Consider the following 49231-nt stretch of genomic DNA (forward strand, 5'->3'; position numbering starts at 1 on the left):
CCCGGGCCGGCCCCCCCCGCCCCCGGGGGGGGGGGGCTCGCGTTCCCCCCCCCCCGGGGGGCGGGGGGGGCCCCCCCGCAGCCGCCGGGGCGGGGGGCCCACCTCCCCATCGCGGCCTACCGGGTCACGGGTCCCGGCGCACGCTCATCGGCGGCGTGACGGAGGCCATCACGCGGCGGGCTTGCCGGGCTGGTCGTGGGTGGCGCAGTGGATGCCACCGCCGCCCGACGCGATCGTGTCGATCTCGATCGGCACGACGTCCCGCTTGGGGAAGTGCTCCCGGAGGATGCCGCGGGCGCGGTCATCCGCCTTGCGGTCGCCGAACCTGGGCATGAAGACGGCGTCGTTGGCGATGTAGAAGTTGGCGTACGTCGAGACGAAGTCGTCGCCCTCGCCGGTGATCCTGTTCAGATCCGGCTGGGGCAGGTCGATGACCTCGAAGCGCCGGCCGCGGGCGTCCGTCGCCCGTGACAGGACGGACTTCGCCTGGTCGGCTGAGCGCGACCAGGAGTCCGGCGGGGTGCTCGGGTGCGCTCGGTCCAGCAGGACCACACCGGGTGCCGTGAAGCGCACGAGGCTGTCCACATGGGCGTCCGTGATGTCCTGTCCGCGCACACCCGCGAGCCAGATCACCTTCTCGACACCCAGCGTCTGCTTGAGCTCCGCTTCGATCGTGTCCCGGCTCTTGCCCCGGTTGCGGTTGTCGTTGACGATCGAACTCTCGGTGATCAGCAGTGTCCCCTCGCCGTCGGGCTCGAAGGAACCGCCCTCCGAGACGAGCGGTGCCTGCACCCGTGGGATCCGGTACTTCTTGAGCAGCGTACGGGCGACCAATGCGTCGTTCGCGTGCTCCTGCTTCTCGCCCCAGCCGTTGAAGTTGAAGTCCACCCCGATGACCTTGCCGCCCTCCTCGACGAAGACGGGGACGGTGTCGCGGGCCCAGAGGTCGTCCACCGCGAGCGGAATGACCTCGACCTGGGAGCCGCAGGCCCGCTGGGCCGCGCTCACCTGGGCGGGCCGGGCCATCATGACGACCGCCTCGTACTCGCCGATGGCCCGGGCGATCCTCGCGATGTCCTTCTGTACGTAGGGCAGGTCCTCCTCCCACACCGAGGACAGCGCCGGCCAGGACATGAAGGTGCGGGTGTGGCTCTCCCACTCGGCGCCGAGCCGTCGTGCCGGGTCCGTCGCAGCCTGCTGCGGTGAGTCGACGGGGCCGCTGGACCGGACCGCTTCCCCGGAGGGGCCGCAGGCGGCTGCGCCGAAGACGACGGCGCCCAGCCCGGCGAGGGCACCCAGGGCACTCCGCCGGGTGGGGGAGGGCTTCAACATGAGACTCCGATCGTGGGACTGGGGCGGAACGAGTAGATCCGGCCCGGAGGGTGGCGCGAGCCCCTGGGACAAGGGTGCGTACTCAAAGCCGCGAAAGGCAGCAATTCTGGATGAAAAGCTCTACGGTCGCGTGTTGCCACTGTGACACTGACTGAAAATTCAGTCAAACAGTCAGACGCGAAAAGGAAGCCGATGGACCGATGGTGCCGGCCTTCCGCACCGGGTCGATGGGGTGTCCCCAAGCGCGTTGAGTGCCGAGCGGCGGTTTCTGCCCGTGCGGTCCGTGCAGGTCATGCGCCCGCACACCCGGTGACGGGCCGCATACGCCTGCTCGGTGGCGCCCGGGTAAGGTGCGGACCATGGCGTCTCGCAGCACTCAGATCCTCGAAGCCGCCGCCCGGGTGATCGCTCGGCGCGGAGTCCGAGGGCTGCGCGTGGAGGAGCTCGCGGCCGAAGCCGGTGTCTCCACCGCCCTGATCTACTACCACTTCAAGGACCGTACGGGCGTTCTGCGCCAGACCCTCGAATTCATCAGCGACCGCGCCGAGCGCTACACGAACGACCGTGATCCGGACGACCCGCCGCTGACTCCGCGGGAGGAGCTGGCGGACTCCCTCCTGCTGGAGCTCCAGGACACCGCGGAGGTTCGGGAGAACAGCTCTGCCTGGGGCGAGCTGAGGGCCAGCGCCGTTTTTGACGAGGTGCTGCGCGAGGACCTCGCCAAAGCCACCCGCGTATGGGTGCAGGAGGTCGCCGTCCTGTTGGGCCGGGCCCGACCGGAGGCAACTGCCTCGTCGCTCTCCGCCGCCGCCGAACGACTCACCGCCCTGTTGGAGGGGCTCAGCATGCGATGGCTCAGCGGCGGCATCACGATCGCCCGTGCGCGCGAGCTGATGCGCGGCGCCATCGATGCCGAACTCACGGGGCTCCGGCAGAGCTGAGCTGACAGCCGAACACCCCCGGGCAGGGGCGGGATCGCAGCCGTCCGGGCTCGCGCGATGGCGCCCCAGCGCTTGACGCATCAGCGACAGACCGCAACGACAGGCTCCAGCGACAAACCCCAGCGACAAACCCCAGCGACGGACCTCGCGACCGGGCTCAACGACCGACACAACGGCAGGTACCGCCGAACGCCCCCGACCGCCCAGTGTCAGTTCCGCGGCCGGCCGCACAACTGGTCCAGGGCGAAGGCCCCCGCCTCCGCCTGCAAGGTCCGCTCCGCTTCCAACTGGCCCAGCAGACCGTTGAGCAGGGCGTCATCCTCCGGTGTCTGGAGGAACTCCAGCACCGCCCGTTGGAAGGCACCACGCAGCGTGGAGGGCATGGCGTCGGAGGCGTCGAAGCAGATCTCGTCCGCCCCCGCGAAGAGCTTCAACACCGCCGAGGTCCCCGCCGTCACCGGCTTAGGCCCCGTACCGCCGTCCGGGAACAACGGGCGCTCCGCCGGCTTGGCCGCCGTCGCCCAATCGTTGCGGGTCCTGCGGTCGATCAGCTGCGCCATCAACTCCCACGCCGCACCACTGGAGGTGAACACCGCCGCCATGTCGCCCGACACCTCGAAGACCCGCGGTCCGCCCCTCGGCAACCCCGGTACGACATCGGAGGTGGCGGCCGGGAGCACGTCGTTGCCGTAGTGGCGGCGGATGAAGGAACCCTGGTGTTCATGGGTGCAGTCACCGCGGTTCAACAGCCCGTACCCGCCATCACCCAGATCATCGAAGGGGGTGGACACCGCCGCTGCCCCCGTTCCGGGGCCGCCCGCCACGAGGAGCTTGCGCCACGCCTTCCATGCGTCCTTCACCCGTGGGTCGTTCCAGGCGATCTCCCCGACCGCCCAGCGCTCGTACACCTGGGGGCCGTGGAGTTGCAGGAGCAGATCCTCGATCCAGTCCGTACCGGGCCACCCCGAGGTGGCCCCCGATGCCATGCCCAGACACCATCGGGGCTTCTCGGCTGCTTTGCCCGGACGACTCCACACGATGCTCTTGAGGTCCACCCGCACCGGCACCCCGTAGGCGTGCTGCCTCTGCTCCCCGTTCTCGTCGAGAAGTGTGATCCTGGGCGCCCATGGGGCGATCGCGGCCCCCGCCAGCTTCTCCGGCAGTGGTTTGGCGTCACCTTCGCGGGCGTACTCGGCCAACTCGCCCTGACCGTTGAGGATCGCCACATCGGGCGGTGAGTCGGTGCGGAGTTGGGCGACCAGTGTCTCCCGCAGGGAGCGGGTGCCCTCGTACACGTACCGAGTCCCGGTGCGCTCACTGATCTTCGCCAGCGTCGCCTCGAACGGCTTCTCCTCGCCGTCGGTCCAGGGCCCGAGGACCACCAGGGTCCGTTGTTCCTCGGTCGAGCAACTGGCGGAGGCGAGCGTGGAGACGGCCAGCAGGGCGCACACCAGAGCGGAACGCAACAGTGGACGGGACCTCTTCACAACGTCCTCCAGTGGATCGCCAAGTGCCTGCGGCCGTAGTGGAAGAGCGTGAACCCGCAGGCGAGTGAGCCCGCGGCGCCCAGGGCGAGGCCCACGGAGACGATCAGCGTCCATTCCTGTGGATGGGCGCTTCCCAGGTCGGCCGTGAGGCGCTCGGCCTCGCCCTCGATCCTGGCATCGGTTCCGATCTCATTCTTGATCTCGTTCTTGATCCCGGTGTTCGCCCCGTGCGGAACCGCGATCCGTCCGAGCCGCTCGGCCATGTCGCGCACATGGTGCTGCGCACGGTGTTGTCCGGCGATGCCGAACGCCACCATCACCAGCGCCAGTACGACCGGGACCGTGTGGACCGTCAGCAGGGGGCTCCGCACCCGCAACTGCCCGCGGATGAAGTCGAGCGTGCCCACGACGAGGAACAGGAAGAGCAACGAGACCAGCACGGCGGCCGATGCGGTGGTCGCGGACAGCGGGCTCCACCCCGACAGGTCGGCGGTGTCGGTGCGAAGCTCCTGCTCCAGGGTCCGAATGCGATCCAGTACGGCGGTGGACGCGGGCCGGCCCCTGCCGTCGCCCAGGAGTCCCGATGCGTACTCCAGGCCGGCACGGCGCAGTCCGTCGTTGTCGTGGTGGCTGTTCGCCCAGTTGATCCAGTCGTCATAGGCGACGACCAGCCCCGAGACCACTCGTATCTCCTGCTCCTGGGCCCTGCTCAGAGCCCGCGTCTGGGCCGCGTTGTTCAGGCTCTGGGACGCCTCGGTCAGCAACGAGGGATAGCGCTCGCCGAGCCCGACGAGATCGGTCTGCGGGAGCGGGGCACCATCACGCGAGCCCAGACGGCGCCCGGCCTCGTACTGCGCGAGCGTCAGCGAGACTCGGGCGTGGGTCAACTCGACCAGGGCGGGGGAGTGGCGGTCGCGCAACTGTTCGGTACGGCCGTGGAGATGGAAGTACGCGGTCGCCGCGAGGGTCAGGACCGTGAGGGACACGGTGGGTAACAGCAGCATCCTGCCCAGCAGGAACTGGGCGGTCGGCTTGCGGCCGTCCCCGGGCGTACGGCCTGCTGCCCAACGCCACAGCAAGCGCCCCGCCGCATGCCAGGGGGCCGGCCGCACCAGGCGGCGCAGCAGGCGTCCGGGGATCTGTCGGACGGGGCGGGGTGTGTCCGGGGCGCGGGATTGGCGGTCGGTCATGGCTGCCCACCCTGTCGGTTCTGTCGGGACTTCCGGGACGGCAACCAGCTGCGGAGCAGCTCGTGCCGTGGTTCGCCGCGGCGGTGGCTCAAACCGAAGGGGCGGGTGCGGTAGGCGTTGTCCACCAGGGCTTCGGCGAGCTCCCGGTTCTCGGGCCGCGGAGCGAGCGGCACCTCCTCGGACAGCCCGAGGTAGCAGGTCGCCAACTCCTCCCTCAGCTCGCGTTCCGACAGGGGTGCGGGGATGGTCTCCGGCAGTCGCGCGAGCTGCCGATGGAGTGCGGCGAGCGGTGTTTCGTACTCCGGAGCCTGCCCCGCCCCGTCGCCCGGAGGCGGCGCAGGCTCGGGCGGGGCGCCGACGACCAGTTGGAGCAGGAGTTCCTGTAGGTCGGCGCGCAGCCGTGCCTGGGCGTGCCGGTCGGTGAGCCCCTCTTTGAGGGTGAGCCGGTGCAGCGCCACCCAGGCCCTTCGGACGGCGGCCACGGTGGGCGGGGAGCCGTCGGCGGGTGGGTCGGCGAGGATGCGCACCATGGCGGTACGGGCGGCGGTGCGGTGGCGTGAATCGGCGGGTACCGCGCCGAGGCAGTTGAGGGCGAGTTGCGGTCTTCCATCGGCGAGGTGGATGCGCGCGAGACCGAAGGCGGCGCCGCCGAGCGCTCGATTCCGGTGCCACACCGCCCCGTAGAACGCAATGGCTTCCTTGGGACGACCGAGGAACTCGTGGCAGTAGCCGAGCGCGAGCTTGGGCGCGTACTCGCCGGGGATCGCGGCGTAGACCCGATCGAAGCACTCCAGCGCCGACTCCACCTCGGCACGGGAGAGATGGAGCAGCCCGCGGTGCCAGGGCAGCCGCCAGTCGTACGCGCCGAGCGCTCCGATGGCGGCCTTGGCCCTGGTCAGTTCCCACTGGGCGGCCTCGCGTTCGGCGAGGGCCTCGCCGGGATGGTCGCGGGCGATCTCCAGATGGAGGCGACAGCGCAGCAGTGCCCGTTCCGGTGACTCGTCCCAGGCGCTGCTGAGTTGGAGCAGTCCCGCCGGATCGTCGTAGGAGGTGCGTTGGAGTTCGGTCCAGTTCTCGTCGGCGCCGTCCGGTTTGGGCAGCGGGAGCCCCAGGGCCACGTCCGCAGGGCGGGGCGGCCGGGCGGTCAGGCGCCGTTTGGTGTTGCCGCCGTGCCGCCACTGGTCGAGCGGTGGCGCCTTGCCGAGTTCGCCGTCGAGCGCCGCAGGTGCTGCGGCGAACAGCGGCGACGGCTCGAAGGTCTCCTCGCCGAGCCGTAGGGAGCGCAACTCCCTGAGAACTCCGCGCAGTTGTACGGACATCTCCTCCGCGGAGGCGAAACGCTCCTCGGGCAGCGGTGCAGTGGCCCGGGTCAGCACCCTCCGCAGCGAGGTCGTGCCCAGACCGGACGGATCTTCGGGCGCCTGGTCGAGAAGCGTTTGGAGGACCGCGCCGACGGCATAGAGATCGGCCGGAACGGTCATGCGGGTCGATGTGTGCAGTTCGGGAGCCGGATAGGTGACGGGGCCCGGTGCGCCGATGGCACGCACTCCGGCGACGTCGATCAGTTTGATGCCGTCCCCGCAGTGGATCACATTGCTGAGGGAGAGGTCCCCGTAGACGAACTTCCGCTCGACGTGCAGATAGGTGAGCGCATCCAGGATGCGCAGCCCGTAGGCCGCGATGAACTCATGCACCCGGTAGTCGTGGAAGGGCTCGATCCGCTGCGCGATCTGATCGGCGACCCAGTGCAGCGGCGCACCGTCGGCGAACTCCATCACGATGAACTTGGCGGTGCTCGCCGGATGGCTGGGGTGTTTGGCGTAGTTGAAGACCTTGATGATGGAGGGGTGGTTGAGGCTGACGAGCCGAAGCCGTTCCATCAGCGCGGTCTTCATGGCACTCGGATCATCCGGATCGCGTACCCCCTTCAGGGCGACGGCCCGTTCCTCCAGCATCTGATCGCGGGCGAGGTAGACCTGGCCGTAGCTCCCCTGCCCCAGTCGGCCGACGACCCGGTACTGCTGGTGGAGTTCCTGCCCCCGCAGGAGTACGGCGCCACCGGCGCTCGCGGACTCGATGTCGGGGTCGGGCTCGACGAACTCATCGGGATCTCCCACGGTGATGTGCGGGAGATCGGTGAGGCCGTCACCCGGCGGGAGCACCAGATATCCGCGCGATTCACGGGGCAGGTCCAGGGCCTGCACGGCGTCTTCCACCGCGGTGCGCAGCCGGAACAGGTCATGGCAGAGTGCGGCGCTGTTGTGCAGGGCTCCGCCGCGCCGTAACTGCGTCAACTGCGCGGCGAGTCGCAGCGACGCCGGTTCGCCGTCCGGGCGGGGACGCCGCCCGGTCCTGGCCTCCTCCAGCCTGCGGTCCCTGTGTTCCAGTTCGGCGAGCAGTCCCAGCCGCGCGGCGACGGCAGCCGCCCGGCGCTCCGCCCAACGGGGGTCGAGGAGTTCATCGGCGACTCGCTCCAGCAGGGGGGAGCGGGCGTCGCGAAAGATCAGCAACAGTCGGCTGTGTCCGGGTTTGAGCAGTGCGTGGAGCAGCGGCAGTACCGCTTCCCCGGTCGGTTCCGCCCGGTCGACGGAGAGGAAGGCAGCCGAGAGCGGGGGGCCGTTGGCGGCGATGCGTTCCAGTAGCTGGGCCGGATCTGCGGTCTGTGCGGTCTGTCCGGTCGGGGTGTCGAGCCCGGCCCGAGCGGCCGTGCGGGCGATGAGCTTGCCTGCCGTCCAGCCCGTCGCGTCCAGCGCGAGGTCGATGGAGCCGGCCAGCGGCTCCCTTGCTCCCGTACCGGGCAAGGCGCGGGGGTTGCGTTCGCGGTCGGCCAGGATGAGTGTGGAGTGGATGACGGAGAGGGCGTCGAGATCGTCGTCGGCGGCGAAGGCCAACTCCACGGGTTCCAGGACGCCGGGTGGGTTCCGGGTCGATTCGCCGGAGGCCGTCGGACCGATGCCGGGACCGACGGGGGTCCGTTGTGACGGCGCTGAGCCCCTCCCGGTACCACTGCCGGCACCGGCCGCGGAACTGCCTTCGCCGAGCCATTGGGTCATGGTGTGCCGCAGGCCGAGCGCGCGCTCAGGGGCCCGCGGGGTGAGAGCGAGCGGGATGGTGTGGGAGACGGCGCGCGGCCCCGACACCAGCAGATCGAGTTCGTCGGACGGCAGGTGCCGCAGGATCGTCTCGGTCGGGATCATATAGGCGTGGCTCAGGGCGACGGGGACCTGTTCGGTGCCGTGCTGGTGCACCAGGATGCCGATGACCCCACCGGTGCGGCTGTGCACCACGCCGCTGCCGCTGAAGCCGTGCCGGACGACGTAGGGCGCTGATTCCGGGTCGAGTTGTACCCATTCGGGATAGAGTCCGGGGCCGCCGCGACCCATGAGCCGGGCGTTGATGTCCTCCCCGCCCGGGAGGTCCTGCGGATAGCCGACCGTGTGGACCAGTTCGTTGCGCGCAGGTATCTGACGGTGGAGGACCGCCGGCCGTACCGTCGGCTCCTCGACCAGTCGCAGCAGGGCGAGGTCCGCACTGTGGCGCGAGGTGGGCGGTCGAAGGTGCTCGGTCAACACCTCGGCGCGCAGCGGGTGGGGCACCGCCGGGCCTGCGGCGGGAAACTCGGCGTACACGTGTTCCAGCGGTTGGCGCGGCTGGGTGTCGTTCGAGCCGTGCCGCAGGGCACGGCGTGGCTGGAGTACGACATGGGCGCAGGTCAGCACCAGACCGCCGGGCAGAAGCACTCCCGCTCCCAGGGGCGCTGCCCCACGGGTCTCCCCCTGGGACAGTCGAACCCGCCAACAGCCGTCGCGTACCGCAGTATCGGAAGTTCCCTCGGGCTCCCTCATACTCCGCAACAATAACCACGATGGGTGGCGATCCGCCCCCGTAGTGTCACGAGAGGGCCGCGATGAGCGCAAGTGGTGTACGGGGCGGGCACGAAGGCGACGAGACCGCTGGACTGGCCGATGTGATCGGCCGCATCCGGGAGGAGTTGGAAGCGGCGCAGCGCAATGCCGAGCACAGCAGGCTTCGCTTCTTGGTGGAGCGCGTGGACGTCGAGTTCGCGGTACAGATCCGGCAGGAGGGCAACGGCAGGGGTGGTCTGCGCATCGGTGTGCTGACCGCCGAGGCGGGGGCCTCGGTGTCGCGTGAGAGGACCCACCGGATCGCCATAGAACTGAAGCCGCACGACCGGGACGACCGTCCTGAAGGTCCGGGCATCAGCGTGGGCGGTCCGCGCTGAGCACCCTTCGGATCAGGTCGGGTGCTGCCGGGGGCAGGCGAGCCCCGGCGAGATCCGAAGGGGAGGGCATCGGTCGAGGGCGTCGGCGCCGGGGCGTGCTGCACCGCGAGGGCGTCAGGAATCCCGCCCGTCAGGACGGCGGCTCAGCACCCCCGGCCACCAGGATGCGGGGCCGATGTCCCGCACCAGCGCCGGGACGAGGAGCGAGCGCACCACGAGGGTGTCGAGCAACACTCCGAAGGCCACGATGAAGGCGATCTGGACGAGGAAGGCGAGCGGGATCACCCCGAGCGCGGCGAATGTCGCCGCGAGGACCACGCCCGCGGAGGTGATCACTCCGCCGGTGGCGACGAGTCCCTTGAGGACCCCTTCGCGCACCCCGTGCCGCAGGGACTCCTCCCGTACCCGGGACATCAGGAAGATGTTGTAGTCCACCCCGAGCGCCACCAGGAACACAAAGCCGTAGAGCGGGACGGACGAGTCGGTTCCGGCGAAGCCCCACACATGCTCGAAGACCAGCGCCGAGACTCCGAGGGTGGCGAGGAAGTTCAGTGCCACCGTCGCGACCAACAGCACCGGCATCACCAACGAGCGCAGCAGTCCCATGAGGATGATGAGGATGATGACCAGGACGACGGGGACGATCACCATGCGATCCCGTTCCGCGGTGACCTGGGTGTCGTACTGCTGCGCCGTGTAGCCGCCCACGATCGCCGCCGCGTCGGGCACGGCGTGCAACGAGGTGCGCAACCTGGCCACCGTGTCCTTCGCCGCATCGCTGTCCGCCGCGTCCTGGAGCGTGACGTCGATGCGCACCCGACCGTCGACGACGAGCGGCGGGCCGCCACCCGGACGCCCCGACTCCGTCACCGCCGCCACGGAGGCCACCCCCTGGGTACGACGGGCCGCCTCCGTCACCTGCGCCGCACGATCCGCGTCGGCGATGACGATGGCCGGATTGCCCGATCCCCCCGGGAAGTGCCGGGCGAGCGTGCTCTGCGCTGAGACGGACGGTGCGTCCTTGACGAAGATCTCGTCCAGCGGGACGCCCTTCGATGTGAGGGTGGGTGCGAAGGCGGCACAGGCCAGCAGACCCACCAGAGCCAGGGACCACACCCGGCGAGGTGCCCGGTCGACCAGATGGGCCACCCGCGTCCACACCCCGGAGGCGTTCGACGGCGACTGGTCCGAGGGAGGTTTGGCCGGCCAGTACGCGGCCCGACCGAGCAGCACCAGGACCGCCGGGAGGAAGGTCAGGGCGCTCAGCACCGAACAGACGATGCCGATGGCGCCCACCGGCCCGAGCGCGCGATTGTTCGTCAGATCGCTCAGCAGCAGCGCCAGCAGCCCCAGTGCGACCGTGGCCGCACTGGCGACGATCGCCCCCGTGGACCGTCGCAGCGCGGCCCGGACCGCGAGGAACCGGTCGGTGGTGTGGGCGAGTTCCTCGCGGTAGCGCGCGGTGAGCAGCAGGGCGTAGTCGGTTGCGGCCCCGATCACCAGGATCGACAGGATGCCCTGGACCTGGCCGTCCACCCGCACCACGCCGCGGTCGGCGAGGAAGTACACCACGGCGCACGCCAGGCCCAGCGCGAACACCGATCCCAAGATGATGACCAGCGGCAACAGCACACTGCGGTACACCAGCAACAGGATCACCAGCACGGCCGCGAGGGCGACTCCCAGCAGCAGACCGTCGATCCCGGCGAAGGCATCGGACAGGTCCGCCTGTGCTGCGGCAGGTCCCGCCAGCTGCACCGTAGTGCCGGGCACGCCATCGGCGGCCTCGCGTACGCGGTCGAGCGTGCCCTCCAGTTCGTCCCCCAGATCGGGGCTGAGCTGCACGATTCCCTGAAGGGCCCGCCCGTCCTGTGCGGCGAGCGCCGGAGATGGCCGCCCCTCCACCCCCTGATCGCCTGCGATGGAGGCCAGCGCTACGGTGGCAGCAGTGCGCTGGGAGCCGTCCAGCCGGCCGCCGTCGTCAGCCGTCCACACGACGATGACGGGAACCGTCTCCGTCTGCTGGAACGCGCGCTGCACCGTGATGACCCGGGTCGACTCCGCGCTCCGGGGCAGGAAGGCGGCCTGGTCGTTGGTGGCGACCTCACCCAGCTTCCCCGCATAGGGGCCGAGCCCCCCTCCGATCGCGAGCCAGGCGATGAGCAGGGCGACGGGGATCAGCCAGCGGGCCCTTCGGGGTGGGGTGGACATGCGCGCTCCGAGTGGTCACGTTCACTTGCCTCAACGAAACCGCCCCGGCCATTGAGATGCAGAGAACCGAATCCGACCCGGCCGGGGGTTCCCGGCCGGCCCTGCAACACCGCATGGCGTCGAACCATCCGATGATCAGGATTCCCGTGGTGCCGTTGTTCTGGATGCACCCTGCGCCACAGTAGTTCGAGCGGTTTTGCTGGTCGGGGCCGGGTGAGCCATCAGATCGACGCCGCCAGGTCCCGGAGCACGGTCCGTGCCGCTCTAGTGCCCGAGGCCAGTGCGCCCTGCACCGAGCCGGTGGTCCGGTGGTCGCCGCAGACATAGCGCCCCCCACCCACCGCGGCCGTACGGCTGAGCGGCTGCGGCGGTGGCATGGCGGGCAGCGCATCGCCCACCGTCCGCACGGTCAGCAGCTCCCAGCCGTCGGTTCCGGTGTCGTACGCCTCGGCCAATGCCGCCCGCAGCAGCGCTTCACGCCCGGGCTGGTCATCGCCGAGCACGGAGGTCGCGATCAGACGACGACCTGCGGGTGCATACCCCGGCTGGACCTCACTGAGCACACAGGTGTTGAGGAACCGGCGCGCGGAGTCCGTCAACAGGATCGGCTCGGGCAGCGGGGAGGGGCCGTCCGTGGCGTGGTAGTAGGTCGTGACCGTGCGCGATGCGGGCACCGAGAGCCCGGGCAGCAGCGAGGCGGCGGGCGCGGGACCGGTCGCCACCACAACGGCCCGCGCCGCGATCTCACCGCCCGACGTGAGCAGCACACCGTCGTCGGTGAGGCGGTCGACTGGACATTCCAGTGACAGCGCGCCCCCGGGCAGCCCCGCGGCGAGCTGAGCGGGCACCGCACCGATCCCCGACGCGGGAAGGCAGAGCGTGCCACGCCCCAGGCTGCGCCACACCAGATGGAAGAACCGGCTGGAGGTCTCCAACTCGTCCTCCAGGAACACGCCTGATAGGAAGGGCCGGAAGAACTGCTCGATGAACTCTTCGGAGAACCCAGCGGCCGAGAGCGCCGTCCAGGTGGTGCGGTCCTCGGCACGCTTGAGCGGACCGACCGGCCCGATGACGTCGCGCGCCGAGAGCAGGCCCAGCGCCAGCAGATCGCGTGCGGAGGCGAGGCGACCGGGGAGGAGTTCCGCGAGCCGACGGGGAGAGCGGGTGGGGTCGGTGAACCGGAGGTTGCCCCGCTCGGTGTGCACCACCACTCCTGCGGTGAAGGGGCGCAGCTTCAGATCCGGCAGCGACAGCCGTCGTCTCACCTGGGGGTAGGAGGTGTTGAAGACCTGGAAGCCGCGATCGATGGTGAAGCCCTCGTGACGGTCGGAACGCATTCGGCCGCCCACCCCGTCCGACGCCTCCACCACCCGGACCCGCAGTCCACCACGGAGCAGGTCGAGGGCGCACGCGAGCCCGGCGAGACCCGCTCCGATCACCACCACGTCCGGGGACGCCTCGCTCGTCGCAGGCATGGCACCCGCCCTTCCTTCGAGCCGCACCACGGTCGTGATCCCGGTCGGCGCTCGTCGTGGATCCGTTCCATCCGTTCCATCCGCTTCTTCCCGCGGGCGGGGCTCCATGGATGCACGAGGACGAGGTTCGTCCGAAGGCGGTGGGCGCGGGTGGCAGGTGGCTCAGGGACGGGGTGCAGCGGGCCCGTGGGGAAACGCCGGTCGCTCGATTCGATCGAGGACGCCTCACCGCTGCTCAGGGGCCGGGGTACGGCGGCGGCCCACGACCGGGGCCAACCCCGGGTTTGACGTAGCCCCTGAGCGGATCGGGCCCGGTCGGCGTCGCACCGGGCTCCCGAAAACCGCGGAGGGCTGCCCGCTCTGCGGACAGCCCTCTCCATGTGCCTGCGACCAGCTCACCTCATGGCAGACACCCTCAGCGGTGCCACCGGGCGAACCGATCCGGCGTCCGTCCCCGTGCGCCCTGCGGTGTACGACGACGAGCCGATCGCCCCGGTGCCTGCGCCGGCCGAACGGCGACGCGGGCGAGCGGAAGGTTCGCGGTCAGGCGGCGTCGGGCACGACCTCGGCGGACTCGATGACGATCTGCTCAAGAGGCACGTCCTGGGCGTTCGTCGGTGTCTGCGCGATCTTGTCGACGATGTCCTCGCCCTCCACCACCTGGCCGAACACGGCGTAGCCCCAGCCGTCCTGCCCCGGGTAGTCCAGGAAGTCGTTGTCCTTCACATTGATGAAGAACTGCGCGCTCGCGGAGTGAGGAGCAGAGGTCCGGGCCATGGCCACGCTGTACTTGGCGTTCTTGAGACCGTTCTTCGCCTCGTTCTCCACCGTCTTGGGAGCCGGCTTCTGCCGCATCTTGGTGTCCAGGCCGCCGCCCTGAATCATGAAGGTGCTGATCACCCGGTGGAAGACGGTGCCGGTGTAGTGACCGCTGTCGAGGTAGCTCAAGAAGTTGGCGACCGACTTGGGCGCCTTCTCATCGTCAAGCTTGAGCACGATGTTGCCCTTGGATGTGGTCAGACGAACTGTGGTCATCAAATCCCCACTCGAAATGCCGTAGTCAACTGCTGGGTAGACCCAACACGATTTCGTCCGAGTGGTGGATGACTGTCAGTCGGGCCACGCATCCGGACTGTGGCTAGCCGCCAGCACAGGCAGTCTCTCATAGGACCTGTGTCGTCACCCGGCTACCACACCCCCCGACATCACACCACGTCACAGCGGTGGTCGACCGGTCCCAGCCACAGCCCCCGACCGTCGGGCGCCAGATGACCACCGTGGCCGTGATGAGTGGCACAGCGCGTTGCCGCCGTCAGTTCTGGGACCGGGCGAGCAGGTCCAGGGCCAACTCCTTCAGCCAGGGCTCGGCCGTGGCCGCGTTCCCCGAGTCGAACGGGGGCTGCGGATCGTACTCCAGCGCCAGCTGGATCGCGCGGGCCGTGTTGTCCCCGGCCAGGAGTGCGGAGAGGTGGAGCGCCATGTCCAGCCCCGCTGACACCCCCGCCGCGGTGATGATCTTTCCGGAGCGCACATAGCGTTCCGGGAGATAGGTCACACCGTAGACGGACTCCAGATAGGGCGCGGACGCCCAGTACGTCGTCGCCTTCCGGCCCTCCAAGAGACCCGCGGCGGCGAGCACGAGGGAACCGGTGCACACGGACGTCGTCCACTGGGTGCGCCGGTGCATCCTGCGTATCCACTCCAGCAGACGTTGATTCGCGATCGCACTCGTCGTACCCCGGTTGCCCGCTCCCGGCACCAGCAGGACATCGAGGTCCTTGACATCGGCGATCGACCGCTCGGCCATCACTCTCAGATCTCCGGTGTCCGTGGTCACCGGCCCCCGCCGCTGCGCCACCATCGTGACGTCGGCGCCGGGCAGCCGGGACAGCACCTCCGCGGGGCCGGTCGCGTCCAGCACGCTGAAACCGTCGTACAGCAGGATCCCGATGCGAGGGCCCGGCCGCACGGGGCTGGCGGCGTGGGCCGCCGTGCTCCCGGCCAGGCCGGTGCTGGCGAGCACCACACCGGCCGCGGTGGTCCGCAGCAGCGTCCTGCGGGTCGTCGACGGGGTCTGCTGGGAAGGGGGATTCGTCATGGCGCGGAAGTCTGCCGGTGGGCGGGGCCCCGGGGGCGCGGCATGTCCGGCATCCTGCGAATCCTGTCCCCGGTGACCCCGTAGTGGTCGAGGAACGCTTGCCGCAGTGTCTCCGCCGACCCCAGGCCGCACCGGCGGGCGATGGCGGCGAGCGAGAGGTCGCACGACCGCACGAGGTGCGCCGCCGCTTCCGTACGCGCGGTCCGTACGGCGCGTGCCGGGGTGATTCCGAGGTGGGCCGCGAACAGCCGGGTCAGATGGCGGGTGCTGATGCCCGCCCGCAGCGACAGGGCACGCGGGGTGAGATCACCCGCCAGGTGCGCGGCGATGTGGCGGGTGAGGTCCTGCACCAATCGGTCGCCCGGGGGAGGAGCGGAGAGGAACATGCTGATCTGCGCCTGGTCGGCCGGTCGGTGTAGATAGGACACCAGCTGACGGGCGACCGCGCGGGCCAGGGTGGGACCGTGGTCGTCCTCGATCAGGGACAGGGTGAGGTCGAGGGCGCTGGTGACTCCCGCGGAGGTGTACACGTTTCCGTCGCGGATGTAGAGCGGACCGACGTCGACGGCCACCTGTGGGTGTTCGGCGGCGAGCTGTTTCCCGTACCCCCAATGGGTGGTCACCCGCCGGTGGTCCAGCAGTCCTGCCGCGGCGAGGATGTAGGTGCCGGTGCACACGGAGGCGATGCGGCGACTGCACTGGGCCAGCCGGTGGACCTGTGTGACCAGTCGACTGTTCGCCGCCGCGGCCGGGGTACCGGCACCGCCCACGACCAGGAGGGTGTCCAGACGTCCTGTCACCGACTCCAGTTCGCTTGCCGCGCCCAGCACGATGCCCGTCGAGGTGCGGGCCGGACGTCGGCCGAGCGTGGCCAGCTCGACGGCGTACTGCGGGGTTGCCCCCTGCCGATTGGCGATGTCCAGGGCACCGCTGGGGCACGCGACATCGAGGATCTGCGCGCCGTCGAAGGCCACGATCAGGATGCGCCGCTCGTCGTCCATGCCGCGATGTGATCACGGCGGACGGGGGTGGCTCAGGACATGGGCCGCGGATGGCCGGATCGATGCGGTGTTGGCTGCGAACGACTCCTCGCAGGCGGGGCGGAAAGAGGAGACCGTCCGATCGAGGAGCGTTGTGCGCGATGCATCGACGGCGCGCTGGTGATGCATCGATGGTGCGCGGTCGTCGTGAGATACCCGACCCTTGGCCGCGGTCCCATCAGGGGTAGCGCAGATCGATCACTGTTGTGACACCGCGCCGGCTGAAGCTGTCCAGGTCCGGGGCTGTGGAGCTCGTCCAGCGAGTCGGATCGGTGCGGGCCCCAGATGGCGGTCCCGCACGAGGCCCCGACGATCGCCGCCCAGATCAAGGAAGTTGTGCGGTTGCTCGCAGGTGGGTGTCGGCGCATGGAGGCGGCCCCGGCCGCCTTCGTCACCGACCGTCATGATCGCCGGGATATCGAGGAGCGGAGTGGATACGGCCGGTTGGAGATCGTTCCGAAGGACTGTGGAGGTCGGGAGGGGTGTCTGATGCCCTCATCTCACCATGTGTCACAACTTGACATTAGTTCGTCTTATGGAAGATAAAGATCAGGCTTTGGGTTGAACTTCACGCCAAGTGACATTTGGGCGTGAAGGTCGTCGAGTCGTCTACGCGAGAGTCATGCCGTGTCTCACCGTGCCCTTCCTGATCAGCTGTTCTCCGACCCCGTGGGGGAGTGGGAGGCGTGGCGTGCCGAGCGGCAGCGCTCGCTCACGTCCGCGACGGGGAACCTCGCCCTGGTGGAGACCCGTTGGCTGCCGCGGGGCGAGCGCCCCGACCCGGAGGCGGCCCGCCATGGCCAGGAGCCGGGCGTGACGGTCACCACGGTGGAGCGCACCGACCCCATCACGGGGGAGCCCGAACATGCCCTGCGCTTCTGGGACCCCCGTTCGCCGGCGATCGCGACCTTCGAGCGCACGGACGCCTTCCCCTATGACCCCTCCTGGGTGCTCGACGCCACCTACACCCCGGTTCCCGGAGCCCGCAAGGTCGCCTTCGAGCACATCAGGGACAACGGCGGCACCCGCGACCTCGTTGTGCCCGGTGACATCGCACTCACGGTGGACGGCCGTGAGTATCGACTCAGCGCCTTCGATGACAACGGTGTCCTACTGCTTGTCTTCGGTGATCCGACCAACGGTGACACCACCTACGGCGCCGGACGCTTCCTGTTCGTCACACCGACCGGCGAAGCCACCGTGCGCCTCGACTTCAACCGCGCCTTCGTGCCGCCCTGCGGATTCTCTGATCAGTACAACTGTCCGATGCCGCCGCTGCAGAATCGTTTCCACCTGCCGATTACGGCAGGCGAGAAGCGACCTGTCTTCAGCGGCGGCGTCCCCAAGCAGCACTGATCACCACTCCCCGTTCCGTATCGCCGCACGAAAGCACCCCTCACCGCCATGAGCATCAAGAAGTCAGCCCTGTACGCCACCGCCACCGCAGCCACGCTCGCCCTGACCGTCAGCGCCTGCGGCACCACCACCTCGGGCAGCGCATCAGGCGGCGGACACAACGCCGATGCGACCGTCAACATCGGCTCGCTGTACGAACCGCAGAACCTCGACAACACCGCAGGTGGTGGCCAGGGCGTCACCGAAGCCCTCAACGGCAATGTGTACGAAGGGCTGTTCAGACTCACCGACGGCGGCAAGGTCGAACCCCTCCTCGCCCAGTCCCACCAGGTCAGCCCCGACGGGCTCACCTACACCTTCACCCTGCGGGACAACGTCACCTTCCACAGCGGCAAGAAGCTCACCAGCCAGGACGTCAAGTACAGCCTGGAGAAGGTGATCGCGGAAGACTCCCAGTCCGCGCGCAAGAGCAACCTCGAAGTCATCAAGACCATAGCGACACCCGACCCGCGTACCGTCGCGGTCACACTCGCCCAGAAGTCCATCTCCTTCGTCTACAACCTGTCCTACGTCTGGATCATCAACGCCGAGGCGAAGGAACTCAAGACGAGCGAGGACGGCACCGGCCCCTACCAACTCGGCAAGTGGACCCGCGGCTCCGCACTGAGCCTGAACCGCTTCGCCGACTACTGGGGCGATGCGGCCACCAACAAGCAGGTCGTCTTCCGCTACTTCAAGGACGCCACCGCTCTCAACAACGCCCTGCTGACCAACGCCGTCGACGTCGTCACCAGCGAGCAGTCGCCCGACGCCCTCGACCAGTTCAAGAACAACCCGAGCTACAAGGTGAACGAGGGAAACTCGACCACCAAGCTCCTGTTGGCCTTCAACGACAAGGTCAAGCCCTTCACCGACACCAAGGTGCGCCAGGCCGTGTCCGCCGCCATCGACGACAAGAAGCTGCTGGAGTCCGTGTGGGGCGGCCACGGCAAGCTCATAGGCTCGATGGTCCCGCCCACCGACCCTTGGTACGAGGACCTCACCCACATCGACGCCTACGACACCGAGCGCGCCAAGGCCCTGCTCACCGAGGCGGGCTACCCCAAGGGCTTCAGCTTCACCCTGGACACACCGAACTACGACCCGCACCCCACGGCCGCCACCTTCATCAAGTCACAACTCGCCAAGGTCGGCATCACCGTCAAGATCAACACGATCACGCCGGACGAGTGGTACACGAAGGTCTACAAGAACCGCGGCTTCGAAGCCACCCTCCAGGAACACGTCAACGACCGCGACCTGGTCTGGTACGGAAACCCCGACTTCTACTGGGGCTACAACGACCCGCAGGTCACCCAGTGGGTCAAGGAGGCCGAACAGTCCTCCACCGCGGCCGAGCAGACGGAACTCCTGAAGAAGGTCAACCGCAAGACCGCCCAGGACGCAGCCAGCGACTGGCTGTACCTCTACCCGCAGATCGTGGTCGCCAACAGCAAGCTCTCCGGCTACCCCCTCAACGGCCTGAACTCGCAGTTCTACGCCTACGACATCAAGAAGGGCTGATGGCGCGCTACCTCCTGCGCCGCTTCGCCTTCCTGCTGGTGTCCCTGGCCCTGGCGAGCGTCGTCCTGTTCGTCCTGCTGCGCATGCTGCCCGGAGATCCCGCCAACGCGCTCACCTCGGTGGGCGCGTCCAAGGAACAGATCGCCGCCGCCCGGGAGTCGATCGGCTCGGACCGACCGCTGCCCGAACAGTTCGTCCACTGGATCGGACAGCTGCTCCGCGGCGACCTCGGCAACTCCTTCATCAGCTCGCTGCCCGTCCAACCCGAAGTCGTCGCACGGCTCAGGGTGACCGTCCCGCTGACCCTGGCCGCCTTCATCCTCGCCGTACTCATCGCCGTCCCGGCCGGCTTCCTCGCCGCCTACCGCCGTCGCACCTGGTACGGCGCGCTCCTGAGCGGAGTGTCGCAACTGGGCATCGCGATCCCCGTGTTCTGGCTCGGCATGATCCTGATCGCCGTCTTCGCACTCAACGCCCGTTGGCTACCCGCCGGAAGCTTTCCGCCCGACGGTTGGGCCCAGCCGGGCGAGGCGATCCGCTCACTGGTACTGCCCGTCGTCACCATCGCCCTCGTCATGAGCGCCTCCCTGATCCGCTACGTCCGATCGGCCACGCTCGATGTCCTGGACAGCGACTACCTGAGGACCGCACGCGCGCTCGGATCGTCCTTCGGCGCGGCCATGTGGCGACACGGGCTGCGCAACGCCTCGGTACCCGTGATCTCCATCCTCGGCATCGAACTCGCCTCCACCCTCCTCGGAGCGGTCGTCGTGGAGTCGGTGTTCGCCCTGCCCGGGCTCGGCTCGATGCTGGCCACCGGCATCAGCCAGCACGACTACCCGGTGATCCAGGGAGTCCTGTTCGTCTCCACACTCGCCGTCCTGCTCATCGGGTTCGCCGCCGACCTCGTCCAACGGATCATCGACCCACGGCTGCGCACCGGACTGTCGGGAGGCATCCGATGACGACACCCACCCCTCTCGCCGTCCCCGCAACGCCGGCAACCCCAGAGCCGAAGTCACCCGGCACCGAGGTACGGAAACGATCCCGGGGCAGGTCGTACACCCTGATCACCGGCTGCACCCTGGCCGGTCTGATCGTCCTCCTCGCCCTGGTCTCGTACGTCTGGCTCCCCTACGCCTCCGACGACACCTCCGGCGGACGACTCACCGCCCCCGGAGCCGACCACCTCCTCGGCACCGACAAACTCGGCCGCGATCTGTTCACGCAAGTGATGAACGGATCCCGCATCGCCGTTCAGGCCGGCCTCGGCTCGGTCCTGATCGCCGCCACCATCGGGATCACCCTCGGAGTCCTCGCGGCTTTCGCCCAGGGCTGGTTCGACGACACGCTCTCCGCCCTCCTCGACATCCTCATCGCCTTCCCGACCCTGCTCCTCGCGATGCTCATCGTCGCCGCCCGCTCGGCCACCCTCAGCTCCGCCGTACTGGCCATCGGACTCGCACAGAGCGCGGTCGTCGCCAGACTCGTCCGCATCCTCGTCAAACGGGTCCTCGCCCTGGACTACATCACCGCCGCCCGCACCTCGGGCACCTCCTGGATCCGGATCGTGGCCGGCCATGTGCTCCCCAACATCTGGCCCACACTCATCGTGAACCTGGCCCTCCAGTTCGGGCTCGCGGTGCTCGCCGAAGCCGGGCTCTCCTACCTCGGCCTCGGCGCCCCACCGCCCCACGCCTCCTGGGGCCGCATGCTGCAAGAAGCCCAAGCCACCTTCACCACCGCCCCCGCCGGCGCGCTCGCCCCCGGCATCCTCCTCGTACTCCTCGTCATCGGCGTCAACCTCATCGCCGACGGACTGAGGGACACACTCGACCCGGCCACCAAGGGAAGGCGCGCATGAGCCTCCTCGACATCCGCGACCTGGTGATCCGCACCGCGGACGGGCGAACGCTCGTCGACCATCTGTCGCTTCGCCTCGCACCGGGCGAACGCCTCGGACTCATCGGCGAATCGGGCTCGGGCAAGTCCCTCACCTCCCTGGCGACCCTCGGCCTGCTGCCGAACGGGATGACCGCCCACGGCAGCATCAACCTGGCGGGCAACCAGATCGTCGGAGCCAGCGAACGCCACCTGCGACGCGTACGCGGCAGGGACGCGGCCATCGTCTTCCAGGAACCACTAACCGCGCTCGACCCCCTGATGCGCGTGGGACGACAGATCGCAGGCCCTCTCGCACGCCGGCACGGCCTCAAGGGCGCCGCGCTCCAGCACGCCGTCACCGCGGCCCTGGAACAGGTCAGACTGCCCGACCCCGAGCGGATCCGCCGCGCATTTCCGCACGAGATCTCCGGCGGCCAGCGCCAACGAGTGGCGCTGGCCATGGCGCTGGCCTGCGACCCCGCACTCCTCATCGCCGACGAACCCACCACGGCCCTCGACGTGACCGTCCAGGCGGAACTGCTGACCCTGCTGGACACCCTGGTACGCGAGCGGGAAATGGCCGTCCTGTTCGTCAGCCACGACCTCGCGGTGGTCGCCGAGATCGCCGAACGTGTCCTCGTACTGAAGGACGGGCGCGCCGTGGAGGAAGGGACCGTGACCGAGATCGTCCACACACCGCGCGAGCCCTACACCAAGGCCCTGGTGAACAGTGCGCGACAACTGGAATCCGCACTCGACGCAAGGAGCGGGCGATGACCCCCGTACTGGAACTGGACGACGTCTCCTTCACCTACCGGGGACGCACCGCGCCCGTCGTCCAGTCCATCGCCCTCACCGTCGAACAGGGACAGAGCCTCGCCCTCGTCGGTGAATCGGGCGCGGGGAAGACCACCCTGCTGCGCCTGCTGCTCGGACTCACCAGCCCCACCACAGGAGCCGTACGGTTCGACGGTGACGGGCTCAGACTCCGCGACCGCGAGCTGATGCGACGATTCCGCCGCAGCGTGCAGTGCGTGTTCCAGGACCCCTACTCATCGCTCGACCCGCGTCGACGGGTGGGACACATCGTCTCCGAACCGCTGCGCTCGCTCGGCCTGGACACACGCAACACCGCCGTGCCCAAGGTGGCGGCTGCCCTGGAACGTGTCGGTCTGCCGGCCGATGCCGTCGACCGCTACCCCCATGAGTTCTCCGGTGGGCAGCGGCAACGGATCGCGATCGCCCGGGCGACCGTGTGCGACCCGCGGGTACTGCTCGCCGACGAACCGGTCAGCGCCCTCGATGTGACGACGAGGGTGAAGGTCGTCGATCTGCTCAACGAACTCAAGCGGGACCACGGGCTGACCATGGTGATGGTCTCCCACGACCTGTCGGTGGTCGCCTCGCTGTGCGAGCGCACCGCGGTACTGGAGGACGGCCGCATCGTCGAACAGGGTGCCACCGCGGACGTACTGGTCACCCCACGACACCCCTACACGGCCCGGCTGGTCGCGAGCGTGCCCCGACTTCCCGCGCCCAGCCGCTGATCCGTGGTGTATGGACAGAACAGGTCCCACCGCATCAGCGAGCGGGGATGGCCTGCTCCACCAGAGCCACCGTCGAACGCGGATCTGCGACCTCGACGACCAGCCGCGCGTAGCGCTCGTCGACCAGCTCGATCACCACGGCCTTTGCGGCATCGCGGACGTCCCAGAACACCCGGCCGTCCGGTCCGTGGAAGGTGCCGGAAGTGATCACACCGGGGAAGTGGGTGCCGGGCGCGCGCAGCCCCTTGGGCTCCTTGACGATCCCCGGGTCGGCGGTTGCGCCACGGACATGCGCGAGTGGGATGACGAGTCTGCTCTTGAGTGCCCAGAGCTTGCCGAGCCCTTCCATCTCCACGATCAGTCGGCCGTCTTCGATGCTGACACGGGCCATCGGTGCTCCTTGGAGTGAAGGGTTGGTCGGTTCAGGGGTGGGGAGCAAGGTGCTGCACCAGCGCAGCACTCAGTTCGTCCGCCGTTCGGGTGGCTTGCGGACCGGTCGACCTGATCCGGATGCGCGATCCGAGGAGCAGGGCGGTGAGCACGACCACCGGTGCCGGCGTGTCCGGGCCTCCCGGATGCCCTGCCGGCGCGAGGGCCGCGTCGAGCGCGGTGAAGGCGTCGCCCACCAGTCCGGCGACCTCGTCGTCCACCGGCGCCTGCTCGACCGCGGCCAGCAGCAGGAGATCAAGACCGGAACCGCTGACGACGGTGTCCAGCGTCTCGCGCAGCCCATCGGGCGTATCTGCGGCGTTGGACATCCGATCGATCAGCGGAGCCACATCGTGCTCCAGCGACCAGCGCAGCGCGGACAAATAGAGGCCCCGCTTGCTGCCGAAGGTCTTGTACAGACTGTTGCGGTGCAGCCCCAGGTGGGTGACCAGGTCATCGATGGAGATGCCGTCGTACGACCGCTGTGCGAACAGCTCGGCGGCCGATCGCACCACCTCGGCTTCGTCGAATCCTCTGGGGCGTCCCATGTGAACGACCATAGGGGATTGGGGAACGATCGGTCAAGAATGATCGTTCCTCAATCCCCGAGTGGGGCGCGTGAGCGGCCCTCAATCCATGAGGTCAGGGCCCTCCCCGGCCATGGCGGCTGCCATCCGCAGGTGGGGCGCCGCTTCATCCGAGCGACCCAGGCGCTCCAGGGTGCGCCCGAGCATCAGTCGGGCGTAGTGCTCCACCGGGTCCAGCTCCAAGATCGCCCGCAGTTCCGTCTCGGCCCGGGACAGCTGGGCGGAGTGGTAGTAGGAGCGCGCGAGCAACAGCCGCTGGGCGACCTGGCCCGGCGCCTCGTCGATCAAGCCGCGCACGATCCGTGCCGCCGTCTGGTACTCCTTGGCGTCGAAGAACATCTGCGCACGGTCCCACCGCTCGGCGGCGGTGCCGAACTCGTAGTAGGTCTCGCTCACTGGTTCTCCTCCTTGGAGTCTGGTGCCGTTGCTGCTGATGGCGTCAACGGAGCGAGGGTAGTTGAATATTCCACTACTGTTGGGGGTGTGGGGCCGATCGTCCCCACACGCACAGGAATAGGTTGAGCGCCATGAGCAATCTCGATCGTCAGGCCGCCCCCTCCGTCTGCGGCGGTCGCGGGTTCGTCGTCGCCGAGCCCGTACGCGAACTCCTCAGTCCCCGCCGCGTCCCCCTGGGTGAATCCACCGAAGTCCGCAGGCTGCTGCCCAACCTCGGCCGCCGCATGGTCGGCGCCTGGGCGTTCGTCGACCACTACGGACCCGACGACATCGCGGACGAACCCGGAATGCAGGTGCCGCCCCATCCGCACATGGGTCTCCAAACCGTCAGCTGGCTGCACGAGGGAGAGGTGCTGCACCGGGACAGCACGGGCAGCCTCGCCACCATCCGCCCCCGGGAGCTCGGCCTGATGACCTCGGGCCGGGCGATCAGCCACTCCGAGGAGAGCCCCCGCTCCCATGCGCGCTACCTCCACGGCGCACAACTGTGGGTGGCCCTCCCCGACACCCACCGGCACGTGGAACCCCACTTCCAGCACCACACGGACCTTCCGCAACTCACGGCACCCGGCCTCACGGCCACCGTCATCCTCGGCGACATCGACGGCGCCGCCTCACCCGGCACCACCTACACCCCGATCGTCGGCGCCGACCTCGCCCTGACCGAGGGTGCCCGCCTCAACCTGCCCTTGAACCCGGACTTCGAGTACGCGGTGCTCGCCATGTCGGGGCAGGTCCGGGTGGACGACGTACCGCTGACCTCCGGGTCCATGCTCTACCTGGGCTGCGGACGACGGGAGCTCCCCCTGCTGGCCGCATCGGACGCCGGCTTGATGCTGCTCGGCGGAGAGCCGTTCGAGGAAGAGCTGATCATGTGGTGGAACTTTGTCGGACGTACACAGTCGGAGATCGAGACCGCCCGCAAGGACTGGATGGAGGGCTCCCGCTTCGGTGAGGTGAAGGGTTACGACGGGGGTCCGCTACCCGCTCCGGAACTGCCCCCGCTGCCCTTGAAGGCCCGGGGAAGGGTGCGCTGACCTGCGGTGATGCTGCTCTTTTGATGCCGCTGGCTGATGTAGCCGGCGGCATCATTTTTGTGCGCGGAACGCCTGGCCCGGTGGTGCTTGACTGGCTCTGAGCGGGGCTCCCCGGGCCGGCGCGGATTCCCGTCGTTGGGCGGCTGTGGGCACCTCTGGGCGGACTCTTGCTGACTTTGCTGACGATTCGTCAGTCGAAATATCGGCACGCACGGGCTGTTCCGGGAGTTGGTTAGGCATTTGCAGATGCGATGGCTAACGGATGCTGCTGACCTCGTGGTGGCGCGGGGCACTGAGGCGGAGTCGAGGTGCAAGCATCGAGGGTGTTTCGTGTAGGGATCTCACAAGTGTGATCGTTGGTCCGTCCAGCACCATCGTGCGCAATAAGCGGGTCAAGGAGTCGGGCAGGGACAGGTTCTGGGAGCCCACCTGGACCTGGCCGACCGACCACAAGGCCGTACTCAGCACCTTTAGGGTGACCACACGCTGAGCAGGCGCACCTCGGTCAGGCTTGTCTCCCGTGGGCGGCGTCTGCCACGGGAGGCAGGGTGGCGAGCTCCGCACCGATGAGTGCGTGGGCGGGACTGTCGGGCAGAGGCCGGATTCACTACGCCGACGTTGCCCATGCCGTGCATCGGCCTCGTCCTCTCACGGCCCCGGTCCCGCCCCAACACATCGCTCACACCGCCAGCTCCTCGTCCTCGGTGTATCCGGATGCCTGAATCGTGAAGAGCCGGGCGTACTCGCCCCCCAGGGAGATGAGTTCAGCATGGCTACCGCACTCCTTGACCCTTCCTTCCGCGAGCACCACGATGCGATCGGCCCGGCGTGCGGTGCCCAGCCTGTGCGAGATCAGCAGACTGGTCGTACCCTCCCGGTAGGCCCGCAGCCGCTCATGCAACTGCTGCTCCGCAGCGGCGTCCAGACCCGTCGTGGGTTCGTCCAGGATGAGAAGGTCGCGACCTTCACGCAGCATCGCGCGGGCCAGGGCGAGGCGCTGCCATTGCCCGCCGGACAGTGCCACTCCCGCCGAGGGCTTGCCCGTCTCCTCGTCGTCCGGTTCGGGGAACGTACGGGAGAGCAACGTGTCGTAGCCGCGCGGTAGTTCAGCGATGAAGTCATGGGCGCCCGCGCGGCGCGCCGCACCGGCTATGCGCTCGGGGGAGCCGAGGTGTGGCAGGTCGCCGATGCCGATGTTGTCCGTCGCCGACAGGTCGTAGTCCACCCGGTCTTGGAACACCGCGCTGATCCGCTCCCGCAACGCGGCCGGGTCCAGCTCGCGGATGTCCGTGCCATCCCACCGGACGGCACCCTCCGTCGGGTCGTACAGCCGGCACAGCAGCTTGACCAGGGTCGACTTCCCAGCGCCGTTCAGGCCGATCAGCGCCACCGACTCGCCGCGGCCGATCGTCAGGCTCACCCCCCGTAGCACCCAAGGCCCGTCGTCCTGATAGCGGAACCACACGTCGTCCAACTCGATGCAGCCGGACAGCGGGTGCACGGGAACGGGATCGGTTCGCACCGGCAGGTCGGTGGGGAGCCGGTTGATGTCAACGTAGTGACGGAATGTCAGCAAGCCATGGTATCCGCTGGTCACATGGCCTATGGTGGCGGACAGTGCACCTTGCACCCCTGCCGTCGCCGCAAGGTAGGCGGACACGTCCCCCACACTGAACCGCCCGGACAGCGCGTCGTGCACCAACCACGCAAGACCACCCGCGGCGATCAGTGCACCCAGCGCGGCCGGCGGTGTCTGGAGGGCCAACTCCGAGCGCTCATAACGCTCTTCAGCGGAGTTGATCTCCCGGGTCTCCGTGTTCATCCGGCCGAGCAGGAACCCACCGGCCCCGAACAGCCGCACCTCCTTCGCCGCGGACAGATCCAGCATCAGCGCCTGGTAGAAGAGTTGGCGCCGATTGCGCGGACTGATCGTCCACGTCAGCACCGCCTGCCGCCGGGTGAGTGATATCTGAGCCAGCAAGGCCGGCACGGCGGCGGCGACCGTCACCGCCGTCAGCCAGGGGGAGACCCCGGCGAGGACCGCCACCATTCCCACGATTGCGATGGTCTGCTGTACGAGGCCGAACAGCGCGCCCGTGATCTGGTGGGGTGCGCTGACCGCCGACTCCTGAGCCAGTCGCAAACGGTCCAGGAACTGCGGGTTCTCGAACCGTGAGAGGCCGACGAACTCGTTCACCTTGCCGTAGAGCCGCCGCTGGGCCAGGTAGACGATGCCGCGCTGGAGCCTGGCCTGGGTGTAGTTCGATGCGAACGGGAGGACGACCATCAGCGCCGTCACCGCGCCGATTCCCACGGCCAGCACCTCTGGGGACGGTCCGTCGGCCTCCCGCCCCTGGGAGAGTGCGTCGAACAGCCACTTTGTGAGCAAAGTGACCGCGACCGGCAACAGCCCCTGGGCGATGGTCAGCAGCACATGGCAGATGACGGTGACGGGCCCTGCGCGCCAGGTCAGTGCCAGGGCCGCCGCCGCGCTGGTGACCGTACCCCGCAGACCGCCCAGCCGGTGCACCTCGGTCTCCTGGCCTCCGCTCACGCCGGAAGCTGGTCCAACACCGGGTGGGTGCCGGCCTCGGCATAGGTGACGGTGCCGTCCGCGTCGACCATGACCACGGTGGGTGTGGCCTGAATCAGGTACCGGGTGTGCAGTGGACCCGAGGACTCCTCCAGGACCACCCCGGCCACCCCGGCCAGGGAGGCGGCCATGGAGCGTGCCGCCGTCTCGTCGCCGGCGATCACCACCACCATCTGCTCGGCATCCATTCCGGTCCGTCGGGCGAACTCGGGCAGGTCCCCGGCCGCCGCGACACAGGCGGGGCAGTCGGTCGTCAGGAACGTCAGCGCTGCTTCACGGCCGCGCAGGGCGTCCGATGTGATCGGCGAGCCGTCGATGGCGACTGCGCTGAGCGTGGGCAGCGGCTCACCCACCGGGGGCCCGGACTGCATGTTTCCTTGGCTTGCGTACTCCTTCTTGCGCTCGTCCTCGTGGCGCCGGAGTCGTCGGATGACGGCGAGGACCAACACCAGGTTGAGCGCGGTGACAGCGCCGAGGAGCAGCAGCCCCAGTGACAGGTAGACCATGTCCATTTCCCTTTCGTCGCAGGCAAGTCGGAGATCCTTCGGCGGGAGTGCCGAAGGGTTACGGGGAAAGCAGTAGGTCGACGATGTCGTCGAAGAAGGCGGTGACTGCTGTGATCACCACGGCTGTCAGTACGCAGAGGACGATGGCGGGTGGTGCGGGCGTTGTCCCCGAGACGGCACCGCTTCCCCACAGCCCCACGACCGCCAGACCCAGCAGGGGCGCGTTGCGGGCGATATGGCGGCGGCCCAGCCGTGCGGTGGGCCGACCGAAGCAGGCGCACGACACCTCGGTGTGAGTGACGGTGGCGACGATGGCGATCGCGGTGAAGCCCGCGGCCAGTGCGACGGCGGCTATGAGCCCGAACCGAGCCACTTCCTTGGGACCGAGCAGTGCGAACCCGGTGGTGGCCTCCACCGCGATCAGGGCGACGGCCAAGGGCCGCGCGAGGCGGCGGACACCGTGGCCGCTGCGACGCAGGAGCCCGTCCACCATGGCCTGCGTGTCGCTGAAGGCCCGGGTCTTCGCCACCGCGGACAGCAGGAGGACCCCGGCGAGCGCGAGCCGCGCCGTGAGGACCGCGTACATCATGTTTCCTCCTCCGCCAGCACTCGGGTGGTGAACTGGCGCTGTGGGAGCGCCAAGGGGATGGGGAGGGGCTTCGGATGGGTGAGGCCCGACCTGGACGGGCCGTCCGCCAGAGGGAGGAGTGGACCTGCCCGCAGTCCGTCCGTGCACACTTCACGGCGTTTGCCGGACGGAAGGGTCTTGGGAGAGCGCCGGCTTCGGCTGATGCCGGGACCGCGGCCCGTGGCTGGGACACTGCGGGTGACGGCGCCTTTGCCGGGCCTGGTGGTGGCTGTCTGCTTGACCGATGAGGAGAGCGTCCCCAGGGCTTTGGCGAGGAGAGCCAGGGCCCGAACCCACTGGCGCACCGAGTGGGTGCCGCAGCAGACGGAACAATGACCCTCCTCGTTGGAATCAGCTACGGCGTTGCTGCGGACTCATCAACACAGGCCGCAGTATGTCCACGGGCTGCAGTAGCGAACAGGGCAGGCACTGCCACCCCAGTAGCAGCATCGGGCGTTGTACTTGTGCTGCGAGCAACTGCTCAGTTCTTGACTGCTGCTCATGCACTGGCCGCTTGGGCAGTTGCCCTGGCACGGATTTGTCGGACCTGAGGCCGATGCTTCGGTCTCGGGTACCAGTTTGCCGAGCAGGGTGTCGCCGAGTCGGTTTAGGAACTTCATGGTTCGCCTCTTCTCGTCGGTCGTCGGTGCACTAGGCGGTTCTGGTAACCCGGTTCCTGCCCGGGGGCCTACGGCAGCAAGAATCTCGCTCCTCCCCAGCCAGGGGCGCCGTGGCCACCCGGAACGCACCTTGGGAGTAGATCACTCACTCCGGACCATCACAACGCGCCTATCAGCCAATGCGGCTGAAGATGAGGTAGAAACTGTTGTTTAATCACATCTCTGGTGGGGCAGGTGGTGCGGAAAGAGAGAGCTCGCCTTGTGTCGCTCTCGTACCGGCGTTTTCGAGTGATCCGACAACACAGCAAGGTGCCGTCGCCGTCGTCGCACGCCGAGCACCGCGTAGGGGTCCCTGGCCGCTGCGGCACGTCGGACGAGCAGCCATCATGCGCTCCCACCCTGTGGGCAGACGGGGCTGTGCCCTCGATCCGGGAGGTACAACGACCTCTCGGTCATGGTGAAGTCCCGGTGGAGCGCCCGACATATCTTGCGCATCGCTTCGTCCGGGCTGAGCAGGGATACATCCCACAGCCGTACGATGCCGTCGTCGCCTGCGGTGGCAAGAGTGCGCCCGTCAGGGCTGAACACCACCGAGAGGACACCGCCCGTGTAGCCGGGGAAGGTGTTGCTGCGCGTTTGACCGGTGGCCACGTCCCACAGGCGCACCGCTCGACCCTCACCTTCGTTGAAGGAGCCCGCACCGGTGGCAAGAGTGCGTCCGTCGGGGCTGAACGCGACCGAGAAGCCGCCACCGGTGTGGCCGAGGAAGGTGTTGCTGCGTGTCCGGCCGGTTGCCACGTCCCATGACCACACTGCCCAGTCCTCACCCTCTGCCCCGACGGCGAGGGTTTGGCCATCAGGGCTGAACGTCACCGACGCAACGTCATCGCTGTGGCCCGTGAGAGTGTGCCGGACAGTCCTCGATGCCACATCCCACAACCGCACGGTTGTGTCGAAGCTGGCGGTGGCAAGAGTACGGCCGTCCGGGCTGAACGCCACCGAGAAGACACCGGTGTATCCGGTGAGAGTGTGCCGAACTCTGCTCGACGCCATATCCCAGAGCCGCGTGACACCTTCAACGCTTGCCATGGCGAGGGTACGCCCGTCGGGACTGTACGCCACCGAAGCAACACCGCCCCGATGCCCGGTGAGGGTGTGCCGGACAAATACTCTTGCCCCTCCGCGACGTTCTCGATTTCGAGTCGAGAAGGGGCGGGTGTCGGGACTGAAGCTGTTTCACACAACGAGCGGAAGCGTGGCCGAGGTCGCGCCTCGTCTGGCCGAGCGCGAGGCGGACGTGCAGGACCTTGTCGAGGCGCACATGGAGACGATGCTGGGGGTGCGGTTCCTGGCGAGCGAGTACAGCACTGGGCCATTGCACGGTGGGCGGATCGATTCGTTGGGCCTGAACGAGAACGGTGCGTCGGTGGTCGTGGAGTACAGGCGGGCGACGGACGCGGGGGTGATTCACCAGGGGTTGTTCTATCTGGCCTGGTTGATGGATCACCGGGACGAGTTTCAGCGCTTGGTGCGGGACCGGCTCGGTTCGGAGGCGGCCGGGCAGATCCTGTGGAGTGCGCCGAGGGTGATCTGTGTGGCCGGCGATTTCACCCGCTACGACGTGCACGCTGTGCGGGAGCATCGGCGCAGTATCGATCTGGTCCGCTACCGCATGTACGGCGATGAGTACATCGCGTTGGAGACGGTTGCGTCGGTGGCGGGGCACGCCACGGTGCCCCGTCGGCGGCAGGGTGCCGTTCGGGGGTCCGGAGCTGTACCGGCGGGTGTGCTGCGGGAGCTGGCCGAGGCGGTGGACGAGGTACTGCTCGGTCTGGGGGCCGATGTGGTCCCGGTGCACCGAAAGAAGTACCGCGCCTACCAGCGGCTGCGGAACGTCGCCTGTGTCCCCCCGGCTCAGCAGACGAAGGTCCTCGCCTACGTGAGGCTGCTCCCGAAGGAGGTGGACCTCGTGCCCGGCTTCACCCGGGATGTGACCGGGCTCGGGCACCACGGTTCGGGCGACCTGGAGGTCCAACTCCGCTCGGAGCGTGATCTGGAGCGGGCGGTGGACTTGTTCCGTCTGGCGTACGCCGCGGCGTAGCGCTCGGGCCGGCGTACTCGCGGCTGATTGTGCGGTCGTGGTTGCTGCTTCCTTCGGAAGAAGTGGGCAGGGCGTGGCGGTGGAGTAATCAATAGTCCAGGGGTTTTCCGGTTTCGCGAACCGGGGAACCCCTGCTATCTTCCGCCGTCCCCGGCACTGGTTTTGGGCTTGTGGCTACTGGTGGGGCAGGTCCTGGGGGCGGATGGCCAGGTAGGTCTCGGGGGTGGTGGCTTCGAGGGCGTCGGGATCGAGGTCGAATCGCGGCGTGGTAACCATGCGGTGCGCCCAGGGCAGTTCGTAGTCCCGAAGGTAGGCGTTGCGGAGCCGGCGCTGGACGCGGGGCCGAGCTTCTTCCTGGCGCTCTCGGTACTCGCGCCGCACTGCCCCGGAGTATTGGGCGAGGTCTTCCTCGTCCAGGGCGGTGCGGGCCGCTCGGTCCTCGGCACGCAGACCAGGGGTCCGTTCGGCGATCTCCCGGTCGGCGCGGAACAGCTCCTCGCACGCGCTGTAGAGGCGCCCGGACATCCCGAGAGTGACCTCAGTGCCCGGGACACGGCCGGTGAGGAAGCTCTCCAGCCCCACTTCGCGAACGATGTCGTCCTCGTGATCGTCGATCTCACGTAGGTGGTGTCGGCGCTCCCGGGTGGCGTGGTCGTCTTCCATGAGGGTGAGGCGGCCGGTGGTGCGGCGGCGCTCGGCCCGGTCCCGGGCGACGGGGACGAGGCGGAGCCGGGAGGGGGAGGACTGCCACAGGGATCGCAGGGCGAGGTAGGGGAGCATCTGGGAGCGGGCGACGGCAAGGAGGCTGCTGCCGGTGGCGTCCGCGTCGAGCACGTCCTCGGCGGACTGCGACCCGTCGTACGGTGAGTCCTGGGTGCCGATGCCAGCGTTGGCGGGTGGGGTTCCGGGGTGGTGCTCGTGGCGGATGATGACAAACACGTCGTTCTTAGCGTGCACCCCGCGCCGAAGGTTGGCTCCGCACAGCACGGCCCGGTGATCGACCCCGTACGGGTGCACGACCGCGCATCCTCCCACCACTTGTTCCCAGCCGCGGTCGAGGCGGTCGGGGGTGAGTGTGCCGCCCTTGGCCTCGACGAGCCAGTAGCAGTCCTCTGCGGCGTGTGTGCCCCACAGGTCGGGACGCGGGTTCTTCTGGCCCTTGACCTTCTTGCCCTGGGCGGGATCCACGATGTTTGGCGGCCAGCCGCTCTCCACGTCCCAGGTCTCACCCAACCCCATGAGCGAGCGGCAGGCCCATTCGGCGAAGGTCATGCCCAGCCGGTAGGAGAAGGCGCCGAAGGCACTGGCTTCCGACTTCTCCAGGACGATGTTCGCGGTCAACCGCCGTCCGGCGCCGTGATCGTGGAGGACCGGGGCGGGGTGGAGGTCCAGATAGGAGTCGAGGGGGGAGATGCGGGCGGCTATCTCCCGGACGGCGTAGTCCGGCTTGTCGAGCCAGGGGGTGAAGTCCCTGCCCACACTGATCGCGGCTTTCAGGATCTCCCGCCAGGTCGTGGTGGGCAGGTACCAGCCGTCCTTGGGCGGAAAGCCCGCACCGGGCCACTCGGCGTGGTCCGCACGGCGCCACTGTCCTCTCGTTCGCCCGCCGGGTCCGTCACGGAAGAGGACGGGCACGTCGATGGCGTCCAAATAGCGGGGCTGCTTGTGGTTGCTGCTGTTCGTCGCTGGCACGGAAACACTGTGCCAGCCCGCAGTGCTGGTCGGACCCGCTGGGTCGGGCGTCTGGGCTCGTCGGCAGTCGGCTCTGTCGACCGGGGCCTTTAGGGTGCCCGGCCAGAGCCGCCCCCGGTGCGCAGAGGGTCCGGTGGGTGAACAAGGTCTGATCTGTGCTCACCGGCTTTCCCGCTGCTGACGCCCCGTCCCGAGGCGGCTGGCAGTCCGGGCGGGAGTGGCCCCGGTCGGGCTCGCTGTCCGCTGTGGATCTGCCGCTGGGACGGGCATTTGTGGTGATGTCGTCTCCGTCGGCACATCGCCGCCCCTGCCCGTCTCACATTCCTTCATTCCACCAGTGCCTCACGTTGCCGGGCGGGGCCTCGACGCAGGGAGGTCTCAGTAACGGCCAGTGGAGTGTCGAGGGGCTTTGGCCTCCCGCTGGAAGTCCGATCAGGCAGCTGTCACTCTGGTATCGCTCCTGAGGTGGGCGTGACACTCTGCTGGCGGGTTCTAGTCCAAGGTGAGGCTGCCGTCGGCCAGCGATCTGTGAATGTACGGGGGCCAGTCGGCGTGCAGTTGTGTCGCGAAGGCATCGCGCACGGCCTGGCGTTCTTCAGCGGTGAGGATCTCGGAGTTGCGATTGGTGTAGTACACGCGGGCGACGCGGGCGGTGTCGATCAGATGCCGGTAGGCCCGCCGGTTGATCGTCAGGTACAGCAAGAGGAGGGGCTCCTCGGGAATGTCGGTTAGGGCGCGTTCCCAGTCAATGCCCAGCGATACCCATGACAGTCCCTTCTCCCATTCCAGCCAGCGGGTGACGTCTGTAAAGAAGATGATCTCCTGGTCCGGGTGCTCGTCCGCGTACTCCTGCGTCCAGGCCAGCACGCCCAGTATGTGGTCGGGCAGCGCCTCTAAAGTTCTTCCGGCTATCAGGGGTGGGGCGATGACGACCGCGGCTTCGGCCTGCGGCTCGTCGCGGGCGTCCTCGGGCCAGGGCAGGGCGTAGACGAGCCAGTGCTCGGGGTGGCACAGGGTGTTGACGATCTCGGTATCGGGCATGCGCTTCGCCTCCTTGGTGAGTTCGGGGACTCTAGCCCAACACGCGGACGCACCTGTACCCGTTCAGGAAGCGGCGGACTCCCTCCCGAAGCGGAGATTCACGGCCCTGGGCGCTGGAGCACTACCGCGATTGGCACCGTGCGGCGAGATCGTCGGGACTGGTAGTCCTCGGCGCAGCGTTGAGACGGGGATCGATGAGTTGGCCCACCAGCGCTCAACGGACAGGCGTACTTCTGGGCGCCTCCTTGGGGCGGATGTATCCCGGGTGGGCACGCTTCAATCCGCCGGTCAGCGAACGAGAGTTCGGAGTGTGCCCCTGGTAGCGGTGCCCGAGTCCCGGGGCGAGAGAGCAGACGCCTTGAGAGGAGGGTCAGCATTCAGTCTTCCGGCCCTCTGGCCTGGCGTTTCATCTGTACCTGACGATCGGTGAGGGGATGGAGACCTCGACGTGATGGGGCGGCTGTTGCTGTCGGCGGACAGTGCCACTGAGGGCCGTGGGCCGTCCGTCTTCTTGGCCTAGAGGCAACCGCCCATGGGCTGCGATGAGCGTCTGGTCGGCCTTGGGCGTGGGCTGCGCCTTCTGGGCGGCAGGTTGGGTGGAATGTGTGCGGTCCTGCCGCAGATGAGCCCGCGGCGCGGGAGTCAGCCGAAGGTGATGGCGAATGCTTGGATTCCGGGTGTGATGCTGAGTTCTAGCGAGGCTTGGCGGGGTGTGTCACGGTTTGTGAGGCGGTGGAGGGTGGGTGTGCCGCTGATGCGTAGTGGCTTGGTGGGTTTGCCGGATCTCCTGGTGTGGTGTTTCGGTGTTCTCCGGCATCCGCGCTCGCCAGGGAAATATGACAACTGTTGTCGTATCTTCCTGGAGAGCCTGTTTCTCATGAAGTTCGACCGGTTCCTCTCGATCGGCAGGCTGCTCCAAACGCCAGGTCTCGTCCATCGGCCGAACTCGCCCGGCGCCTCGATGTTTTCGTACGCACCATCCACCGACATCGAGTCGCTGTTCGCCCCGGAGTCCCCGTCTGCACCGAGCGGGGGCGCAACGGAAGCGCCGCGCTCCCGCCCGGCTCCGCGCCGGTGCCACTGGCTTGACCGAGAACGAGTTCCGCCCTGTTCGCCATGGACTCCGGCAGGCGTGTGTCCCGCGGTTGAGTGTGCCTCCTGGATCCTCTTTTTCGACCGGAGTCGGAGTAGTGGCACCGATAGTCGGCTCAGGCTCCCAGCCGCGCCATATCTGGGCGGTCGGTCAGCTCTGCTGGAGAACGGTCAGGGGGTTTCGGGGAAGCACGGTGTGTGTGCGGTGAGTTCGGCGCTGGCGTTCCAGAGGCGGCCCGCGAGAGCCGTGTCGTAGGAGATCCGCGCGGTGCGGACCGGGTTCCCCTTGCGGCCGAAGAAGACGCCGTTGTCGGTGTCGAGACGGTTGGCTCCCGCCAGGGCGACCGAAGCCCGTGCGCCGTTGTCGGCACTGGTGCGCAGAGCCGCGAACATGCTGTAGGGGAAGGGTGGGCGCATGGAGGTGCGCACGAAGCCCGGTTCGACGGCGACGGCGCTCACTCCACCCGGACCGCCGACGCCATCCGCCTCCAGGCGACGGGCCAGTTCATAGGTGAACAGGACGTTGGCGAGCTTGGACTGGTTGTAGGAGCGCTGTTGTGCCTATCCACGGGTGCTCTGCAGGTCGTCGAGATCGATACGGCCCATGGCCTGGGCGGCCGAGCTGACCGTGATCACACGGGCGGGGGAGGAGGCGCGCAAGGTCGGCAGGAGCAGGTGGGTGAGTAGAAAGGGGGCGAGGTGGTTGATTGCGAGGGTTTCCTCCAGTCCATCGGCGGTCTCGCGACGGTGGGGGTTGATGACTCCCGCGTTGTTGACGAGGACGTGCAACCTGTCATGGTCGGCGATGACGGCTCGGGCGAGCTGGTGTATTGAGTGCTGCGAGGACAGGTCGGCCAGGCGGACCTCCACCGCGGGGTTGCCCGTGGCGTCGGTGATCTCCCGGCGCACGGCCTCCCCGCGGTCATGGTCGCGGGCGACCAGGATGACAGTGGCGCCACGGCCGGCCAGCGCCTCCGCGGTCGCCCGGCCGATGCCGCTGGTCGCCCCGGTGATAAGGACCTTGCGCCCCGTGAGGGCTGGTCCAGTGCGGTCATCCTTCATCCAGGACTCCTAAGAAGTAGTTGTATTGCAACTATCATTGCTCTAGATATAGTTGTCAAACAACCACCATCTGACTATCGTGAGGGCATGGACGACGCATCACCCCAGGACGATCTGGTGCCCTTGGCCTATCGGCTCACGGAGCGGCTCACGGCGCACTACTTCGCGCGTATCGCCGAGTTCGGGCTCTCCCGATCCGAGGCCAAAGCCCTCATCACCCTCCAGCCGGGCGAGGCGCTGCTGATCGGCAAGGTCGCCGAACTACTTTGGGCCGACCGCTCCAACACCACCCATCTGATCAACCGGCTGGCCGGCCGGGGACTGGTCGAGCGTCGGGCGGGCAGCGCCGCAGGGCTTACCGACGGGCGGGCCCGGGCCATTGTCCTTACCTCTCAGGGGGAGAAACTGCGCCGGGACCTGTTGGAGCGCACGGCCGAGGCCAATCCCGTGTACGGAGACCTCTCCCCTCGCGAACTACACCAACTGCGCGAACTCCTGAGCCGTCTCGACCAACATGCGCGGGCGCAGTAGCGACCGAACGCGGCAGTGGGGTCTCCGCGTCGGGAGACCGGACTCGGGCCGATGCGGCCTGGGGCGGGAGCGGAGTCAGCCGGGTGCACATTGGAGACCGTGGAAGAAGCGATCACTCGCACCGTGCGGGTGCTCTGGGTATGGTCGCGGCTGACAGATGCCGCTGATGGGCAATCTGTTGGATCGGTGCAGGTGCCCACTCCGATCTGCTCGATGGTGCTGTCGCTCCGGTTGGTGAAGTGGGAGAAGACGGTGGTGTGGGCTGGGAAGCCGTGCGGCAGGTAGCGCGAGGCGATCCCGGTGCGGTTGACGTAGAGGATCACGTTCATGACCTCCTTCAGGGCCGGTGGCCTTGCCGCACAAGTTGGGGAGGTCGTCTGCCGCTCCGCCCGCCACGCGGTCAAGTCCGGTTCCATTTCCGGCCTGGCGATCAGCACCGCCGACCCCCATGACCAGACCCGACACCAATCCAGCCCTGCACCCCAAAAAAACACTACCTCTGCAACAGGCTCTACTGACTGTTTCAGGGACCCAGCGGCGGAGGTCGGGACCTGTCGCCGCTGACGGACGGGCGTCGCCGCCGCAGGATGGCCGCGAGTGCGCAGAGCGCGAGCGCCGCCCCGATGGCGACGAGATGCTCCTTGCCCGCCATGTTGGGTTTGACGATGACCTCGATGACCATCACGAGGATCACCAGTGCCCCGGTGAGCCACGCGCGCAGGGCCACACAGACACAGACCGCGAGCCCGGCGACCGCCGCCGACGGTCCGGTGTCGACGACCTGCGCGTCCGAGACCGGCAGACCGAAGGCGCTGTCAGGGCCGATGGCGATCCCGAACCGCGCGCAGAACGTCCCGGTGAGGGTGCAGACATAGGCGACGAGCAGGGTCCGCGGACGCCCCAAGCAGATCTCCGCGATGCCGAATACCAGCAGCACCTGCGCCAGCGCGCCCCACAGAGGCAGGCTGGGTGCGGGCACGAAGAGTGAGAGCGGGGTGCGGAGCAGGGCGAGCCAGATAGGGTCCTGGGCTCGGACGAACCCGACGTCCTGGACAAAGCCCCGACCCCAGCTCTGGTTCTGGACAATCTGAAGGAGCGCGATCAGACAGACCGAGGCGAGCGTCAGGGGGATGGCCCGCCACCCCCGGGTGGCCAGGGCCGTCTGTACTGCCCCATACAGCGGTCCCCATTCACGTCTGGCGAAGGAGGTCGCCGTGTTCAACGGCGGGTTTCCAGATGTCTGTGGTGTAGCCACTTCGGCAGTCCGGGCGCCTCCAGGAAGCCCTCGGCGCGGGCGCTCGCAATGCCGATCCGCAGCAGGTCGGTGCTCTGGGCGTAGAGCAGGAAACGGGGTTCCCAGATGGGCCGGTACTTGGCGTTGGCGCGGTAGAGCGACTCAATCTGCCACCAGCGGGAGAAGAAGGTCAGCAGCGAGCGCCACATCCGCAGCACCGGACCGGCTCCGAGCCGTGAACCGCGTTCGAAGACCGCGCGGAACATCGCGAAGTTCAGCGAGAGTTGGGTGAATCCGAGGTCATCAGCGCGCTGGATCAGCTCCAGCACCATGAACTCGAACAGACCGTTGTCCGAGTCTCGGTCACGCCGCATCAGATCCAGGGAGAGTCCTTCGGTACCCCACGGGACAAAACTCAGCAGAGCCCGCGGCTGTCCTTCGCTATCTCGGCAGACCATCATCATGCAACGCCCGTCCTGCGGGTCGCCGAGACGACCCAGTGCCATGGAGAATCCGCGCTCGGTCACCCCGTCGCGCCAGCCGTCAGCCAGTGCGATCACCTGGGCCATCTCATGCGACGGTAGGTCCTCGTGACGGCTGACACCAACGCTGTACCCGGCACGTTCTACACGACGGTGCGCCTGGCGAACACTCCGCATGGCGCGACCCTCAAGAGTGAACTCGTCCGTGTCGACGATCGCCTCGTCGCCCAGTTCCAACGCATTCAGACCGTGCCGGGCGTAGCTGATGCCGCCCTCTTCGCTCGCCCCGATCACGGAGGGCGTCCAGCCGTGTTCACGGGCCTGGACCAGCCAGCGGTCGATCGCTCCCGGCCATGCCTCCGGGTCTCCGATGGGATCGCCGGAAGCGAGCGAGACGCCGCCGACCACTCGGTAGGTGACGGCGGCCTTGCCCGAAGGCGACCAGATGACGCTTTTGTCGCGGCGCAGGGCGAAGTAGCCGAGCGAGTCCCGGTCACCGTGACGCTCTAGGAGGTCCCGCAACCGCTCCTCGTCGTTCGTGCTGAGTGGGTCAACGGCGCGGCGGGACCTGAAGGCCGCGTACAGGACCAGCAGGATCAGCGCGGTACTGATCAGGTTGATGAGCACATTGGCCCAGCCCGGGGTGACGATGCCCTCAACGTGGATGTCGTCGTAGGCAAGCGAGAACATGCGGAGCACACCGTAGTGCCAACGGTCCAGGAAGCCTGAGCGTCCGGGGTCCGAGTCGGTGTTGGTTACGGTGACCATGGCGGCTGCGAGCAGTGAGCCCGCCGCCAGCCCTACCGCACCGACCACGGTCGCCAGTTTCGGGTTGGACCGGTCACCTTTCGCGTAGAACTCTCGCCGCCCGACGAGCAGGACGGCGACGAAGAGCGCGGTCAGTAGGACCGCGACCCAGTTCTGAGCGTGCCGCCGGTAGACCGGCAATCCCAAAGCCAAAGCGGTCAGCACCAGCGTCAGCCCGGCCAGAGCGAGATTGAGGATCCAGGCGGCGCGTTTGTGCCGCCGCATAGTGATCGCCAGGAACAGGGCGAGGGAGCCCGAAAAGAACCCGGCGGTCAGCAGATAGGGCGTGAAGAACTCGTCGTCATTGTGCCGTCGGATGTCATTTCCGAGTGTCACCCACACAGCGCCGAGGAAGTTGATGAACGAAATGACGCGCAGATACCAGACCGCGAAGAAGTACGAGCGCCGTGGCCACTCGCTGCGATCCCCACCCGGCTGCGGACTCGGTCGGACGCGCCCCATGTGAGCGACCTTAGGGGGCGCAGGGCTCTCGCACGCGATCCGTCAGCGCGCTGAACGGGTGGAGTTTCCACCCGGAAACAGGTACACGCGAAGCGCCACTGTAGGAACCCTTCGCCGATCGCACATGTCGGGACCGCACTTCATCCATTGCCAAAGATGATGCCGAACCAGCCGGTTGGTCCACCAGAAACTCTCCCAGTTCCACCGGAAGCTCGATTTCAGACATAGCCCATAGTTGACTCTTACTGAGAGGCAACAGCCGGCACAGCAGCACGAGTATCAGGCATCTGTCCTTGCCCGAACCGGCACTGAGCCACATCAACGCCGGGACCACACCCCTGACGGCGCCAAGCACTCAAGGGCAACATTGTCATCGAGGCCGGGTACCGCACACGCAGTTCGACGGAGAACGTCCGACTGTCATGTCGGTCCCCCTGTATCGAACTCCCATCGGCCACACTGCGCGAGGTGAGGGATACACAGGGCAGCCAGCCGGCGGAGCAAACCGGTCCACCCGGTCCGTCCGCCCAGTCGCCAGGTCTGGGCGCGGAGCAGTTACGCGCGCTGCGCCGGCTCGGGCGGGAGTGGGGTCGGGTGTCGGCGGCTCCCACTGTGTGGCATCGCGCCCTACCTGTCGATCCGGACCTGGGGAGGTTTCCGTCCCCGGCCGAGATCCAGTCGGCCCGGTTTGGACGTCTGGTGGAGATCTCCAGGTTGGGGTCGACCTCCGGGGAGGGGACCGACACCGACGAACTCCCACCCGGCAGGCTGGACCGCACGGGGGTGCGCGCCCGGCGGGTGCTGTTGGGTGCCGCGCTGAAGAGTTCGGCGGTCGTCACCGAGCGAATGCGCAAGCTGCTGGCGCTACCCGTGCTCTCAGCCGACGCCCTTTCCTCGGTCGCCTACGGCCCGGAGGCGATGCTCGCGGTCCTCGTACTGGCTGGTTCGGCGGGGCTGGCCTACTCGTTCCCCGTCGCAGGGGCGATCGTGTTTCTCATGCTGGCAGTCGGGCTCTCGTACCGTCAGACGATTCGGGCCTATCCACACGGCGGCGGCTCCTACATCGTCGCCAGTGACAACTTGGGCCGGGTGCCGGGGCTGGTGGCAGCCGCTGGGCTGATGACGGACTACGTCCTTACGGTCGCGGTGTCGATCGCTTCGGGGGTGGCGGCGATCACTTCGGCGATTCCGTCGGTGGCCTCCGCCACCGTGCCCATCGGTGTGGGGGTGATCGTCCTTCTTCTCGCAGGGAATTTACGGGGCGTCCGTCAGGCCGGGACACTGTTCGCCGCCCCGACCTACGTCTTCATCACCGCCATGTTCGCACTGGTCGTCTTCGGTCTGGCCGACGCTGCCGACCGGGGTTTCGAGCCGCGTCCGACCCCGACACTGCCAGTCGCCGAATCGGTGGGCCTGCTCTTGATCATGCGAGCCTTCTCCTCCGGTGCCACCGCGATGACCGGCATCGAAGCGATCTCCAACGCTGTGCCCGCCTTCAAGCCCGTCGAGTGGCGCAACGCCCGTACCACGCTCACCTGGATGGTGGGGCTGCTGATCAGCATGTTCGCCGGCATCGTCGTGCTCACCCACTTCGCTGGGGTGGTACCCAATGCCCAGGAAACCGTGCTGTCCCAACTCGCGCACCTCAGCTTCGGGTCGGGCTGGATGTACGTCGTCGTCCAGGCGGCAACGGCTGCGGTCCTCATCCTGGCCGCCAACACCGCCTACAACGACTTCCCCCGGGTGTTGTCCCTGCTCGCCCGCGACGAATACGCCCCCCGCGTCTTCCTGCGCCTCGGTGACCGGCTCGCCTACAGCAACGGGATCATCCTGCTCTCGCTGGCCGCAGCGCTGGTGTTCGTCGCGTTCGACGGCCTGACCTCAGCACTGATCCCGCTGTACGCTGTCGGGGTCTTCCTCGCCTTCACGCTCTCGCAGGCCGGAATGGTCGTCCACTGGTGGTACCTACGCAACAGCCACTGGCGCAAGAGCCTGCTCTTCAACGCGGTCGGCTGCCTACTCTCCGCCCTGGTCTTCGTCACCGCTGGCATCAGCAAGTTCACTTCGGGAGCATGGGTAGCGGTTGTCGCCGTCGGACTGTTCCTCATCGTGACGCTGCGGATCCAGCGTCACTACCAGGCCGCCCGTGCGGCCTTGCGACTACATCCGCACACCGTGGAACTACCCAGAGGCGCCGCGGCGGGACCACTACCCAGCAAAGGGCCTTCTACCAGGGGTGGGCAGGACGAGCCCGGCTCCACCGAGAACGGAGAGGACCAGTCGATTCCCGAGGAGATCCGGCATCTCTCGATCGTCGCCGTCTCGACCCTCGACCTCGCTGGCATGCGCGCCCTGGCCTATGCCGCCTCACTCCAACAGCCCGTGCTCGCCCTCCACATCAGCGTCACTGAGGAGGAAGCCCAACGCTTCCGCGACTACTGGACCCTCTGGGGCAACCATCTGCCGCTGGAAATCGTCCTTTCTCCCTACCGCGCCACTGTCGCCCCCCTCGTCCACTACATCGAGGCACTCCACCACCAACACCCCGATCTCACTCTGACGGTGATCCTCCCCGAGATCGTCGCCCGCCACCGTCGCCATCAACTCCTCCACAGCCGCACCGCAGCGCGCTTGCGTCGCGCACTGCGCCCCCTTCCCAAGATCGTCATCACCAGCGTGCCCTTCCATCTGCCCTGAGGGGCCGCTCCGCGCAAGCTCCTGTCCGCACACGTTGTACAACCAGCCCAGCGTGCACAGCGGCGCCCGTCGGCCTGAGCAGACAGAGGATATTTAAGGGTTTCTGGGCAATGACCCGGTGTGTCGGTTGAGTCTGTCCGGTACACCAGAAGATCCTCCAGAAATCGATCGACGACCGGAAAGAGGTTTCGGTGGAGTGGAGAAGGCGCCGACGGAACTGGTCGCCCCGTACGCTGCCGGTCGCGACGGTGCTCGTAGTGGCGGCTCTGCTGGTGTCCGCTTGCTCGCCCGCATCCAATTTCAGTCCCCTTCCCGGCACGGCGGATGTGTCATCCCACTCGGCCGCCTCCACGAAGGACCCGCGGCAGTGTCGGCGCACCCTGGTGGGTGTGGCCCATCCCGACGACGATCTGTTCTTCCTGAGTCCGGAGGTCAGGCAGATCGTTCGCGCCGGCTGCCGAGTCGACACCGTGTATCTGACCGCAGGCGACGGCGGCAAGAAGAACCGGGTCAAGGCACGGGAATACGTGGACCGCAGGGAGTACGGAGTACGGGCGGCCTATGCGGAGATGGCGGAGGCAGCCAACCGCTGGAAGCGGGCGGACGTGATGGCGGACGGCCTGCGTGTCAGGTCCTACAAGCTCGCGGACAAGGCCCGAGTCGCCGATGTGCGACTGACGTTCTTGGACCTCCACGATGGCCTTCCGCAGGGTCAGGAGTCGAACAGTCTCCTCCAGTTGTTCGAGGGCAGGAGGAAACAAATCCAGACCTTTCAGAACACCGAAAGCTACACGGAGAGCCGACTGCTCGCGGTCGTGTCCGCGCTAGTGCGGCTGAGCAAAGCGGTACGCATTCTGACCATGGACCACGACCATGCGTCATTCGCCTTCGGACTCGGTGGCGGTGTCGACCACAGTGACCACGGCATCGGCAGTCGGTACTTCCGCAGGGTGGGGTATGCGCTCGGAGTTCCGGTGTCGTCCTACCTCGGCTACACCATGTCCTCCTTGAAGGCCAACCTCAGCCCCGCAGCATCCGCGGAGAAGGACGAGGTGGCGCGTTGGTATCTCGCCAACCGAAAATGCCGTGCCACCGGAACATGCGCGAGCGTCACCCCCTACCGGGGCACGCTCCAGCGGGATTGGAGCCTATGGATCCACCGGCAGTACCAACAGGTCCATAGAGCTCCGCGCACTGGCGAGATCCTCGGAGATATCGGCCGCACTACGTACTTCACCGGAAGGGACCCGGCACAGTGCCTCCACGCCACCAACCGTCCACAGCGCAACGGGACGGTCAGCATCCAAGCCTGTGACGGATCTAACGCACAAAAATGGGACAAGAGGAACGACAGGACCATCAGACCACAGCTTGACCGCGACTCCTGCCTCACCGCGCTCACGTCAACCGTTGGCCTGCGACGGTGCAATCGCGATGACGGGAGCCAGAAGTGGACCCGAGAACCGTGGAAAAGCACCACCTGGAAACGTACGGCTTGGCAGATCTCCAACGGCAAAGGAAGCTGCCTCTACCAGAACGACCGTGCACTGCCCGCCCGCTGGGACGACCAACACCGCAAGAGCCCCGAACTAAGACTCTCCAGCTGCGGCACGCAACGCCAGCCCGAACTCTACTGGCGATGGCGCAGCTAAGCGGCCCTACCCACTCCACACCCCTGGTCGCTCCGGAGATCATTCCAGGGTGCGGGCCGAAACGCAGCCCTTGTCGCTTGTGCCGGGCCTATGTCAATAAGCGCTGGTCCAGGTGCTACAGCCGTATGCGAGACCGCAGACGACACTTCGACCTGCCAACACAGCGAATTTAGGCACAGGATTGGTCGGCTGGTCTTGCCCACATGGGGCCTGCAGGACGTTGATCTCCGGCCCATCCGCTGGGTGCTCACAGTCGAGTCGTGGCCGTAGGCGGCTCTCATCGGGGACGCCGGCGTGCGAAAGAGCCACCGGCTCGGCGACAGCAGCAGGCGTCAACGAACGATGGGACAGGGCATGTACGGGTACTGGCATACAGATCACTGGACGAAGTAGCGGTTCAGCTCCGTTGGCCTTCAGTCGCACCTCGTGGACGCGGCAGCCAGTGGTGCAAAAGGGATGTGTTCCCAGCGCCGCGATCTCTAGGAGACGGTGATCGGGTTGTCTCGGCGCGGTGCGTCGAGGTCGACGACGCGTCAGTCTTGGAGGAAACGCTTGCTCGCCGGGCCGACGCCGAAGGAGTCAGCGAAGCGAAAATCGCGCGCCTGACAGGACACTTGCGAACCTCGAACCGCAAAGACCTCGGACGTGGCGTTGGGATTTCGCACAACACGGTGCTCGGAACGGGGTTCGGACCGGTCTGGGCGAGTAGGCGATCCGCCCGGTCGGAGGTTCTTCCTGGTGGGGGGAATCCAGGTTGCGGTAGGCAGCCGACGGGTCGCGAAGGTATCCCTGTCCGGTGCAGGAAGACACGGACGATTCACGCGACGATGGACCGGTGATCAATACTGGAGCGAACGACCTCGGCGGGTTTCTGCGCAGTCGGCGTGAACGCCTGACACCGGATGTGGCAGGCATAGCCCCCGGAATCACCCATCGGCGAGTGCCGGGACTGCGCAGGGAAGAGTTGGCCGAACTCGCCGGTGTCAGCGCCGGCTACTACACCCGACTTGAGCAGGGAGCCAGCAGCAGTGCCTCTCCTGCGGTCATTGACGCGCTGGCTGCCGCGCTGCGGTTGGACCGGGCTGAGCACGAACACCTGCGCATGCTCGCGGCTCCGAGACGGCCCACTCGCTCTCCTTCCCGCAGAAGCCGGTTGAGGCCCTCGGTACGTGAACTGCTCGCCGCCATCCCGGGAACACCGGCGATCGTGATCGACCATCGCGCCGACATCCTGGCGTGGAACCGCCTCGGCCACGCTCTGCTAGCCGGCCACATCGACGTCGACGCGCCCAACACACGGAACCGGCCGAACGTCGCCCGCATGCTGTTCCTCGATCCCCACCACCGTGCGCTGTACTGCGAATGGTCTGCCAAAGCACAGATCACGGTCGCGGCTCTACGCCAAGCGTGCGCGCGGCACCCGGCCGACCGCGGGCTCGAACGACGCGTTGGCGAACTCGTAGCACAGAGCTCGGAGTTCGCCCGGTTGTGGGCGCGGCGCCCCGTCCGAACCTGCTCGTACTATGTGCGCCAACTGGAGCATCCCGTTGTCGGGCGGGTGACGCTGGCGAACGAGACGGTCACCCTGCCCGACGATGATCAGCAGATCGGCCTCTTCTACGCGCGCCCTGGCACCCCGGACGCCGACGCTCTCACCTTGCTGACACAGAGCCTCGACCCGTGGCCCGCTCCAGAAGGCCTGTCACGGAGGGAAAACGCATCATGAGGATCATTGTGGTCGGCGGTGCGGGCACCATCGGGAGGCGACTGGTAACCGCTCTCCGATCCCACGGCCATGACGTTGTCGTGGCCGGACGCACCTCGGGCGATGTTCACGTCGATCTGGTCTCGCACGCATCCATAGAGACCATGTACCGTGAGATCGGGGCGGTCGACAGCGTTGTGAGTGTCGCGGCGCACGGTCTGCTCGATGAGTTCGGCACGCTGACACCGGAAGCGTTGTACGAGAACATGCGGGCCAAGTTCTTCGGGCAGGCCGATCTCGTCCTCACGGGCCAGCATCACTGCGCCGACGGTGCGTCCTTCACTCTGACATCCGGCATCTTCGCAGATCAGGCCTGGCCGCATGTCACCGGTGGCGGCGTCATCAGCGGCTCCCTGCACAGCTTCGCCCTGTCTGCGGCGATCGAGCTACCACGGGGTATGCGAATCAATGTGGTCAGCCCCACGATGATCGGCGATTCCACGGATGCATTCGCCGAACACTTCCCGGGCATGCGCTCGGTACCGATGGATGAACTCGTCGATCACTACCTGCACTGTGTCGAAGGCGACAACACCGGCCGGATCATCCGGGCGTATGGGTGACCCGGGCCGCTCAACTCTGTTGTGGAGCCTGACAAACGTGGCTCCACAAGCCAGGAATCCTGGCTCGTCATCGACGGCGCCCTGCCCGCCGCCGGAACCGCGGTACGCATCGACCCCGACGGCACCTGCCACCTCCAGCGCAACGGCTGGACGGCCACCATCGGCGCACGATCAGACCCATCACAACGCGGTGGCCAGGACTGCCTTCCTAGCAGAGGCCCGGGAGCGCGGGTAACCGCTTCAGTGGACAAGGACTCGAACCGTCCGCCGCCGTGTCCACCTTGTCGGCCAAGGGCCGACGGCGACCCCGGGGGACAGCCACCGCGCGCACGGTGACAGCACCGTCCGCGGCCATCGCCTCCGGCATGACCGCGGACGCGAGGCCCGGGGCGGTGCGCAGCGAAGAAGTCTGTGCGCCATGGCCCCCAGGGCAGCACCGCGCAGACTCCGCTGCCTTCCCTGAGGAGACGGAGACCGCCTTTCCCGAGTTGGGCTCCCGCGCATGAACAGCGCGAACTCTCACGCCGTCAGGTTCCTCGGCGAGTTCCGGGCGCTCCAGCACGGCCGGTCAGATGGGCCTTCGCTCCGGGCTGCCGTGCGTGGCCACCCAGGGCGGGACGAGGAGCGTCAACCCTTGCCACCACAGGATCTCTCGTTTACGACATCCTGAGTTCAGGCCGAGAGCTGATCGACGGGCTGCACCTACTCATCGATGGGCAATGGTTCTGGTACTCGGACCTGGCCTATTACACCGAGCGGTACCACGTCGCGTTGGACGCGCGGTTTCGTCCAGCACGGGCAAGACCAGAACTGAACCGCACCCCCGCTGGCCCCTGCTGAACTCCTTTAGGTCGAAGAGACCCTGGCCTGCCCAGGCATCGCTCTCATCCCATTTGCACTGCTGATCGGATAGGTACTCCACGACCTGGCTGCGGTTGTACCACCACTCCCGGACCGTTTTCGGTGTCCACCGAGAGTCGCCGTCACAGCCGTACCCGAGGAAAGGGTCGTTGTCTGCCACCTCGATTAGCAGGGCCGTGTCCGCAGTGTTTTGGGTTGGCGATAGACGTACTCGCTGAGGTGCTTGCCTCCATAGAGGACATGGGCGGGTGCCCAGAGCCGTCCCGTCCAGCAGGTGTCCGTCTCCCTGCCGTAGGAGGGCCCGGGGACGTTGAGCCACAGTTGGTCCTCCCAACGGCCCCGAAAGGCATCGCGGTCGTTGCCGAGGATGGCCAACGGGTCGAAGTAGAGCGTCATCTGCGGAGACTGGGGCATCTGTTCGAGCGGAACGACGGGCGGCCGATGGGAAGGCGACTGCCTGGGCCCCCTGGGCTCACGCACCCGCCGTTTGACTCTTCACCTCATGGGATGTCTGTCAACTCAGCGTGTTGAGAACCTCAGGAGGCTATGAGGGTCCTGGCCAGGAGCACAGCCCGATCACCGGCATCGGCCCGGCGCCGATCAGGGCTTCCGCGAAGTCCTTTCACCTCTGGTGAAGGCGGCGAGTCCGGTGTCGAAATCGGTGGAGGAAGGGACGAACAAGACGGTCTCGTCCTGGGCCACGTAGACCTTGCCGCCGCCGCGGACGGGCTGCACGACGCACACTCCCGCGCCGTCCGGCAGCACGACGACATTCGGTTCCGGTCCCCGCCCGGGATCGCCAAGGAACGCCTTGCCGATCCCGGCCAGATACTCCTTGCGGGACACCGGCACCCTGCCGCGCCCACCTGCCGTGGCGGGAGGCTGTGGCGGAGCCAGGTCCGCCACAGCCGGTGCGTGGTCCGGGTCCCTGCAAGTGCATGAACGCACCGGCCAGGCTCGCGGGCCGTCCACGCCCTGCTCCGGGAAGCAGAAGACTTCTCCGCTGTCGATGTGGAACTGCCCGAGGCACGCCGGTCCGCCCGCTGCCGGCGGATTGCACACGAGGCCCCGCCCGCAGTGAGCGCATCGCAGCGCTCCGCTCTGTTCTTCCGTCGTTGCCACGGCCCCGTCCTCAGCTTCCGTTGCTACCGCGGGCGGCGAGGATCTCCCACTTGCCCGGCGTGGTGATGGTGCCGTCGTCCACGGCCACGCTTCAGCTGGGGTAGCAGGTCGCTCATTCAGCGACCGGACGTCGAAGAGCCCGTCCTCGCCGTCCCAGGCCGGTGCGCAGTGCCGGTAGATCTCCAGCCCGGCATCGAAGCACAGCGATTCGACACCGGCGAACATCCTCTCACTGATCTTCAGCGCCTTGAAGTCAGCACGTGACTCGTCGAGAACCGTCTACTTCTACGACCACAGCGGCCAGATGAACAAGAAGGAGTCCCAGAGCGTCACCGTCGGGCTCTCCACCAACGCTCGGGAGGTCGAGACCACCACCGGCATCTCCGTCACCGCCGAGACCGGAGCGAAGTACAAAGGCTTCTCCGCATCCCTCAGCTACCAGCTGCGCACCTGTGTGGCCGCCGAGTCCACCCAGTCCAGCAGCCGCACCGTCACCGTCGAGCGGGACTCCCCGGCCAATGGCAGGCGCCTGGCCCAGAGCATCTGGTTCCGCGCCGACCGCCACGTCCTGGAACGGACCGACGGAACAAGGTCATGGACGGGGAAACCACCACCGACCAGGACACGATCGACAGCGTCCACCTCGCCGCCACCGGCTGACCGACCTCCCGCCAGCGGGCGAGGAGTCCGGAGCCACCCTGTCCGCAGGGCGGGCGGTCCCTTGACGCCGTCGATGTCAGTGGCCCGCACTAGGGCGTGTTGGAAGTTCGGATCATGTGGCTGAGACGATGTGCTTCAGCCACATGATTGATCCTCGGAGGTGAAGTCCTGCCTCGAAGCTCTC

General features: G+C 67.7%; 40 protein-coding genes and 1 pseudogene. 16 read left to right on the top strand and 25 right to left on the bottom strand.

From position 1 onward, the window contains the following. Nucleotides 1-168: 168 nt before the first annotated feature. Nucleotides 169-1332: an agmatine deiminase family protein gene (locus tag ACFXJL_RS33715; protein WP_358881143.1), complete on the bottom strand. Its 1164-nt coding sequence runs from the start codon at nucleotides 1330-1332 to the stop codon at nucleotides 169-171. A gap of 359 nt (nucleotides 1333-1691) precedes the next feature. Here ACFXJL_RS33715 and ACFXJL_RS33720 point away from each other — a divergent pair, with 359 nt between their 5' ends. After that, a complete protein-coding gene (locus tag ACFXJL_RS33720; RefSeq protein WP_358881142.1) occupies nucleotides 1692-2273 on the top strand; it encodes a TetR/AcrR family transcriptional regulator in 582 nt (193 codons plus the stop codon). A gap of 209 nt (nucleotides 2274-2482) precedes the next feature. On the opposite strand, the gene ACFXJL_RS33725 is transcribed toward ACFXJL_RS33720, so the two are convergent. From ACFXJL_RS33725 to ACFXJL_RS33735, 3 genes are read right to left on the bottom strand one after another with little or no spacing between them, the layout of a single operon-like run. Beyond that, nucleotides 2483-3760: an extracellular solute-binding protein gene (locus ACFXJL_RS33725; protein WP_384699073.1), complete on the bottom strand. Its 1278-nt coding sequence runs from the start codon at nucleotides 3758-3760 to the stop codon at nucleotides 2483-2485. Next, nucleotides 3757-4950, bottom strand: coding sequence for a hypothetical protein (locus ACFXJL_RS33730; RefSeq protein ID WP_384699076.1), 1194 nt, complete (start codon nucleotides 4948-4950; stop codon nucleotides 3757-3759). Before ACFXJL_RS33730 ends, ACFXJL_RS33725 begins: the two co-directional genes overlap by 4 nt. Continuing rightward, on the bottom strand, nucleotides 4947-8795 hold the full coding sequence (locus ACFXJL_RS33735; protein ID WP_384699079.1) for a tetratricopeptide repeat protein: 3849 nt from the start codon (nucleotides 8793-8795) through the stop codon (nucleotides 4947-4949). Before ACFXJL_RS33735 ends, ACFXJL_RS33730 begins: the two co-directional genes overlap by 4 nt. Nucleotides 8796-8857: 62 nt before the next feature. On the opposite strand from ACFXJL_RS33735, the gene ACFXJL_RS33740 reads away from it, so the two are divergent. Continuing rightward, nucleotides 8858-9193, top strand: coding sequence for a trypco2 family protein (locus tag ACFXJL_RS33740; RefSeq protein ID WP_329025568.1), 336 nt, complete (start codon nucleotides 8858-8860; stop codon nucleotides 9191-9193). 114 nt (nucleotides 9194-9307) lie between these two features. Here ACFXJL_RS33740 and ACFXJL_RS33745 read toward each other — a convergent pair whose 3' ends face one another. The 5 genes from ACFXJL_RS33745 to ACFXJL_RS33765 all read right to left on the bottom strand — a co-directional run bounded on the left by ACFXJL_RS33745 (nucleotide 9308) and on the right by ACFXJL_RS33765 (nucleotide 15978). Further along, nucleotides 9308-11404 (bottom strand): MMPL family transporter, encoded by a 2097-nt coding sequence (locus ACFXJL_RS33745; RefSeq protein ID WP_384699083.1) that lies wholly within the window; start codon nucleotides 11402-11404, stop codon nucleotides 9308-9310. A gap of 221 nt (nucleotides 11405-11625) precedes the next feature. Further along, nucleotides 11626-12879, bottom strand: coding sequence for an NAD(P)/FAD-dependent oxidoreductase (locus ACFXJL_RS33750; protein WP_384699086.1), 1254 nt, complete (start codon nucleotides 12877-12879; stop codon nucleotides 11626-11628). 543 nt (nucleotides 12880-13422) lie between these two features. Then, the gene (locus tag ACFXJL_RS33755) at nucleotides 13423-13914 is read right to left on the bottom strand and encodes a peptidylprolyl isomerase (RefSeq protein ID WP_358881136.1); all 492 of its coding nucleotides are present in this window, start codon (nucleotides 13912-13914) and stop codon (nucleotides 13423-13425) included. 277 nt (nucleotides 13915-14191) lie between these two features. Next, nucleotides 14192-14977, bottom strand: coding sequence for a DJ-1/PfpI family protein (locus tag ACFXJL_RS33760; RefSeq protein ID WP_384644084.1), 786 nt, complete (start codon nucleotides 14975-14977; stop codon nucleotides 14192-14194). Next, nucleotides 14974-15978 carry a DJ-1/PfpI family protein gene (locus ACFXJL_RS33765; protein ID WP_358881134.1) on the bottom strand — a complete coding sequence of 335 codons (1005 nt, stop codon included), beginning with the start codon at nucleotides 15976-15978 and terminating at the stop codon, nucleotides 14974-14976. Before ACFXJL_RS33765 ends, ACFXJL_RS33760 begins: the two co-directional genes overlap by 4 nt. A 666-nt stretch (nucleotides 15979-16644) precedes the next feature. Between ACFXJL_RS33765 and ACFXJL_RS33770 the strand changes: the two genes are divergently transcribed. From ACFXJL_RS33770 to ACFXJL_RS33795, 6 genes are read left to right on the top strand one after another with little or no spacing between them, the layout of a single operon-like run. Then, nucleotides 16645-17373, top strand: a complete 729-nt coding sequence (locus ACFXJL_RS33770) for a DUF1684 domain-containing protein (protein WP_384699091.1) — start codon at nucleotides 16645-16647, stop codon at nucleotides 17371-17373. Between the two features lie 48 nt (nucleotides 17374-17421). Further along, nucleotides 17422-18936 carry an ABC transporter substrate-binding protein gene (locus ACFXJL_RS33775; protein ID WP_384699094.1) on the top strand — a complete coding sequence of 505 codons (1515 nt, stop codon included), beginning with the start codon at nucleotides 17422-17424 and terminating at the stop codon, nucleotides 18934-18936. After that, nucleotides 18936-19901, top strand: a complete 966-nt coding sequence (locus ACFXJL_RS33780) for an ABC transporter permease (RefSeq protein ID WP_384699097.1) — start codon at nucleotides 18936-18938, stop codon at nucleotides 19899-19901. Before ACFXJL_RS33775 ends, ACFXJL_RS33780 begins: the two co-directional genes overlap by 1 nt. Continuing rightward, nucleotides 19898-20800 (top strand): ABC transporter permease, encoded by a 903-nt coding sequence (locus ACFXJL_RS33785; RefSeq protein ID WP_384699100.1) that lies wholly within the window; start codon nucleotides 19898-19900, stop codon nucleotides 20798-20800. The genes ACFXJL_RS33780 and ACFXJL_RS33785 overlap by 4 nt, the downstream gene beginning before the upstream one ends. After that, nucleotides 20797-21597 (top strand): ATP-binding cassette domain-containing protein, encoded by an 801-nt coding sequence (locus tag ACFXJL_RS33790; RefSeq protein ID WP_384699103.1) that lies wholly within the window; start codon nucleotides 20797-20799, stop codon nucleotides 21595-21597. The genes ACFXJL_RS33785 and ACFXJL_RS33790 overlap by 4 nt, the downstream gene beginning before the upstream one ends. Beyond that, nucleotides 21594-22367 (top strand): ABC transporter ATP-binding protein, encoded by a 774-nt coding sequence (locus ACFXJL_RS33795; protein WP_358881129.1) that lies wholly within the window; start codon nucleotides 21594-21596, stop codon nucleotides 22365-22367. Before ACFXJL_RS33790 ends, ACFXJL_RS33795 begins: the two co-directional genes overlap by 4 nt. A gap of 34 nt (nucleotides 22368-22401) precedes the next feature. Here ACFXJL_RS33795 and ACFXJL_RS33800 read toward each other — a convergent pair whose 3' ends face one another. The 3 genes from ACFXJL_RS33800 to ACFXJL_RS33810 all read right to left on the bottom strand — a co-directional run bounded on the left by ACFXJL_RS33800 (nucleotide 22402) and on the right by ACFXJL_RS33810 (nucleotide 23779). Continuing rightward, on the bottom strand, nucleotides 22402-22758 hold the full coding sequence (locus tag ACFXJL_RS33800; protein ID WP_384644094.1) for a hypothetical protein: 357 nt from the start codon (nucleotides 22756-22758) through the stop codon (nucleotides 22402-22404). A gap of 31 nt (nucleotides 22759-22789) precedes the next feature. Continuing rightward, nucleotides 22790-23344, bottom strand: coding sequence for a TetR/AcrR family transcriptional regulator (locus ACFXJL_RS33805; protein ID WP_384699106.1), 555 nt, complete (start codon nucleotides 23342-23344; stop codon nucleotides 22790-22792). 81 nt (nucleotides 23345-23425) lie between these two features. Next, nucleotides 23426-23779, bottom strand: a complete 354-nt coding sequence (locus tag ACFXJL_RS33810) for a tetratricopeptide repeat protein (RefSeq protein WP_384644098.1) — start codon at nucleotides 23777-23779, stop codon at nucleotides 23426-23428. Between the two features lie 131 nt (nucleotides 23780-23910). Between ACFXJL_RS33810 and ACFXJL_RS33815 the strand changes: the two genes are divergently transcribed. Next, a complete protein-coding gene (locus ACFXJL_RS33815; protein ID WP_384699110.1) occupies nucleotides 23911-24876 on the top strand; it encodes a pirin family protein in 966 nt (321 codons plus the stop codon). 679 nt (nucleotides 24877-25555) lie between these two features. Here ACFXJL_RS33815 and ACFXJL_RS33820 read toward each other — a convergent pair. From ACFXJL_RS33820 to ACFXJL_RS33835, 4 genes are all read right to left on the bottom strand, one after another. Continuing rightward, on the bottom strand, nucleotides 25556-27430 hold the full coding sequence (locus ACFXJL_RS33820; protein WP_384699113.1) for an ABC transporter ATP-binding protein: 1875 nt from the start codon (nucleotides 27428-27430) through the stop codon (nucleotides 25556-25558). Then, nucleotides 27427-27975 (bottom strand): redoxin family protein, encoded by a 549-nt coding sequence (locus tag ACFXJL_RS33825; protein WP_358881123.1) that lies wholly within the window; start codon nucleotides 27973-27975, stop codon nucleotides 27427-27429. Before ACFXJL_RS33825 ends, ACFXJL_RS33820 begins: the two co-directional genes overlap by 4 nt. 58 nt (nucleotides 27976-28033) lie before the next feature. Next, a complete protein-coding gene (locus ACFXJL_RS33830) occupies nucleotides 28034-28564 on the bottom strand; it encodes a MauE/DoxX family redox-associated membrane protein (RefSeq protein ID WP_358881122.1) in 531 nt (176 codons plus the stop codon). A 1043-nt stretch (nucleotides 28565-29607) separates the two neighbouring features. Continuing rightward, the gene (locus ACFXJL_RS33835; RefSeq protein ID WP_384699117.1) at nucleotides 29608-30345 is read right to left on the bottom strand and encodes a WD40 repeat domain-containing protein; all 738 of its coding nucleotides are present in this window, start codon (nucleotides 30343-30345) and stop codon (nucleotides 29608-29610) included. A gap of 94 nt (nucleotides 30346-30439) precedes the next feature. Between ACFXJL_RS33835 and ACFXJL_RS33840 the strand changes: the two genes are divergently transcribed. Beyond that, nucleotides 30440-31324 (top strand): transporter, encoded by an 885-nt coding sequence (locus ACFXJL_RS33840; protein ID WP_384699120.1) that lies wholly within the window; start codon nucleotides 30440-30442, stop codon nucleotides 31322-31324. Nucleotides 31325-31498: 174 nt separating this feature from the next. Here the strand turns inward: ACFXJL_RS33840 and ACFXJL_RS33845 are convergent, their stop codons facing one another. The 4 genes from ACFXJL_RS33845 to ACFXJL_RS33860 all read right to left on the bottom strand — a co-directional run bounded on the left by ACFXJL_RS33845 (nucleotide 31499) and on the right by ACFXJL_RS33860 (nucleotide 36211). Beyond that, on the bottom strand, nucleotides 31499-33016 hold the full coding sequence (locus ACFXJL_RS33845) for a gamma-glutamyltransferase (RefSeq protein WP_384699123.1): 1518 nt from the start codon (nucleotides 33014-33016) through the stop codon (nucleotides 31499-31501). A 492-nt stretch (nucleotides 33017-33508) separates the two neighbouring features. Continuing rightward, nucleotides 33509-34057 carry a hypothetical protein gene (locus ACFXJL_RS33850; protein ID WP_384699125.1) on the bottom strand — a complete coding sequence of 183 codons (549 nt, stop codon included), beginning with the start codon at nucleotides 34055-34057 and terminating at the stop codon, nucleotides 33509-33511. A 1263-nt stretch (nucleotides 34058-35320) separates the two neighbouring features. Further along, nucleotides 35321-35608: a hypothetical protein gene (locus tag ACFXJL_RS33855; RefSeq protein WP_384699128.1), complete on the bottom strand. Its 288-nt coding sequence runs from the start codon at nucleotides 35606-35608 to the stop codon at nucleotides 35321-35323. Nucleotides 35609-35710: 102 nt separating this feature from the next. Further along, nucleotides 35711-36211, bottom strand: coding sequence for an SDR family NAD(P)-dependent oxidoreductase (locus tag ACFXJL_RS33860; protein ID WP_384699131.1), 501 nt, complete (start codon nucleotides 36209-36211; stop codon nucleotides 35711-35713). Nucleotides 36212-36298: 87 nt separating this feature from the next. Between ACFXJL_RS33860 and ACFXJL_RS33865 the strand changes: the two genes are divergently transcribed. Next, nucleotides 36299-36742 (top strand): MarR family winged helix-turn-helix transcriptional regulator, encoded by a 444-nt coding sequence (locus tag ACFXJL_RS33865; protein ID WP_384699134.1) that lies wholly within the window; start codon nucleotides 36299-36301, stop codon nucleotides 36740-36742. Nucleotides 36743-37265: 523 nt separating this feature from the next. Here the strand turns inward: ACFXJL_RS33865 and ACFXJL_RS33870 are convergent. Together ACFXJL_RS33870 and ACFXJL_RS33875 are read right to left on the bottom strand one after the other, a co-directional pair. Further along, nucleotides 37266-37964: a hypothetical protein gene (locus tag ACFXJL_RS33870; RefSeq protein WP_384699137.1), complete on the bottom strand. Its 699-nt coding sequence runs from the start codon at nucleotides 37962-37964 to the stop codon at nucleotides 37266-37268. Beyond that, on the bottom strand, nucleotides 37961-39727 hold the full coding sequence (locus tag ACFXJL_RS33875) for a phosphatidylglycerol lysyltransferase domain-containing protein (RefSeq protein WP_384699139.1): 1767 nt from the start codon (nucleotides 39725-39727) through the stop codon (nucleotides 37961-37963). Before ACFXJL_RS33875 ends, ACFXJL_RS33870 begins: the two co-directional genes overlap by 4 nt. Before the next feature lie 468 nt (nucleotides 39728-40195). On the opposite strand from ACFXJL_RS33875, the gene ACFXJL_RS33880 reads away from it, so the two are divergent. The 4 genes from ACFXJL_RS33880 to ACFXJL_RS33895 all read left to right on the top strand — a co-directional run bounded on the left by ACFXJL_RS33880 (nucleotide 40196) and on the right by ACFXJL_RS33895 (nucleotide 46404). Continuing rightward, a complete protein-coding gene (locus ACFXJL_RS33880) occupies nucleotides 40196-42424 on the top strand; it encodes an APC family permease (protein WP_384699142.1) in 2229 nt (742 codons plus the stop codon). 389 nt (nucleotides 42425-42813) lie between these two features. Further along, complete coding sequence (locus ACFXJL_RS33885) at nucleotides 42814-44076, top strand: ricin-type beta-trefoil lectin domain protein (protein WP_384644788.1); 1263 nt, start codon at nucleotides 42814-42816, stop codon at nucleotides 44074-44076. Nucleotides 44077-44911: 835 nt separating this feature from the next. Beyond that, nucleotides 44912-45802: a helix-turn-helix transcriptional regulator gene (locus ACFXJL_RS33890; RefSeq protein WP_384699146.1), complete on the top strand. Its 891-nt coding sequence runs from the start codon at nucleotides 44912-44914 to the stop codon at nucleotides 45800-45802. Beyond that, a complete protein-coding gene (locus ACFXJL_RS33895; RefSeq protein WP_384699155.1) occupies nucleotides 45799-46404 on the top strand; it encodes a short chain dehydrogenase in 606 nt (201 codons plus the stop codon). Before ACFXJL_RS33890 ends, ACFXJL_RS33895 begins: the two co-directional genes overlap by 4 nt. Nucleotides 46405-47430: 1026 nt before the next feature. Here the strand turns inward: ACFXJL_RS33895 and ACFXJL_RS33900 are convergent. From ACFXJL_RS33900 to ACFXJL_RS33910, 3 genes and pseudogenes are all read right to left on the bottom strand, one after another. Beyond that, complete coding sequence (locus tag ACFXJL_RS33900; protein ID WP_384699149.1) at nucleotides 47431-47679, bottom strand: hypothetical protein; 249 nt, start codon at nucleotides 47677-47679, stop codon at nucleotides 47431-47433. A gap of 186 nt (nucleotides 47680-47865) precedes the next feature. After that, a complete protein-coding gene (locus tag ACFXJL_RS33905; RefSeq protein ID WP_384644952.1) occupies nucleotides 47866-48111 on the bottom strand; it encodes a hypothetical protein in 246 nt (81 codons plus the stop codon). Between the two features lie 447 nt (nucleotides 48112-48558). Next, nucleotides 48559-48612, bottom strand: a pseudogene (locus tag ACFXJL_RS33910) (hypothetical protein); the annotation flags it as partial. 22 nt (nucleotides 48613-48634) lie between these two features. Here ACFXJL_RS33910 and ACFXJL_RS33915 point away from each other — a divergent pair. Beyond that, nucleotides 48635-49171, top strand: coding sequence for a hypothetical protein (locus ACFXJL_RS33915; RefSeq protein WP_384699152.1), 537 nt, complete (start codon nucleotides 48635-48637; stop codon nucleotides 49169-49171). The last annotated feature ends 60 nt before the right edge of the window (nucleotides 49172-49231 follow it).

The sequence above is a fragment of the Streptomyces sp. NPDC059256 genome (assembly GCF_042753785.1).
Taxonomy (GTDB): domain Bacteria; phylum Actinomycetota; class Actinomycetes; order Streptomycetales; family Streptomycetaceae; genus Streptomyces.

Bases quoted from the DNA above. Each gene is read 5' to 3' on its own strand.
- ACFXJL_RS33715 (WP_358881143.1), bottom strand. From the start codon at position 1,332: ATGTTGAAGCCCTCCCCCACCCGGCGGAGTGCCCTGGGTGCCCTCGCC.
- ACFXJL_RS33720 (WP_358881142.1), top strand. From the start codon at position 1,692: ATGGCGTCTCGCAGCACTCAGATCCTCGAAGCCGCCGCCCGGGTGATC.
- ACFXJL_RS33730 (WP_384699076.1), bottom strand. From the start codon at position 4,950: ATGACCGACCGCCAATCCCGCGCCCCGGACACACCCCGCCCCGTCCGA.
- ACFXJL_RS33735 (WP_384699079.1), bottom strand. From the start codon at position 8,795: ATGAGGGAGCCCGAGGGAACTTCCGATACTGCGGTACGCGACGGCTGT.
- ACFXJL_RS33740 (WP_329025568.1), top strand. From the start codon at position 8,858: ATGAGCGCAAGTGGTGTACGGGGCGGGCACGAAGGCGACGAGACCGCT.
- ACFXJL_RS33745 (WP_384699083.1), bottom strand. From the start codon at position 11,404: ATGTCCACCCCACCCCGAAGGGCCCGCTGGCTGATCCCCGTCGCCCTG.
- ACFXJL_RS33750 (WP_384699086.1), bottom strand. From the start codon at position 12,879: ATGCCTGCGACGAGCGAGGCGTCCCCGGACGTGGTGGTGATCGGAGCG.
- ACFXJL_RS33755 (WP_358881136.1), bottom strand. From the start codon at position 13,914: ATGACCACAGTTCGTCTGACCACATCCAAGGGCAACATCGTGCTCAAG.
- ACFXJL_RS33760 (WP_384644084.1), bottom strand. From the start codon at position 14,977: ATGACGAATCCCCCTTCCCAGCAGACCCCGTCGACGACCCGCAGGACG.
- ACFXJL_RS33765 (WP_358881134.1), bottom strand. From the start codon at position 15,978: ATGGACGACGAGCGGCGCATCCTGATCGTGGCCTTCGACGGCGCGCAG.
- ACFXJL_RS33775 (WP_384699094.1), top strand. From the start codon at position 17,422: ATGAGCATCAAGAAGTCAGCCCTGTACGCCACCGCCACCGCAGCCACG.
- ACFXJL_RS33780 (WP_384699097.1), top strand. From the start codon at position 18,936: ATGGCGCGCTACCTCCTGCGCCGCTTCGCCTTCCTGCTGGTGTCCCTG.
- ACFXJL_RS33785 (WP_384699100.1), top strand. From the start codon at position 19,898: ATGACGACACCCACCCCTCTCGCCGTCCCCGCAACGCCGGCAACCCCA.
- ACFXJL_RS33790 (WP_384699103.1), top strand. From the start codon at position 20,797: ATGAGCCTCCTCGACATCCGCGACCTGGTGATCCGCACCGCGGACGGG.
- ACFXJL_RS33795 (WP_358881129.1), top strand. From the start codon at position 21,594: ATGACCCCCGTACTGGAACTGGACGACGTCTCCTTCACCTACCGGGGA.
- ACFXJL_RS33800 (WP_384644094.1), bottom strand. From the start codon at position 22,758: ATGGCCCGTGTCAGCATCGAAGACGGCCGACTGATCGTGGAGATGGAA.
- ACFXJL_RS33805 (WP_384699106.1), bottom strand. From the start codon at position 23,344: ATGGGACGCCCCAGAGGATTCGACGAAGCCGAGGTGGTGCGATCGGCC.
- ACFXJL_RS33815 (WP_384699110.1), top strand. From the start codon at position 23,911: ATGAGCAATCTCGATCGTCAGGCCGCCCCCTCCGTCTGCGGCGGTCGC.
- ACFXJL_RS33825 (WP_358881123.1), bottom strand. From the start codon at position 27,975: ATGGTCTACCTGTCACTGGGGCTGCTGCTCCTCGGCGCTGTCACCGCG.
- ACFXJL_RS33830 (WP_358881122.1), bottom strand. From the start codon at position 28,564: ATGATGTACGCGGTCCTCACGGCGCGGCTCGCGCTCGCCGGGGTCCTC.
- ACFXJL_RS33850 (WP_384699125.1), bottom strand. From the start codon at position 34,057: ATGCCCGATACCGAGATCGTCAACACCCTGTGCCACCCCGAGCACTGG.
- ACFXJL_RS33860 (WP_384699131.1), bottom strand. From the start codon at position 36,211: ATGAAGGATGACCGCACTGGACCAGCCCTCACGGGGCGCAAGGTCCTT.
- ACFXJL_RS33865 (WP_384699134.1), top strand. From the start codon at position 36,299: ATGGACGACGCATCACCCCAGGACGATCTGGTGCCCTTGGCCTATCGG.
- ACFXJL_RS33875 (WP_384699139.1), bottom strand. From the start codon at position 39,727: ATGGGGCGCGTCCGACCGAGTCCGCAGCCGGGTGGGGATCGCAGCGAG.
- ACFXJL_RS33895 (WP_384699155.1), top strand. From the start codon at position 45,799: ATGAGGATCATTGTGGTCGGCGGTGCGGGCACCATCGGGAGGCGACTG.
- ACFXJL_RS33900 (WP_384699149.1), bottom strand. From the start codon at position 47,679: ATGCCCCAGTCTCCGCAGATGACGCTCTACTTCGACCCGTTGGCCATC.